This window comes from Streptomyces sp. NPDC090021, assembly GCF_044748225.1.
Classification (GTDB): domain Bacteria; phylum Actinomycetota; class Actinomycetes; order Streptomycetales; family Streptomycetaceae; genus Streptomyces.
On record NZ_JBIVFO010000010.1, the window covers coordinates 159,425 to 202,301 of the forward strand.

General features: G+C 72.3%; 41 protein-coding genes, 1 tRNA gene and 2 pseudogenes. 20 read left to right on the forward strand and 24 right to left on the reverse strand.

Annotated features, from left to right (window positions below):
* Positions 1 to 425: 425 nt before the first annotated feature.
* Both ACIPXC_RS10360 and ACIPXC_RS10365 read left to right on the forward strand, forming a co-directional pair.
* Entirely contained in the window at positions 426 to 686 is a 261-nt protein-coding gene (locus tag ACIPXC_RS10360) for a hypothetical protein (RefSeq protein WP_401615496.1), read from the forward strand.
* A 126-nt stretch (positions 687 to 812) separates the two neighbouring features.
* Positions 813 to 931 (forward strand) — tRNA-Gly (locus ACIPXC_RS10365).
* Between the two features lie 382 nt (positions 932 to 1,313).
* Here the strand turns inward: ACIPXC_RS10365 and cyaB are convergent.
* Positions 1,314 to 1,883: a class IV adenylate cyclase gene (gene cyaB / locus ACIPXC_RS10370; RefSeq protein WP_401615574.1), complete on the reverse strand. Its 570-nt coding sequence runs from the start codon at positions 1,881 to 1,883 to the stop codon at positions 1,314 to 1,316.
* 294 nt (positions 1,884 to 2,177) lie between these two features.
* Here cyaB and ACIPXC_RS10375 point away from each other — a divergent pair, with 294 nt between their 5' ends.
* The 4 genes and pseudogenes from ACIPXC_RS10375 to ACIPXC_RS10390 all read left to right on the forward strand — a co-directional run bounded on the left by ACIPXC_RS10375 (position 2,178) and on the right by ACIPXC_RS10390 (position 4,452).
* Positions 2,178 to 2,537, forward strand: coding sequence for a hypothetical protein (locus ACIPXC_RS10375; RefSeq protein ID WP_401615498.1), 360 nt, complete (start codon positions 2,178 to 2,180; stop codon positions 2,535 to 2,537).
* Positions 2,538 to 2,591: 54 nt separating this feature from the next.
* A pseudogene (locus ACIPXC_RS10380) lies at positions 2,592 to 3,240 on the forward strand (transposase family protein).
* 79 nt (positions 3,241 to 3,319) lie between these two features.
* Positions 3,320 to 3,961, forward strand: a complete 642-nt coding sequence (locus ACIPXC_RS10385) for an HAD family hydrolase (RefSeq protein ID WP_401615500.1) — start codon at positions 3,320 to 3,322, stop codon at positions 3,959 to 3,961.
* Positions 3,962 to 3,996: 35 nt separating this feature from the next.
* Entirely contained in the window at positions 3,997 to 4,452 is a 456-nt protein-coding gene (locus ACIPXC_RS10390) for a helix-turn-helix domain-containing protein (protein ID WP_401615502.1), read from the forward strand.
* A 168-nt stretch (positions 4,453 to 4,620) separates the two neighbouring features.
* Here ACIPXC_RS10390 and fxsT read toward each other — a convergent pair whose 3' ends face one another.
* The 7 genes from fxsT to ACIPXC_RS10425 all read right to left on the reverse strand — a co-directional run bounded on the left by fxsT (position 4,621) and on the right by ACIPXC_RS10425 (position 18,438).
* Positions 4,621 to 7,689 (reverse strand): FxSxx-COOH system tetratricopeptide repeat protein, encoded by a 3,069-nt coding sequence (gene fxsT, locus ACIPXC_RS10395; RefSeq protein WP_401615504.1) that lies wholly within the window; start codon positions 7,687 to 7,689, stop codon positions 4,621 to 4,623.
* A 64-nt stretch (positions 7,690 to 7,753) separates the two neighbouring features.
* Entirely contained in the window at positions 7,754 to 9,010 is a 1,257-nt protein-coding gene (locus tag ACIPXC_RS10400) for an HEXXH motif domain-containing protein (protein WP_401615506.1), read from the reverse strand.
* Positions 9,007 to 10,392 (reverse strand): FxsB family cyclophane-forming radical SAM/SPASM peptide maturase, encoded by a 1,386-nt coding sequence (locus ACIPXC_RS10405; RefSeq protein WP_401615508.1) that lies wholly within the window; start codon positions 10,390 to 10,392, stop codon positions 9,007 to 9,009. Before ACIPXC_RS10405 ends, ACIPXC_RS10400 begins: the two co-directional genes overlap by 4 nt.
* Before the next feature lie 1,158 nt (positions 10,393 to 11,550).
* The gene (fxsA, locus tag ACIPXC_RS10410) at positions 11,551 to 11,748 is read right to left on the reverse strand and encodes an FxSxx-COOH cyclophane-containing RiPP peptide (RefSeq protein WP_401615510.1); all 198 of its coding nucleotides are present in this window, start codon (positions 11,746 to 11,748) and stop codon (positions 11,551 to 11,553) included.
* A gap of 95 nt (positions 11,749 to 11,843) precedes the next feature.
* Positions 11,844 to 15,155, reverse strand: a complete 3,312-nt coding sequence (locus ACIPXC_RS10415; RefSeq protein ID WP_401615512.1) for an SAV_2336 N-terminal domain-related protein — start codon at positions 15,153 to 15,155, stop codon at positions 11,844 to 11,846.
* 6 nt (positions 15,156 to 15,161) lie between these two features.
* Positions 15,162 to 16,217: an AAA family ATPase gene (locus ACIPXC_RS10420; RefSeq protein WP_401615514.1), complete on the reverse strand. Its 1,056-nt coding sequence runs from the start codon at positions 16,215 to 16,217 to the stop codon at positions 15,162 to 15,164.
* A 40-nt stretch (positions 16,218 to 16,257) separates the two neighbouring features.
* On the reverse strand, positions 16,258 to 18,438 hold the full coding sequence (locus ACIPXC_RS10425) for a trypsin-like peptidase domain-containing protein (RefSeq protein WP_401615516.1): 2,181 nt from the start codon (positions 18,436 to 18,438) through the stop codon (positions 16,258 to 16,260).
* A 175-nt stretch (positions 18,439 to 18,613) separates the two neighbouring features.
* Between ACIPXC_RS10425 and ACIPXC_RS10430 the strand changes: the two genes are divergently transcribed.
* A complete protein-coding gene (locus ACIPXC_RS10430) occupies positions 18,614 to 18,799 on the forward strand; it encodes a DUF6104 family protein (protein WP_010061466.1) in 186 nt (61 codons plus the stop codon).
* 112 nt (positions 18,800 to 18,911) lie between these two features.
* Here ACIPXC_RS10430 and sodN read toward each other — a convergent pair whose 3' ends face one another.
* Together sodN and ACIPXC_RS10440 are read right to left on the reverse strand one after the other, a co-directional pair.
* Positions 18,912 to 19,307: a superoxide dismutase, Ni gene (gene sodN, locus ACIPXC_RS10435; RefSeq protein WP_030036761.1), complete on the reverse strand. Its 396-nt coding sequence runs from the start codon at positions 19,305 to 19,307 to the stop codon at positions 18,912 to 18,914.
* A 208-nt stretch (positions 19,308 to 19,515) separates the two neighbouring features.
* Positions 19,516 to 20,730, reverse strand: a complete 1,215-nt coding sequence (locus tag ACIPXC_RS10440; RefSeq protein WP_401615518.1) for an RNA-guided endonuclease InsQ/TnpB family protein — start codon at positions 20,728 to 20,730, stop codon at positions 19,516 to 19,518.
* Positions 20,731 to 20,780: 50 nt separating this feature from the next.
* Between ACIPXC_RS10440 and tnpA the strand changes: the two genes are divergently transcribed.
* Positions 20,781 to 21,212, forward strand: a complete 432-nt coding sequence (gene tnpA / locus ACIPXC_RS10445; RefSeq protein ID WP_401615520.1) for an IS200/IS605 family transposase — start codon at positions 20,781 to 20,783, stop codon at positions 21,210 to 21,212.
* 81 nt (positions 21,213 to 21,293) lie between these two features.
* The gene (sodX, locus tag ACIPXC_RS10450; RefSeq protein ID WP_401615522.1) at positions 21,294 to 21,713 is read left to right on the forward strand and encodes a nickel-type superoxide dismutase maturation protease; all 420 of its coding nucleotides are present in this window, start codon (positions 21,294 to 21,296) and stop codon (positions 21,711 to 21,713) included.
* Here sodX and ACIPXC_RS10455 read toward each other — a convergent pair.
* Positions 21,617 to 22,246 (reverse strand): CGNR zinc finger domain-containing protein, encoded by a 630-nt coding sequence (locus tag ACIPXC_RS10455; protein WP_401615524.1) that lies wholly within the window; start codon positions 22,244 to 22,246, stop codon positions 21,617 to 21,619. The genes sodX and ACIPXC_RS10455 overlap by 97 nt on opposite strands.
* A gap of 82 nt (positions 22,247 to 22,328) precedes the next feature.
* Between ACIPXC_RS10455 and ACIPXC_RS10460 the strand changes: the two genes are divergently transcribed.
* Positions 22,329 to 23,123 carry a class I SAM-dependent methyltransferase gene (locus tag ACIPXC_RS10460; protein WP_401615525.1) on the forward strand — a complete coding sequence of 265 codons (795 nt, stop codon included), beginning with the start codon at positions 22,329 to 22,331 and terminating at the stop codon, positions 23,121 to 23,123.
* A 118-nt stretch (positions 23,124 to 23,241) separates the two neighbouring features.
* Here ACIPXC_RS10460 and ACIPXC_RS10465 read toward each other — a convergent pair whose 3' ends face one another.
* The 3 genes from ACIPXC_RS10465 to ACIPXC_RS10475 are packed head-to-tail and all read right to left on the reverse strand — an operon-like array spanning position 23,242 to position 25,946.
* Positions 23,242 to 24,003: an amino acid ABC transporter ATP-binding protein gene (locus ACIPXC_RS10465; RefSeq protein WP_030963436.1), complete on the reverse strand. Its 762-nt coding sequence runs from the start codon at positions 24,001 to 24,003 to the stop codon at positions 23,242 to 23,244.
* Positions 24,003 to 24,944: an amino acid ABC transporter permease gene (locus ACIPXC_RS10470; protein ID WP_401615527.1), complete on the reverse strand. Its 942-nt coding sequence runs from the start codon at positions 24,942 to 24,944 to the stop codon at positions 24,003 to 24,005. Before ACIPXC_RS10470 ends, ACIPXC_RS10465 begins: the two co-directional genes overlap by 1 nt.
* 39 nt (positions 24,945 to 24,983) lie before the next feature.
* A complete protein-coding gene (locus ACIPXC_RS10475) occupies positions 24,984 to 25,946 on the reverse strand; it encodes an ABC transporter substrate-binding protein (RefSeq protein ID WP_401615529.1) in 963 nt (320 codons plus the stop codon).
* 526 nt (positions 25,947 to 26,472) lie between these two features.
* Between ACIPXC_RS10475 and ACIPXC_RS10480 the strand changes: the two genes are divergently transcribed.
* The 4 genes from ACIPXC_RS10480 (at position 26,473) to ACIPXC_RS10495 (ending at position 29,806) form a co-directional block, all read left to right on the forward strand.
* Positions 26,473 to 27,675 carry an NADP-dependent malic enzyme gene (locus ACIPXC_RS10480; protein ID WP_401615531.1) on the forward strand — a complete coding sequence of 401 codons (1,203 nt, stop codon included), beginning with the start codon at positions 26,473 to 26,475 and terminating at the stop codon, positions 27,673 to 27,675.
* Between the two features lie 334 nt (positions 27,676 to 28,009).
* The gene (locus tag ACIPXC_RS10485; RefSeq protein ID WP_030963441.1) at positions 28,010 to 28,972 is read left to right on the forward strand and encodes a zinc-binding dehydrogenase; all 963 of its coding nucleotides are present in this window, start codon (positions 28,010 to 28,012) and stop codon (positions 28,970 to 28,972) included.
* A gap of 58 nt (positions 28,973 to 29,030) precedes the next feature.
* A complete protein-coding gene (locus tag ACIPXC_RS10490) occupies positions 29,031 to 29,240 on the forward strand; it encodes a helix-turn-helix domain-containing protein (RefSeq protein ID WP_030013034.1) in 210 nt (69 codons plus the stop codon).
* On the forward strand, positions 29,240 to 29,806 hold the full coding sequence (locus tag ACIPXC_RS10495) for a Clp protease N-terminal domain-containing protein (RefSeq protein WP_401615533.1): 567 nt from the start codon (positions 29,240 to 29,242) through the stop codon (positions 29,804 to 29,806). The genes ACIPXC_RS10490 and ACIPXC_RS10495 overlap by 1 nt, the downstream gene beginning before the upstream one ends.
* Positions 29,807 to 29,894: 88 nt before the next feature.
* Here the strand turns inward: ACIPXC_RS10495 and ACIPXC_RS10500 are convergent, their stop codons facing one another.
* On the reverse strand, positions 29,895 to 30,776 hold the full coding sequence (locus ACIPXC_RS10500; RefSeq protein WP_401615535.1) for a helix-turn-helix transcriptional regulator: 882 nt from the start codon (positions 30,774 to 30,776) through the stop codon (positions 29,895 to 29,897).
* A 1-nt stretch (position 30,777) separates the two neighbouring features.
* Positions 30,778 to 31,719 carry a DUF4097 family beta strand repeat-containing protein gene (locus ACIPXC_RS10505; RefSeq protein ID WP_401615537.1) on the reverse strand — a complete coding sequence of 314 codons (942 nt, stop codon included), beginning with the start codon at positions 31,717 to 31,719 and terminating at the stop codon, positions 30,778 to 30,780.
* A gap of 155 nt (positions 31,720 to 31,874) precedes the next feature.
* On the opposite strand from ACIPXC_RS10505, the gene ACIPXC_RS10510 reads away from it, so the two are divergent.
* Positions 31,875 to 32,681: a hypothetical protein gene (locus ACIPXC_RS10510; protein WP_401615576.1), complete on the forward strand. Its 807-nt coding sequence runs from the start codon at positions 31,875 to 31,877 to the stop codon at positions 32,679 to 32,681.
* A gap of 7 nt (positions 32,682 to 32,688) precedes the next feature.
* On the opposite strand, the gene ACIPXC_RS10515 is transcribed toward ACIPXC_RS10510, so the two are convergent.
* A complete protein-coding gene (locus ACIPXC_RS10515) occupies positions 32,689 to 33,624 on the reverse strand; it encodes a LysR family transcriptional regulator (protein WP_400740282.1) in 936 nt (311 codons plus the stop codon).
* Positions 33,625 to 33,835: 211 nt separating this feature from the next.
* Between ACIPXC_RS10515 and snpA the strand changes: the two genes are divergently transcribed.
* Positions 33,836 to 34,504, forward strand: coding sequence for a snapalysin (gene snpA, locus ACIPXC_RS10520; protein WP_401615540.1), 669 nt, complete (start codon positions 33,836 to 33,838; stop codon positions 34,502 to 34,504).
* A gap of 1 nt (position 34,505) precedes the next feature.
* On the opposite strand, the gene ACIPXC_RS10525 is transcribed toward snpA, so the two are convergent.
* The 4 genes from ACIPXC_RS10525 to ACIPXC_RS10540 form a co-directional block, all read right to left on the reverse strand.
* Entirely contained in the window at positions 34,506 to 34,706 is a 201-nt protein-coding gene (locus ACIPXC_RS10525; protein WP_401615542.1) for a hypothetical protein, read from the reverse strand.
* 232 nt (positions 34,707 to 34,938) lie between these two features.
* Positions 34,939 to 35,532, reverse strand: a complete 594-nt coding sequence (locus tag ACIPXC_RS10530; protein ID WP_401615544.1) for a GNAT family N-acetyltransferase — start codon at positions 35,530 to 35,532, stop codon at positions 34,939 to 34,941.
* A 129-nt stretch (positions 35,533 to 35,661) separates the two neighbouring features.
* Positions 35,662 to 36,714: a family 2 encapsulin nanocompartment cargo protein polyprenyl transferase gene (locus ACIPXC_RS10535; RefSeq protein ID WP_401615578.1), complete on the reverse strand. Its 1,053-nt coding sequence runs from the start codon at positions 36,712 to 36,714 to the stop codon at positions 35,662 to 35,664.
* Entirely contained in the window at positions 36,711 to 38,117 is a 1,407-nt protein-coding gene (locus tag ACIPXC_RS10540) for a family 2B encapsulin nanocompartment shell protein (protein ID WP_401615546.1), read from the reverse strand. Before ACIPXC_RS10540 ends, ACIPXC_RS10535 begins: the two co-directional genes overlap by 4 nt.
* A gap of 236 nt (positions 38,118 to 38,353) precedes the next feature.
* Here ACIPXC_RS10540 and ACIPXC_RS10545 point away from each other — a divergent pair, with 236 nt between their 5' ends.
* The 4 genes from ACIPXC_RS10545 to ACIPXC_RS10560 all read left to right on the forward strand — a co-directional run bounded on the left by ACIPXC_RS10545 (position 38,354) and on the right by ACIPXC_RS10560 (position 41,283).
* Positions 38,354 to 38,809 carry an RrF2 family transcriptional regulator gene (locus ACIPXC_RS10545; protein WP_401615548.1) on the forward strand — a complete coding sequence of 152 codons (456 nt, stop codon included), beginning with the start codon at positions 38,354 to 38,356 and terminating at the stop codon, positions 38,807 to 38,809.
* 163 nt (positions 38,810 to 38,972) lie between these two features.
* Positions 38,973 to 40,169 (forward strand): globin domain-containing protein, encoded by a 1,197-nt coding sequence (locus ACIPXC_RS10550; RefSeq protein ID WP_401615550.1) that lies wholly within the window; start codon positions 38,973 to 38,975, stop codon positions 40,167 to 40,169.
* Between the two features lie 128 nt (positions 40,170 to 40,297).
* On the forward strand, positions 40,298 to 40,888 hold the full coding sequence (locus ACIPXC_RS10555) for an N-acetylmuramoyl-L-alanine amidase (protein ID WP_401615552.1): 591 nt from the start codon (positions 40,298 to 40,300) through the stop codon (positions 40,886 to 40,888).
* A 74-nt stretch (positions 40,889 to 40,962) separates the two neighbouring features.
* A complete protein-coding gene (locus ACIPXC_RS10560; protein ID WP_401615554.1) occupies positions 40,963 to 41,283 on the forward strand; it encodes a hypothetical protein in 321 nt (106 codons plus the stop codon).
* Positions 41,284 to 41,507: 224 nt separating this feature from the next.
* Here the strand turns inward: ACIPXC_RS10560 and ACIPXC_RS10565 are convergent, their stop codons facing one another.
* The 3 genes and pseudogenes from ACIPXC_RS10565 to ACIPXC_RS10575 form a co-directional block, all read right to left on the reverse strand.
* Positions 41,508 to 41,933: a BrxA/BrxB family bacilliredoxin gene (locus ACIPXC_RS10565; protein ID WP_037919709.1), complete on the reverse strand. Its 426-nt coding sequence runs from the start codon at positions 41,931 to 41,933 to the stop codon at positions 41,508 to 41,510.
* Positions 41,934 to 42,059: 126 nt separating this feature from the next.
* Positions 42,060 to 42,224: pseudogene (locus tag ACIPXC_RS10570) on the reverse strand (DNA mismatch repair protein MutT); the annotation flags it as partial.
* Positions 42,225 to 42,246: 22 nt separating this feature from the next.
* Positions 42,247 to 42,807, reverse strand: a complete 561-nt coding sequence (locus ACIPXC_RS10575) for an XRE family transcriptional regulator (RefSeq protein ID WP_401615580.1) — start codon at positions 42,805 to 42,807, stop codon at positions 42,247 to 42,249.
* Positions 42,808 to 42,877: the final 70 nt, after the last annotated feature.

Here is a 42,877-nt window from a genome sequence, read left to right on the forward strand (position 1 = left end):
CCGGCGTGTTCGGAGTGTTAGGCGTGTTCGGAGTATTCGGAGTACCGCCCCCACCACCCGGCGTGTTCGGAGTGTTAGGCGTGTTCGGAGTATTCGGAGTGTTCACCTTCTTGCAGGACTTTTTGTGCTTGCAGGGCTTCTTCGTCGCCGAATGAAGCGAATCCGCCGCGCTCACGGCAGTCTGGGGCGCGGAAGCAGCGAGGGCCGTTGCAGGCAGAGCCATTCCTCCCGCCAGGGCCACAGAAGCCGCGGCCAGGATCGCCTTACGGGAAATATTCAACATCGGTTCTCTCCGTTCGGAAGTGCGGGACCTTCGCGAGTCCGCCCCGCAGGTTCGATATCTTCGCGGCCCCCGCATTCGGCGGAAGGCCTGATACCAAGAAACCCGATCCGGAGAGTCGGCACACGTCACATCATTACGGGACTTGACACCGAAGGAATCCACCTCACCCCTCCCGCTGATCCTCAACAATGCCCAGTCGGCCGCACCGGTCTGCGCCTGGACAGGACTCACCGAGCAGGTCCTCGGGCAACTCACGGTGGACGCGGCGGTTCTCGGCGTCCCCGCCTTCGCCCGCATCTGCGCGACCTCCGCCGAGATGGGCATGGTGGTGACGGACACGGGCCTCGCCCCGCCTGTGGCCCGAGCCTTCACCGCGTCGGGGGCAGAGGTGCTCACGGCCTAGAGGCGAACGGAACGCGGCCGGGGTCCCGGCGGCGCAGCGGCTCCGACGGCGCGACGACGGCTTCGGGTTCCGGGGCAGCGGTGGGCGGGAGCTACGGCAGCGGGGGTGCGCACTTCCGCAGGTTGAGGTGCCGTGGCAGAGCGGCCAATCGCGATCGACGTGGCGGAGGTCCCTTCCACGGCGACTGACGGGGACGAGGCGGGCCTGCTCCCACCCGTCCGCGGGTTCGAATCCCGTCGGCACCGCGACCGACCTACACCGGACGGATATCGTCTTGGCATGACACAAGAGTTCGACCTGGCTGCACTGCTCGCTGACGGAGTCAGAGGGCGCAGCGGCGCCTGGAACTTCGTCCGAGGCTTCGCCAGTCAGTGGGCTGGCCCGGCGCATACGTGTTCAGGTCGACGATGAGGGTCACACCGGACCCGTGGGGGCAGACTCGACGGGGTCGTCTACCGGGGATGCGCTCGGCCCGATTCCTGTCCCAGCTCGCCACCACGTCGTGGAGCCGGGGATCGACCCACGTTTCCCACTCCCCGCCTGCTGCATCACTCAAGACAACTCTCGATTCACATAACGTAGTCGACCGTAGTCGGGTGCTACCGGACCGTTCACAGGCGCGAGCTGTCACACACCCACAGTTCCATCGCGGCGCGCCTTCACTGCATCGGTGTACTGCTGGCGCGTCAGATCAGCAGCTTCGATACCGAGTTCGACGAGAGTGCGACGGACATCTTCAAGCGCCCTTGTTACATCGCTCTCCTCGACCAGGGTCTCCAGTTCCAGGAACGTCCCGTCCAGCTCGGGCACGCGGACAAGGGTGGCGAGCATCTGTCGCCCCCGCGCCTCGAAGGAGTAGTTGCGGCACCTTTTCTCCAACGCCACAGTTGGCACGTACCCGAGGCCGCGCAGCATTGCATGCACCGCCGAGGCGTCTGCTACACGCGTCTCATGCTCTGGCTTCGACCCGGAATCCTCGTCCACCGGAGCGCCCTTGTACGTGAGTAGCGTCCGGGTCTCGTCAGCCGCGTGCACCGTCCTGACCCGTAGCTCTTCGTCCCGGGCTTCCAACTCTCCGTCCACCGTGTCGTAGTAGGTGTCCTGATACACCTCGACTCGGCCGACGGCCCGCTCATCCAGTCGACGCAGCGTCTCTTCCGGCGCCTGCACGCACGCCTTCAGCTCCGCTTCGATCATCAGCACGTCCCCTCTCGGACTGTACGCCGGGCAACATGGCGTACCGGTAGACCTCGATGTCGCACATTCCGACAAGCTCCGCCATGTGCTTCTTCAGTTCGACTTTTTCCCCGAGGTGGAGGGATGCGCACTTCCGCAGGTTGCGGTGCGGTGGCACAGGTTCTAAGGGCTGTGTCCCATAACTGCTGTACATGGAGCCGGCCAGGGTACGGAAACTGCGTAGCTGGCGAGTTCGAAGTGCCGGTATCGTCCGGTCTCCCGACCTGCGTACCAGCGGTCTACGTGCAGAGAGCGATGCAGATGACCAGCCAGCAAGCAACGACGACCCTGTGGCGCCCCACCGGCCCTAAGGAGCTGGATCTGGTTCGGGAGCTGAACTGGCGCGCTTGGCCGCCTCGGCTGCCTGAGCAGCCGATCTTCTACCCGGTACTCAACGAGGACTACGCGGTCCGGATCGCGCGGGACTGGAACGTGAAGCACGATGGCGCCGGCTTCGTCACTCGTTTTGAGGTCGAGGCGGAGTTCGTGAGTCGGTATCCCGTCCAGCAGGCTGGCGGGCAAACGATCCTCGAGCTCTGGGTTCCGGCCGAGGAGCTGGAAGACTTCAACGCCCACATTGTCGGGGAGATCCAGGTGATCCACGAGTTTCACTGAGGCCGGGAGAGGCAGGCGGGGGCACGTGGCACGCCGCGGTGAGATGATCTTGGTGTGGTTGGCGTGATCACGGCGTCGGAGTCGTCCTGGATGGACCCGTTCACCGGGCTGAGCCCGCGTGCTTTCGGGAAGCCGGCAACGGTGCTGCGGCGCGAGGGTGCGGACGCGGTCCGCAAGAGCCGACCGTGGAGCCTTCCGCTGGAGGACCGGGCGCTGCTGGTCGCGGCCTACTGGTGCACGAACCTGACCATATGCCAGCTCGCACCTCTGTTCGGGGTGCCCAAGTCGGCGGCAGACCTCATCATCGGGGCATCCGCTGCCCGGGAACCGCAACAACTGCAAGGCGTGGGAGGAGTCCGGCGCCAAGGCCGCCTTCGGCAGGAACGTCACGATCGCTGACGGAGGTTATCCCGGCACCAGACTCGTCATCCCTCACCGCCGCGAGCGTGGCAAGGCGGAACCCCCGGAATGGCAAGAAGAGCACAACACGTCCCACAAGCAGGTTCGAGCCCGTGGCGAGCATGTTTTCGCCCACATGAAGACCTGGGAGATCCTTCGCGACTGCCGCCTCAAGGGCGACGGAGTGCACCATGCCATGCTCGGCATCGCCCGACTGCACAACCTCGCCCTCGCCGGTGGACCAGCGGCCTCACGGCCAACCGTGCCCGAACGACTCGAAGATCATTTATGGGACAGCCCTTAGCCAGGGCGACTGACGGGGACGGGGCGGACCTGCTCCCTGGACAGCTATCCGTATCCGAGAACAGCCGTACGCTGGCCGAATGATTCGGACCGTGGTTCTGGACATCGGTGAGACCCTCACCCGAGACGATCGCTACTGGGCCGCATGGGCGGACTGGCTGGGCGTGCCCCGGCACACCCTCTCCGCGCTGGTGGGTGCCGTGGTCGTGGACGGACGGGACAACGCGGACGCGATTCGCCTCCTCCGCCCGGGCATCGACATCTCCGCCGAGTACGCCGCACGCGAAGCCGCGGGGCGCGGCGAGCGGCTCGACGAGAGCGACCTCTACGAAGACGTCCGGCCGGCGCTGGCCGCGCTCCGCGCGTCAGGAGTACGAGTCATCATCGCGGGCAACCAGAGTCCACTGGCCGGTGATCTGCTGCGCGCCCTGAACCTGCCTGCCGACCTCGTCGTCACGTCGGGTGAGTGGGGCGTTTCCAAGCCCGCACGAGCCTTCTTCGACCAGGTGCTGGAGGTAGCCGCCACTGCCGCCGAGGAAACCCTCTACGTGGGTGACCACCCGGCCAACGACATCCACCCGGCGCGCGCCGCAGGCCTGCGCACCGCCCACATCCGGCGAGGCCCGTGGGGCCACTGGTGGGCGGACGACCCCGAGGTCCGGGCAGCAGCAGACTGGTCGATCAGGTCCCTCACCGAACTCCCCGACATCGTGGAGCAGTAGGAACGGGAAGCCGGTCCGCGCGGTACGGTCCGTGCATGGCCGAACGCATCGGGCAGCGCGTCGCCGCTCTGCGGCGAGCCCGGCGCATGACACAAGCCGACCTCGCTCGCGAGGCACATGTCTCGCTCCCCATGGTCAAGGCCTGCGAACGAGGTGTTCGTTCACCTGGCCCGTCCACTCTGGAGGCAATCGCCTCCGCTCTCGGTGTGGACGCGTCCCGCCTGGATCCGACCCACGTCGGTACCAGCCGCCACGTTCACGCCGCGCTTCCGGCGATCTCCGCGACGATCGCCGGATACGAATGCGCGGTGGCACCTGCCGACAGGCCACTGGTGAAAGAAGGTCCGGCCCGTTCCTTTGGGGGCTTCCCGGCTGTCCTCGTACCTTTCCGGGGCGGGACGGTCGGTCAAGGGTGGAGCGCAGCGACATCGCGCAGCGACGCGACCGAAGGGAGCGCCCTTGAGGGACCGGCACGACCCGGAAGACGATAGGACCGCCGGGAAACCCCCAGCACCTCACCGACCCCGCCCCGCCGAGCCCCCGCCCCCGTGCACCACCCCGACGCAGGGGGTGGGTGGGCAGCCACCGGCCCGGGGCGGTGGGGCCCGCGGGGGTGAAGGCGCCGGGTGCGCGTGTAGGCGTACACACCGCTCCCCGGCCTACGGCTGGGGTTCGAAGTCCCAGTATGGGCGGACTCGTTGTTTCGCCGAGACCGTGTGGACGTGCTGGGGGCCCAGGGTGCGGGTGAGGCCCTTGATGCCCGCCTCCTCGTGTTTGCCCGCCTCCGTGTCCTCCCGTACCGACCGCAGGTCCGCGGCCAGGGCGATCTGGGCGCTCAGGGTCATCGGGTGGTCGGGGCCGAGGACCCGCTCGGCGGCGCGCAGGGTCTCCCGGCTCAGGTCCAGCGCGTCCTCCAGCCGCCCGGTGATGTTGCGGTGCCCGGTGGCGTTGAGGGCGCAGCCGAGGGTCCAGGGGTGGCGGCTGCCGAGCGCTCCGCGCATGCCGACGAGGGCCTGCTCGGCGAGGGAGAGGCCCTCGGCGCGTTCGCCCTGCGCGCGCAGGACCAGGCCGAGGTTGCCGACGGTGCCGATGCTGTACGGGTGGGCGAGGCCGAGCTGTGACTGGTAGCCGCGGACGACGTCCTCGGAGATCCGGCGGGCCTCGCCGATGTCTCCGTACTCCCTGAGGTACGTGGCGTAGTCGGAGGCGACCATCAGCGTCCAGGGGTAGTCCACGCCGAAGACCCGCGTCGCCCGCTCCCAGACGGTCCGCAGCCGCAGGCCCGCGCCGGGGATGTCGCCGGAGCGGCGCAGGCACAGGCCCAGGTTGTGCTCGGCGCGCAGGGTCTGGGGGTGGCCGAGCCCGAGCACCTGGGTGTTGAGCTTGACGCCCTGCTCCTGCCGGGTCTGGGCCTCCCGGTAGCGGCCCATGAGCCGCAGACCCATGGCGCATGCGATGCCGGAGGCGAGGGTGGAGATGTGCAGGGGCATCAGGACGCGTTCGCGGCGACGCAGGGTGTCCAGGTCGAGGTCGTAGGCGTCCTGGTAGCGGCCGAGCAGCCGGTAGGTGGCGGCGAGGTTGTTCTGGGCGTCGAGGGTGATGGAGTCGTCCTCGCCGAGGAGCTCGCGGTAGGTGGCCAGGCAGTGCTCGAAGATCTCGCGGGCCGGTTCGAACTTGGCGATGCACAGCAGGACGCCGCCGTAGGCGCTGGTGGCGCGCAGGCTCTCCAGGTCCTGGTCGCCGCGTTCCCCGGTGATCCGGTCGGCGACGGACCGGGTGAGGACCTCGGCACGGCGGAACAGCCCGAGGTTGCGCAGGGAGTTGCCGTACTGGTAGCTGAGCTCGCGGACCTTGGGGTGGTCCTCGCCGAGCCCGGCCCGCCAGATCTGGTCGGTCTCCTCGCACAGGCGCAGGCAGGTGCGGTACTCCCCGGCGAGGATCAGGTAGCGCAGGCAGTGCAGCAGGAAGTTCTGGATCCGCGGGTTGCTGCTGGTGATGACCCCGGAGGGGGCCAGGTGCGGTACGAGTTCGGCGTAGCGGGGCCAGAGACGGGAGTCGGAGGGTCGGCCGGGGTCGGCGGCGGCGAGGACCTGGCGGACCGCCCGGGCCAGCGGTTCGGCCTCGTCCTCGGAGAGGTCCTCGCGGACGATGCCGTGGACCATGCGGTGCAGTTGTACGGTTTCCAGCCCGCCGCCGCCCTCCTCCACGGGGAGGTCGGAGTACTCCAGCCGTACGACGGAGAACTGGACGAGCTTGTTGAGGGCGGCGTTCCAGCGGATCTGGTCGTTGATGAGGCCGGCGAGCTCTTCGGGTACGTCGTCGGCGGGGAATTCGCGCAGCAGGCGCAGCGGGACCGGGCCGGGCGCGAAGAAGACGAACAGCCGCAGCAGGGCGAGGGCGTCGGGGAAGTTCTCCCGGACGTTGTTGAGGAGTATGGCGAGGGCCGTGGGGAACGGCAGCGGGTAGTCCTCGGAGAGGGTGACGGCCTCGCGGGAGTCCATGCGGCGCTGGAGCAGGGCGAGGTAGTCGCCCACGGGCAGGGGTGAGTCGGCGAGCCAGCCGGCGGTCTGGTCGAGGGCGAGCGGGTAGTCCTCCAGGGCCTCGGCGAGCTGGTCGGCCTCGTCGGCGGTGAGGCGCAGGGCTCGGCGCCGGATGAAGGTGATGGACTCGGGGCGGGCGTAGAGGGGGACCTCGACGAGGCTGGTGTGCCGGGCGGCCCACTCGCGGTTGCGGGAGGTGATGATGACGTCGCCGGCGCCGCCGGAGGGCAGCAGGTCGATCAGGTCGTCGGGGTTGTCGCAGCCGTCGAAGACCATCAGCCACCGGCTGTACGGGGTGCCGCGGCGCAGCGCTTCGAGGACGGCCCTGATCTGCTCGCCGTAGCTGCCGGCGCCCCGCGGGAGGCCGAGGGCGGGGGCGAGGTCGGCGAGGCGTTCGCGCAGGGTGGGCCGGTCCTCGGCGGGGACCCACCACACGACGTCGTACTCGGAGGCGAAGCGGTAGGCGTATTCGGTGGCGACCTGTGTCTTGCCGACGCCGGAGAGGCCGAGGAGGGTGACGGTGGACGCGCCGGGCGGGGCTTCGGCGAGGGCCTGGCGCAGGGTCCCGATGACGTCGTTGCGGCCGGTGAAACGGGGGTTGCGGCGCGGGACGCGGCCCCAGATCTCGGGCGGGTCGTTGGGGAAGCGGGGGCCGCGGCGGCCGGTCTCGGTGCCGATGCGCCCGGTGGGCAGTTCGAGGCGGCGCAGCACGCGGTATTCGGCCTCGTACGCGTCCAGGCCCCACAGGTCGGTCTTCTCCAGGACGGCGACGGCGCTGGGCAGGGGTGCGTCGGTGAGGCAGACGGCGGCGAACCGTTCCGGGTGGTCGTCGGTGACGGCGCGCAGGGCGGTGTTCCACTCCTGGTCGGTGTGGGTGCCGGCGGAGAAGTAGCGCTCGCTGAGGACGAGCAGGACCCGGCTGCCGGAGCGGGCGAGGTCATCGAGGGCCTGGGTGAGACCGGGGCTGTTCTGCGGGTCCCAGCGCTGGAGGGCGACGCGGTGGCCGTGTTCCTCCAGGCGGTGGGCGATCCATACGGCCCAGGGGCGGTTGAAGCCCGCGAAGCTGATGACGAAACGCTGCGGCGCCTGGGCCTGCTGGGCCTGCTGGGGCTGCTGCAGCTGTGGGGAATGGTGCGGCTGATCGGGCTGTTGCGCCGATTCGCGGTCCTGCCTGCTACCGGTGGTCATGCGGCCGTCTCCCTGGGCTGCGGGCAGTGGACGGGACTGAAAAGGTACCGCAGCGGACGGTCCGTCAGACCTGTGCGAACGGGGCGAGTTCGGGGTGCGCCTCGCACCAGGCGCGGCGCTCGCGGTCGACGGCCCGGCGGGCGGCGGCGTGCTGGTCGCCGGGGGGCGGGAGCTCGTCCATGGCCCGTTCGGCGGCGGCCATCGCTTCGGTGAACTCCCGCCCCGCGGAGGTCAGTCGGTCGTGCGTCCGCAGGACGGGCAGCACGGCGGCCACCTGGGCCCGGGTCCGGGCGTGCTGGGCCCAGGCGCCGCGGGCACCGTAGAGCGCGGCGCGCTGCCAGTACCCGGCCAGGGCCAGGTGGGCGTAGGCGCCGTGCAGGAGCCCTTCCAGGGGTCGGGGGTCGGTGCGCCAGGGTGCCCAGTGGCGGGGCACGGCGTCGGCGGTGTGCAGGGTCAGGACGTCGGCGAGGGCGGTCAGTTTGCCGTGCTGGACCTCGTGGACGAGGGTCGCGGCGAGCGCGGGCGGCGCCTGCGCGCGGGCCAGTACGGACCCGGCGGCCGCGGGGAGGGTGGCGCCGCTGGACCGGGACCCGCCGGCCAGCGGTACGAGGGAACGCAGCAGTTGCGTGGTCTCCTCGGCCCGGACGCTGTCGTAGCGCTGGAGCAGGGTGAGCGCGCCGGACCACTGGGTGTCCCACCGTTTGTGGCCCTTGGGCGTGAGGCGGCGGGCGGGGCGCAGGGGGGCGGGATGCGCCGGGCCGGGTGCCCGGTAGGGGTCGAGGTCGTCGAGGGCGGTGCGGCCCCCTGGCAGTACGTGCAGGGGCAGCGTGCCGGGGTCCTCGGGGTCCCAGGACCGTTCGGTGAGGACGAGCGGTCCCGGGCGGTCCGGGCGCAGCAGGCCGAGGGTGGGCAGGACGAGGCGGCCGTGCACGGGCCGCAGGGTGTGGGTGAAGGAGATCCCGGCGCGCAGGGCGGCGGCCGCGGCGAGGGCGCCGAGGTGGGCGAGGTCCGCAGGCGGGCCGTAGGGGGCGTGCAGCCGGCGCAGGGTCTCCTCGGCCCAGACTCCGGTGGCCGGGTAGTGCAGTACGTCGCGTACGGCGGCCGGGTCGCGGCGTTCGGCCTCCTCCAGCAGGGCCCAGTGGTCGGCGGTCCGGCCGGACCGGCCGCAGGGGGCGGCGTCGAGGACGGCACGGAGCAGGACCAGCCGCTTGGAGCGGCGTACGTCGCGCACCAGGCGCGTGCCTTCCGGGGAGGGCTCGGCGGAGGCGAGGGCGCGCAGGGTGCCGGTGGACACCGTGAAGGCGGCGAGGGCGGCGGTCACGAGGCGGCCGCCGGAGGGTGCGCGGCGGTGTGGCGGGGCCGGCCCGCGGTGGTGGCGGCGTGCTGTACCGCGGTGGCGATGTGCCGGATCAGCACCTGGAGGTCGGCGCAGTAGACGGACGGCTGCCGGAAGCCCTCGCCGGCCCGGTAGCGGTGCGGGTAGTGCCCGCCGCCGCACACCTCGACGAGTTCGCAGGATCGGCATTCGGCGGCGAGCGCGTCCCGGCCGAGCTGGCGGGCCGCGAACCCGGGGTGGTCGAGGAGCTGGTCGAAGCTGTGGGTGTCGAGGGCCATGCCGGTGGCGGCGGCCCCCTCGTACGCGGATTTCAGCGAATCGGCCTGTTCGATGGAGCCGTCGGTCTCGATGACGGCGGTGGCGGCGGGCGCGAGCCCGAGGGTCTCGGTGGTGGCGGGCAGACCGAGCAGCAGGGCGATGATCTCCTCGAAGAGCCGGATGCGGGTGCGGTGCCGTCCGTCGTGCCACCAGCGCTCGAAGACGGCGAGGAGCCAGTCGGCGTACGGGGTTCCGCCGGGGCGGCGGCCGGGGCCGGGCGGCGGCGGGGCGCTCCAGTTGGCGAGCGGGAGCAGCAGTCCGACGGTGGGCGGGGCGAAGGCGAGCAGGGACTCGTACGTCTCCACCGGGTCCTGGTCGAGGTCGATGACGCAGAGCACCCCGGCGTAGCTGTCCGGGTGGCGTGCCAGCAGGCGCAGGCCGCGGGCGGCGGCGCCGAAGGCGGGGCGTCCGGCGTGGTCGACGCGGCGGGTGTTGTGGACGGGCAGCCCGCCGTCGAGGCTGACGCCGACGCGGATCCCGGCGGCGGCGAGGGCGGCGAGACGGCCACGGGTGATCAGCGTGCCGTTGGTCTGGACGGTGGCGGTGATCCGGGTATGCGGGGAGGCACCGGCGAGGGCGGCCCGTACGGCTTCGACGGGCGCGGCCAGTGCGGCGGGGGCGGCGAGGAGGGGTTCGCCGCCGTGCAGGACGAGGTCGACGCGGGGCAACTCGTGGGCGGCGGCGTGCTCGGCGATCCGCTGCGCGGCGCGGGTGGCGGTGGCGGGGGCCATGACGACGGGCTGGTCGCGCCAGCCCTGGTCGGCCATCTCGTAGACGTAGCAGTAGGTGCAGGCGAGGTTGCAGCGGCTGCGGGTCTTGAGCACGAACTGCCGGATGGGATGGGGCGGATGGCCCGCCGCCCGGGCGGCGGCGACGTCGAGCCGGGTATGGGGCCAGGGCGCGTGGCGGGCATGCGGGGAGGCCCAGACGGCCAGCCCGTGCCGAGCACCGCCACCCGCCCCCTGGGCGGGACCCGAGTCCGAGCCGCGGCCGGCGGCCGAAGCAGTGGGCCCGGGCAGCGGGGAGGCGCCCGTGATCGCTCGCCGCATCGCCGTGCTCCCTCCCCGCACACCGCCGGGGGCGCCCCGGCGGACGGTCCATCCCTGCCCGTGCGCCGAGCCCGGCTAACGGCGGAAAGTGGTCAACCCGGTCCCCTGCGGGGTTGCTCGGCGGGATCCGGGCTGGCCTTGCCGGATCCGGAGCGTGTCGCGGGCCCCGGGATAGGGGCACGGTGCGGCGGCTCGGCGGGTCCGGGGCTGGCTTCGCGGGGTCGGGAGTGTGTCGCGGGTCCCGGGTTGCGGGCGTGGTGGGGCCGGGCCCCTGCGGGGTTGCTCGGCGGGATCCGGGCTTGCCTTGCCGGATCCGGAGCGTGTCGCGGGTCCCGGGTTACGGGCGTGGTGCGGGTGGGTCGGGGGGCCGGGCAGGGGTGTCTCCTCGGCTCGGCGCGTGCTCCTTGTCCCGGCTGTACCCGGTGGTCGCGCCTCGTCCTGCGGGGACACCCCTGCCCGTCCCCCCTCCAGCCGTACGGGCAGGCTCCGGGAAGGCGTGGTGTCACCTGGGCGGAGCCGTGGCGCGTGGGGCGGGGACACCCCTGCCCGTCCCCCTCCAGCCGTACGGGCAGGCTCCGGGAAGGCGTGGTGTCACCTGGGCGGAGCCGTGGCGTGGGGCGGGGACACCCCTGCCGGGCCTCCCTCCAGCGGTACGGGCAGGCTCCGGGAGACCGTGGTGTCGTCCGGGCGGAGCCGTGGCGTGGGGCGGGGACACCCCTGCCCGTCCCCCTCCAGCGGTACGGGCAGGCTCCGGGAAACCGTGGCGTCGCCCGGGCGGAGCCATGGCGTAGGGCGGGGACACCCCTGCCGGGCCTCCCTCCAGCCGTACGAGCAGGCTCCGGGAAGGCGTGTGTCGTCCGGGCGGAGCCGTGGCGTGGGGCGGGGACACGGCGGAGTGTCCCCGCAGGACGAGGCGCGACCAGGGCCGTCTGGCCGGGACGAGGAGTCCGCGCCGAGCCGAGGAGACACTCCGCCGGGGCACCGACCCACACCCCCACACCACCGACCAGCAGGCACAGGCCGTACCGCTGAGTCCGGCGCAGGGGCAGTGGTCACCCCGGCGGGAGCCGACCCGTACCGCCGAGCCCGGCGCAGGGGCCCGGCGGGAGCCGACCCGCCGAAGCCCCGCCCACACCGCCGAGCCCGCGCAGCGGAGGGTCAGGCTGCGCTGGAGTCGAACGCGTTGAGGACCTCCGCCGGGTGGGTCACGCGTTCGACCAGGCCCTCGATCACCTCGGCCAGTACGGGATGGTCGATCCCGCGCAGGGCGGCCAGGTCGAGCCCGGAGAGGTCCGGCAGTCGCCCCGGGCATCCCGGGGCGGTGGCCGGCACCACGTCCTGACGTTTCGTCACCATGTGCCGCCGCTCCCCCTGTCGCGTCGCACTCTCCGTATCCGGACGGTCCACTGCCCTTTCCCTCCGGCCGGTCGGCGGAAACAGCGGCCCGCCCGTCACGACCCCGCCTCCAGGGCCCGTACCCGCGCGCGCAGCCCCTCGGAGCGGCCGTCGGGGTCGGTGCCGATCCGCTTCCAGAGCTGCAGCGCCGAGCGGTACTCCTCCAGGGCCGCCCGGGGGCGCGCGAGCCGCTCCAGCACCTCCCCTCGGGCCTCCTGCACGCACGCGGCCAGCCGCAACGCGGTGTCCTCGCGGCCGGGAAGGCCCCGGTGGTCGCCGTCGCGGCCCTCGTGGTCGTCGCGGCCCTCGCGGTCCGCCTCCAGCGCGGCCCGCCAGGCCAGCCGGTAGGACTCGACCGCCCGGTCGAGGCGGTCCGCCGCCCGGGTGTGGCCGTGGATCTCCTGCTGCACGTCGCCGTGGTCCCGCCAGGCGCGGGCCCGCTCCAGCGGGCCGCGGCTGTTGCGGACGGCCAGTTCCAGCAGGTACTCGGCCTCCCGCAGGTCCACCGCGTCCCTCTCGTACGCGTGCCGCAGCCGCAGCCCGGTGGCCAGCCGCATGAGCCGGTGCGCGGCTCCCGGGTCGGACTGCGGGACCGCTGCCCGGCTCTCGCGCAGGACGCGTACGGCCGCTCCGGTGAAGCGGCGGCCACCGGCGCCGCGGGCCCGTTCCAGGAGTACGTCGCCCCACTCGGGCAGGAGTTCACCGAAGGCCTCCCCGTCGCGGGGCACGAGCCGCCGGGCCCGGCCGTATGCCTCGGCCGCCTCCTCCAGCGCCGCCGGGTCGGCGTCCCGCGCGTACCGCTCGCGGTGCACCCGGGCCAGGCACAGCAGGGCGGCCACCCGCAGCTCCGGGTCCCCGCCCGTCTGCTCCAGGGCGCCGGCCAGCTGGCGGGCGGCCTCCTCCAGCCGCGGGGGCAGGTGCCGCAGCGCGTCGGCCAGCTCCACGCGTACGCGGGCGCTCCCGGTCCCCGCTCCGGCATGGCCCGTCCCGGCCGGCGCGGCGGCCAGGACCGCCGCGAGGCGGGCCGCCGCCTGTTCGGCCAGGGCGGCCCGCTCGGCCGGGTCGGGGGTGCGGGGCAGCAGGGCCAGCAGGACCCGGCCGAGCGCCAGGTGCAGCTCCGGGTGGGACGGCGCGTCCGGCTCGGTGGCTGCCTCCGGGGCCGGGCCGCCGGGTACGGGGCCGGCCAGGGGTTCGAGGGCGGCGCGGGCCTCGCGCAGCGCGCCCGGATCCTCACGCAGCACGCTGAGCCGGATCAGGGTCTCGGCCCGCCGTACCGCGCAGTCCCGCCGCAGTTCCGGTTCGGCCGTGGCGGCCGCGGCCGCCGCCGCGAACTCGCGGTCCGCCGCCACGAGCAGGTCGGGGTCGAGACCGGCGGCGAGCGCCCGCTCGTACAGCACCCGCCCGTGGACCGCCCGCGCCGCGGCGGTCCGCAGCCCGCTCACGGCGTGCTCCGCCTCGGCGAGGAGCTCCGGGTCGCGTCCGGCCGCCCACAGCCGCAGCAGTGCTCCGGCCAGTTCCGCCTCGGCCTCCTCCGGCGGGTCTGCGGGCCCGGCCGGGGCGGTCACGGCCCGCCGTAGGACCGCCACGGCCTCGTGCAGGGCCCGGGCGCCCGCGTCGCCGTCGGCGTCCGCGTCCGCGAGCCGGTCGCGGGCGGCGCGCACCGCCCCGGCCCGCGCGAGCAGGGGGGCCGTCGGTGGTTCGCGTACCGGCTGCCCGTCCTGCGGCATTCCGGGCAGGTAGCGCCGTACGACTTTGGCCGAAACCTGTGCGAAGGCCTGCGCGAGCCGGCCCTCGGGGGGCCGTTCCCCGTCGTCGGGTTCGGGGGCCGTCGCCGCCACGCCGGTCAGCTGTGCGACGGCGAGCGCGGGGAAGTTGCGTACGCCTGCCCCGAAGTGCGCCCGTACGTACTCCGAGCAGTGCTTGAGGACCAGCGCGGCCTCGTCCCGGCCCAGTGGCCCGAGCAGGACGTCCTGCACGCCGGGAACGAACTCGTACCAGTGCCCCGGGCCCGGTCCGCTGCGCCGGAGCAGCCCGCTGAGCAGGACCTCCGCGAGGTCGGACGGTTCGGAGTCGGGCAGCATCGTGCGCTGCACCAGCCGCATCACGGGCAGTGTCAGCGGGGCCGCCGACAGGTACACGGCCAGTTGCACGGCGCGGGGCGCGGCCGAGGACCGGAACCGTGCCACGAGTTCGCGCGGCGGGCGGACGGCGGGCGGCGGCGGGACGGGCGCGGCGGGGTGGTCGGCCCGTACGCGGCCCACTTCGGCGGCCACCGGCCCGGTGCCGAGGCCGGCGACGAGCCGGGCCCATGCGCCGAGGGCGGTCGGGCTCGGTGGCAGCACCGGCACGGCGAGTCCGTCCGTGGGCCGCCCGGGCGGCGGTGGCCGGTCCGGCCGGAACCGCAGCTTCTGCCCGGCGCCCTCCAGCCGGGCGAGGGTGCCGCGCTCGGTCGGCAGCCAGCTGCGTCCCCAGAGCCGCTGCGGCAGCGGCTGGACCACCATGCACGGGGTGCATTCGGCCCAGCGGTGCAGCAGCCGCTGTGCCGCCCCCTCGCGCCAGAGCGGTCCGGCGCAGTCGGAGACGACCATGGTCAGAGCGCGGCCGGTGGGGTCGCGCAGCTGGTCCCCGGAGCGCAGCCCCGGGCCCGGGGCGGGTCCGCGTCCGAGTGCCGCCGAGCCGTCGGGGCGGCGGTGCAGGTAGTGCACCTGGACGTCCCGGAAGGCGCCCAACCGCTCGCAGACGGAGCGCAGTTCCTCGAACATGTCCTGCCAGACGGCCATCGAGGGGGAGGCGTCCATCACGAGCCGCAGGGTCGCCTCGCGCCGGCTGTCCGGGCGGAGCACCGGGATGAGCAGGCCGAGGGCGCGGGCGCTGGCGTCGGCGGTGGCGCTCTCGTCGATCACCAGCCGGGTGGGCGGGGTCGGCGGGCGGTGCCGCTGGAGGGCGCGCAGGGCTCGCTGGACGTCGAGGATGCGGGGCAGGGCGGCGGCCCCGGGCACGCGTACGGGGACTCCGTACTCCTCGGGCGACTCCGGTGGCGTCCCGCTCCCGGTCTCACCGGCGTGGTGCGCCCCGGGTGCGTAGAGCCGCACCGGGTCCTCGGTGTCGGTCTCGGCCCGCAGGGGGTCGACGGGTTCCGCGGCGGGGTCCTCGGGGTCCGCCGCCGGTCCGGGCTCGCGGGTGCCGGGCAGGGCGGGGCCGGGTGCGCGGATGTGGCCGGCGAGCCACAGGGCGTCGGCGAGTTCCTCGGCGGACGGGTCGAGTCCGGCGGCCCGCAGCAGGGCGGCCAGTTCACGGACACCGGGCGCGGTGGGCGGTGGGCCGGCGCAGGAGGGTGTGGCGGGGTCGTGCGCGGCGGGTTCGGGCACGGGGGGTCACCTCGGGCGGTCGAGGCGCTGGATGAGCAGGTCCGCGAGGTCCTCCCGGGTCGCCGGGGAGGCGTAGTGGGTGAGGTAGACGGCGTTGAGGAGCTGGTCGGCGGCGACCAGTTCGGACTGGGAGCGGCCCAGGAACTCGCGGATCAGGTCGGCGCCGAGGCGGGCGGCTTCCTCGCCGAGGTGGGCGCGGACCATGGTGGCGAGCCGCCGCTCGCCGGGCTGTCCGAGGGTGAGCTGGATGCAGCGTCTCAGCAGGGCGGCGGGGAAGTCCCGTTCCCCGTTGCTGGTCAGGATGATGAAGGGGAACGCCCGGCAGCGGACCCGTCCGCCGCGCACGGTCACCTTGGTCCCGTCGTCGGTGAGCACCTCGACGTCGGGCTCGGTGTCGGCGACCCGCTCCAGCTCCGGGAGGGCGAACTCGCCTTCCTCCAGGACGTTCAGGAGGTCGTTGGGGAGGTCGATGTCGCTCTTGTCGAGTTCGTCTATGAGGAGTACGCGGGGCCGTGCGGTGGGCAGCAGGGCGGTGCCCAGGGGGCCGAGCCGGATGTACTTGCCGATGCCGGGTACCGCGGCGGGTGTTCCCGGCGCCGCCCCGCCGACCGCCCCGCCGCCCCCGCCGCCCGCCGCGGCCCCGCCCGCGGCGAGCTGCACGTCCTGGAGCCGGGCGAGGGCGTCGTAGCGGTAGAGCCCGTCCTGGAGGACGGTCCGCGACACGACCGGCCAGCGCAGTACTCGTCCCAGCTTCAACTCGTGGGCGACGGAGTGCGCGAGGGTGGACTTGCCCGTTCCGGGGAATCCGGTCACGAGCAGCGGCCGCCGCAGGTACAGGGCGGCGTTGATGGCCTCCAGCTCCTCCGGCTCCGGCCGGTGGAGCTCGGCGGCGTGCCGGTGGGCGCCCAGCCTGCGGGACACGTTGCCCTCGGCAGCCGCGGCGGGGCCCGGCTCCACGACGGGCCCGCCGTCGAAGTTCCGCCAGGGAGGCGGGTCGGGCAGTGCGTCGATCCCGTCGTGGGGTTCGCCGACCCCGCGGTAGATGAGCCAGTCGTCGTTCATGCTGGGTGTCCCTCCCTCGAATCCGGCGGGCCGGGCGCCGTCACAGGTCGCCGTGGAGCGGCTCGACATCCGGCAGCGGCCGCGCCGGGTCCTCCCACACCAGCCCCGTTCCGGCCGCCCAGTAGGCGTCGGGGTCCGCCCCGTACGCCCGCCCCCGCAACGTCTGCAGCCGTAACGGCAGTACCTCCGCCCGGCCGGCGTCGGCCAGTTCCTCGCGCAGCCCGCGGTGGAACGGCGCGCACGACACCCCGGGGTCCGGCGGCGGCCTGCGGGTCACCGCGACCCCGTAGCCGGCGTCCCGTACGGCGTGCAGCGATCCGAGCGTGGGCTCCTGGTCGGCGGCCCGGCAGTGCACCGGGACGGTGCTGTCCGGCAGGCCCGACAGCCATGCGGCGGAGGGTGCGCGCGGCCGGCCGCCCGCGCAGTCGGCCCGTTCGTCCTGGAGCGGTCCGGCCTGCACCCGGGCCCACCGTGCGGCGGCCCGGCCGGCCCCGTGGTCCGTCTCGTGGTCCGCCGGGTGATCCGCGGGGTGGGCGCCCGGTCCGCCCGGGCCGGTGCCCGGAGCGTGGTCGCTGCGGCCGCCGGGGTGGCGCAGCACCACGGGTCGCTGCACGCCGAGCGGTACCCCGGCGGACACCACCCAGTCCTCCACCGCGAGCCCGAACAGCTCGGGGGCCACGGCCACTTCGAGCAGGGCCGCCGCGACGTGGGTGTCGCACCGCCGGAAGGCCTCGGCGAGCGGGGCCCGCAACCGCTCCGGCAGGGTCGCCACGGTGGCCCGTACGCCCGAGTCGACGGGGGTCAGCCGGCCGGGGTGGGCCGGGCCCGCCAGGACGGAGACCCGCCAGTCGTAGAGGTGTTCCCAGCCGTGCGCCCACACCTCCAGCAGGACCGAGGCGCCGGGCGGCAGCCCCCCGGCGCGGCGGGCCGGGCCGCCGCTCGCCGTGCGTCCGGCCGATGCCCGGCGGCGGCGCTCCCGCTCGGCGAGGCCGCGCTCGTGGCGCTCGCCCAGTTCCCGGCGCAGGGGTCGCCACAGGCGCTCGGCCGTGGCCCGTACCCAGTCCCACAGCTCCTCGTCGGCGCCCGGTGTCGGGGGCTCCCGGTACTCGGCCACGCTGACGTCGGTGGCGTAGCGGAGCATGGCCGCGGCCTCGCCCGTCCCGCCGGGCGGGTCGTGCAGGAGCCCGAGCCCGTCGCGCCAGCTCAGGGGGGCCGGCGGCTGCGGGTCCGGTTCCTCGCCGCGGACGGCCTCGACCAGGGCCCGGACGGCCTCGGAGGAGCTCGGCGGGGGCAGTTCGGCCAGGAGTCCGCACAGGGTGGTGCGCTCCCCCGGGGTGAGCCGGCCGCGGCCGCCGTACGGGTCGTGCTCCTGCGGTGGGAGTTCGCCGTGCACGTCGGTCCAGGTGCGGCGGTTGTCGAGGTCGCTGAGGTGCTGGTCGTAGTGGTACAGGTCGTGGGCCTGCATGATCCGCCGGTAGAGCCCGGTCTGGCCGCGGGCGGGCATCGGGAGGGTGCGCAGCTGGACGACGGAGACGGCGAGTCCGCCGCCCCCGGTGTGCCGGCGGGCCTTGACGACGCCGACGACCTCGCCGCGGGCCAGGTCCACCACGGGCCCGCCGGACATGCCGGGGTCGATCTCGTCGTCGTCGGCGAGGCGGATGGCGGCGCCGTTCCCGGCGGTGCCGCGCAGCCGGGTGGTGCGGCCGGTGATCTCGGGGGTGCCGAGGTCCTCGGTGCAGCCGAAGTAGGCGACCTCGTCGAAGCGGGGCCTGGAACGGTCGGTGAGCCAGACGCAGCTGTGCGACACGGGGGCCAGGACCCTGATCAGTGCCAGGTCGGGCAGGTCCCACAGGGCGCGCCGGCCGGGCCGCCGCTCCTCCAGGCGCTCGGGCAGTACGCACTCCACGCGGCCGGTGACGGTGCCGGTGACGGCGCCGGGCGCGCCGGGGCCGCCGGGGCGGGGTCTGCCGGAGTGGAAGGTGATGCCGACCTCACGGCCTGTCAGACGCACGGCGGCACCCCCTTCGCCGACCACGTGCGCGCACGTCAGGACCCAGCCGGGGGCGATGAAGAAACCGCTCCCCCAGGTGGGACCGGTCCGATGGCTGCCGGGGTTGTCATACCCGCCGGGCGGGGCGTGGACGCGTACCGTCGCCGCTTGGACAAGGGGTTCGAGGAGCTCGAAGGCGCGCGCCGTCCCGGTCGTGCGCCCGTCGGTCATCCGCGCCCCCCGCCCGCTGGTGAGACGTCCAGGCTAGCGTCGGCGGAGCCGGCGACGGGAGGTCTCGCGGACGCCGCGGATTATCCTGGCGGGAAACATTCCCTGCACGTCGGCATCCATGCCGACGTCCATATCGACATCCCCATCCACTTCACATCACGGCACGGAGCCCGACTTGTACTTCACCGATCGCGGCATCGAGGAGCTGGAGAAGCGGCGCGGCGAGGAGGAGGTCACCTTCGAGTGGCTCGCCGAGCAGCTGCGCACCTTCGTCGACCTGAACCCCGACTTCGAGGTTCCGGTGGAACGCCTGGCCACCTGGCTGGCCCGGCTGGACGACGAGGACGACGAGGACGAGTAGTCCGGCCGCACCGACGGCACCCGGTGGGTGCCGGTCGTGGGGGCGCCGGCGGAAGACGCCGGAGGGGCCCGTCCGCCGCTGCGGACGGGCCCCTCTGCGCGTGGGGGAAGGCTCAGGCGGCCTTGGTCTCCCAGAAGATGCGGTCGATCTCGGCGATGAGGTCGAGGGCCTTCTGGCCGGTGGCCGGGTCGTTCGACGCCTTGGCGGCCGAGAGGGCCTTCAGGGTGTCGTTGACCAGGGTGTGCAGCTGCGGGTACTTCTCAAAGTGCGGCGGCTTGAAGTAGTCGCTCCACAGCACCGAGACGTGGTGCTTGGCGAGCTCGGCGCGCTGCTCCTTGATGGTGATGGCGCGCGCGCGGAAGTCGGCGTCGTCGTTGGCCTGGTACTTCTCCTGGACGGCCTTGACGGACTCGGCCTCGATGCGGGCCTGGGCAGGGTCGTACACGCCGCACGGCAGGTCGCAGTGGGCGGAGACCTTCGCCTTGGGGGCGAAGAGGCGGGAAAGCATGGAGTTTGTCCTCCTCGTGATCGTCTTCTCAAGGGGGGACATTACTCGCTGGGGAACCGGATTTCGCGGGCGCCCCCGTGGGCTTAGGACAAAAGTCCAGGGTCACGGCCGGACCGGTGAGCGAATGTACGGGGCCGTGCGGCAGCATGCGGGAGTGACGAGGAGGACACACGTGACTACTCCCCCGCATAGATGCGGGGGCTTCTCGTCAAGCTGGTTGAGCTTGACGACGGGCCAGCCCGGCCCGCAGAACATTGGAAGCCCCCACGATGTCGGCGTGCGCCTGGTGGCCGCACGAGATGCAGTGGAACTTCTCCTGGGTGGGCCGGTTCTCCGCTGCGACGTGCCCGCACTCGGGGCAGGTGCGGGAGGTGTTGCGGGGGTCCACGGCGATCACGTCTCGTCCGGCGCTTTCAGCCTTGGCGGTGAGGATCGTCAGGAACACCCCCCATCCGGCATCCGAGATCGAACGGTTCAGACCGGTCTTGGCGGCGGCCCCGTTGGGCAGGAAGCTGCCCGGCTTGTCGGGGTCGGGCTTGGGTGCGGTCGTCTTGACCATGTTGCGGATCTTGAGATCCTCGTGCGCGATGACGTCGTGGTCGCGGATCAGGTCAAGCGCGGTCTTGTGTGCGTGGTCGAGGCGCCGGCGGCGGACCTTGCGGTGCAGGTCGGAAACTCGCTGGACGGCACGCTGGTGGTTGGCGGTCCGCTTGTCGCGGCGGACCCGGCCGTACCGGCTGAGCTTGTGCTGTGCGGCCTCCAGCCTGGCGGCGGCCTTCCTGCCGTGACGCGGGTTCTCGACGTGCTCGCCGTTGGAGGTGGTGAGGAACGAGGCGATGCCCATGTCGATGCCGACCACGGAGCCCGTCGCCAAAAGCGGCTCGGGGTGTTCCCGCTCGGCCGTGAGCACCACGTACCAGCGTGTGCCTTCGCGTTTGACGGACACGGTCTTGACCTTGCCGACCACAGGTCGGTGCTGCTTGACCTTGACGTGCCCGACGCCCTGGAAGCGGACGCGGGTCTGCGGGTCGTGCGGGGTGGAGTCCCAGCGGCAGCCGTCGCCGTCCTTGGGGAAGTCCACGGTGTCGAACCAGTTCGCCCCACGAAAGCGCGGGTGGCCGGGAGTGTCCCCGGACTTGATCCGGCGGAAGAACGCGGCGAACGCTTTGTCCAGTCGGCGCAAGGTCGCCTGCTGGGAAGAGAACGACCAGCGGCCCTGACGGTCCGGATCGAACGCCCGGATCTCCTTGAGCTGCGCGGACTGCTGCCCGTACTTGATGCTCGTCTTCGAGGTGTGCCGGTAGGCGTCGCGGCGCTCCTGCAAGGCCCCGTTGTAGAGCGAGCAGTGATCGCGCAGCATCTCTCCGAGCGCGGCGGCCTGCCCAGTGGTGGGCCGCATGAGGAACTTGTACGCACGGATCATCCAGCCCACCTCCTTCCGGGTCGACGCGATCATTCTACTAGACTTGGCGTATGTCACCGCGCTGGGAACCAGATGCCGATATCCGCAGGGGGCGTCATGTCACCCTCCATCTGCACGCTCACTTGGTGTTCGTCACCAAGTACCGGAAGGGGATCTTCGATGACGCCATGCTCCAGCGGTGCGAAGAGATCATGCGGGAGGTGTGCGACAAGTTCGAGGCGGAGCTGCGGGAGTTCAACGGCGAGGCCGACCACGTGCATCTCCTGGTGCACTACCCGTCCAAACTCGCCCTCTCCAAGCTGGTCAACAGCCTCAAGGGGGTCAGCTCCCGGTACCTGCGCGCCGAGTACACCGACCGCGTCAACCGGACCGGCATGGACTCGGTCTTCTGGTCACGCTCGTACTTCGCGGCCTCCTGTGGCGGAGCGCCGCTGTCGATCGTCCGTCAGTACATCGAGGAACAGCGTCACCCCTTGCCCTGACGTCACCGAACAACGGTGCTCCGCACCGTTCCGTCATCCCGCCCCGGCTGAAACCGGGGATACCCAACGGAGGAGCCGAGGATGGAGAGCGCCCGCCCGCGCAAGCGGTTCGAGGTGGTGGAGGTGACGGGCCCGTCGATGGTGCCGACGCTGCTGGACGGCGACCGGCTCGTGGTCCGCTACGGGGCCGCCGTCCGGCCGGGTGCCGTCGTGGTGCTGCGCCACCCGTTCCAGCAGGACCTGCTCGTGGTCAAACGCGCGGTCGAGCGGCGCCCGGGCGGCGCGTGGTGGGTGCTCGGCGACAACCCGTACAACGAGACCGGCGACAGCACCGTCTACGGGCCGGTGCCCGGCGAGCTGGTGCTGGCGACGGCGGTCCTGCGCTTCAGGCCGCGCGAGGAGGGTCAGCGCTCGCTGAGGGCCCGGCTGTCCTGGGCGGCCTCGTCGCTGCGCGTGCTGCGCGCCGACTCCTCGGCCTCCAGCCGCTTGCGGGCGCGGTAGGCGGCCACGTTCGCCCGGGTGGCGCAGCGGTCGGAGCAGTAGCGCCGGGAGCGGTTGGTGGAGGTGTCGAGGTAGGCGTTGCGGCAGGGCGCAGCCTGGCACAGGCCGAGGCGGTCGGGACCGTGCTCGGTGAGGTGGAAGGCCAGGCCGAAGGACGCGATGGCCGCGTAGCCGGCGGAGGCGTTCGAGGGGTGGTCGGCGAGGTGGATGTGCCAGTCGGGGCGTCCGGTCTCGTCGAGGGCCTGGTGGCCGGAGACCTGCGGGCTGACCGGGAACTCCATGAGCAGGGAGTTCAGCAGGTCGACGGCGAGGACGTGGTCGCCGCCGTCGGCGGCCTCGAAGACGGCTCGCAGCCGGCCGCGCACGTTGCGGAAGCGGGTGACGTCGGTGTCCGTGACGCGGCGGGCCATCTGCTGGCTGGCGCCGAACAGGGCGCGGACGGCGTCCACCGAGGTGAGCGCGTCCTTGTTGCGGGCCGGCTCCTCGGTGTTGACCAGGCGCACGGCGAAGTCCGAGTAATGGGCCAGTTCCACTTGTAGTCCTTACGGCTGCGGATTAGTGTCTCTCGTAACAGCTGAGACGTCTTCGAGGGTATTACGTAGGGAGGGGTTCGGGATGGCTGACGGGACGGACACGGTGGACGCGGCCGGCGCGGGGCGGGCCGCCGGCACCGACTGGCAGGCCTGGCAGGACAGCTGGGACCGCCAGCAGGAGTGGTACATGCCCGACCGCGAGGAGCGGTTCCGGGTGATGCTGGACATGGTCGAGGCGCTGGTGGGATCCACCCCCCGGGTGCTGGATCTCGCTTGCGGTACGGGAAGTATCACGGACCGCGTCCTCAGGCGGTTCCCGGGAGCCACCAGTACGGGCGTCGATCTCGACCCCGCGCTGCTGACCATCGCCCGGGGCCACTTCGGCGGGGACGCGCGCGTCTCGTTCGTGACCGCCGACCTCAAGGACCCCGACTGGCACGCCGCCCTCCCCCACCGGACCTACGACGTCATCCTGACCGCCACCGCCCTGCACTGGCTGCACAGCGAGGAGCTGGCGGTGCTGTACGGGCAGCTCGTGCCCCTGCTGGTGCCCGGCGGGGCGTTCCTGAACGCCGACCACATGCCCGACCCGGCCACCCCGCGCATCAACGCCGCCGAGCGCGCCCACCGGCACGCCGGCATGGACCGGGCCAGGGCCGCCGGGGCGGTCGACTGGCGCGAGTGGTGGGCCCTTGCCGCCGCCGACCCGGCGCTGGCCGAGCCCACCGCCCGCCGCTTCGAGATCTACGGTGAGCACGCCGACGGAGACACCCCCTCCGCGGCCTGGCACGCCGAGACGCTGCGCGCCGCGGGCTTCGCGGAGGCCCGTACGGTCTGGCGCTCGCCCTCGGACGCCCTGGTCCTGGGTCTGAGGTAGGCAATCCGGGACGGGCGCGGAAACAGGAAGCGGCACGGGACGCGGCACGGCCGAGGGGCGGTACGGAGATCCGTACCGCCCCTCGGCCGTGTCCGCGTGCGGCGCCCGGCGCCGCCGCCTACAGCACCTTGGAGAGGAAGGCCTTCGTCCGCTCGTGCTGGGGGTTGCCCAGCACGTCGCGGGGGTGACCCGACTCGACCACGACGCCGCCGTCCATGAAGACGAGGTTGTCGCCGACCTCGCGGGCGAAGCCCATCTCGTGGGTGACCACGATCATGGTCATGCCCGACTCGGCGAGGTCCCGCATGACGTCCAGGACGTCGCCGACCAGCTCGGGGTCGAGGGCGGACGTCGGCTCGTCGAAGAGCATCAGCTTCGGCTCCATGGCGAGCGCGCGGGCGATCGCCACGCGCTGCTGCTGGCCGCCGGAGAGCTGGGAGGGGTAGTTCCCGCCCTTCTCGCCGAGGCCCACCCGGTCCAGGAGGCGGATGGCACGCTCGCGCGCCACCGCCTTGGACTCGCCCTTCACCATGACCGGCGCTTCCATGACGTTCTCCACGGCCGTCATGTGCGGGAACAGGTTGAAGCGCTGGAAGACCATGCCGATGTCCCGGCGCTGCGCCGCGACCTCGCTGTCCTTCAGCTCGTAGAGCTTGTCGCCCTTCTGGCGGTAGCCGACGAGGTCCCCGTCGACGTACAGCCGTCCGGCGTTGATCTGCTCCAGGTGGTTGATGCACCGCAGGAAGGTCGACTTGCCGGAGCCGGACGGGCCGACCAGGCAGAACACCTCACGCGGGGCGACCTCCAGGTCGATGCCCTTGAGGATGTGCGCCGCGCCGTAGGACTTGTGGACGCCCTCGGCCTTCACCATGGCAGTCATCAGGCCACCGCCTTGCTGTTCGAGAAGCTGGACAGCTTCGCCTTGATCTTCTGCAGCGGTGTGGGCGGCAGGGTGCGGAGCGCGCCACGGGCGTAGCGGCGTTCCAGGTAGTACTGGCCGACACTGAACACGCTGGTCAGCGCGAGGTACCAGATCGAGGCGACGAAGAACATCTCCATGACCGCGAACGAGGTGGAGGCGATGTCCTGCGCGGCGCGCAGCAGGTCGAAGTACTGCACGGCGACGACGAGCGACGACGTCTTGAGCATGTTGATGAACTCGTTGCCCGTCGGAGGCACGATCACCCGCATGGCCTGCGGCAGGACGACTCGGCGCATGGTCTGCGTCCGGGTCATGCCCAGCGCGTGCGAGGCCTCGGTCTGGCCCTCGTCGACCGACTGGATGCCGGCGCGGACGATCTCCGCCATGTACGCGCCCTCGTTGAGGCCGAGACCCAGCAGGGCGGCCAGGAACGGCGTCATGACCTGGGTCATCTCGTCCTTGTAGAACCCGAGGTTCAGGATCGGGAAGATCAGGGCGAGGTTGAACCAGATGAGGAGCTGCACGTACACCGGGGTGCCGCGGAAGAGCCAGATGTAGAACCAGGCGATGGTGCTGGTCACCGGGTTCTTCGAGAGGCGCATCACGGCGAACAGGACACCGAGCGCCAGACCCAGGGCCATGGCGGTGACGCTGATCCAGATCGTGTTGCCGACGCCTCGCAGGATCGAGGGGTCGAACAGCTTCTCCGGGACGGTCGCCCAGCGGACGTTGCCCTGGGAGAAGGCGATGACGAGCGCCACGACCAGGCCGATGACGACCACGGCGCTGATCCAGCGGCCGTAGTGGCGGACCGGGATGGCACGGATCGCCTCGGGGGGGAGGGCCCCGGCCGGCGGGGTGTCCGCCGGGCCCGGGCCCTTGTCGAGCTTGTCAGTCACAGTGACTGCCCTTCAGTGTGCTGCGGTGGTACGCGGAGGTCAGGAACCGGCGTTGATCTTGGCCTCGGTGACGGCGCCGGAGCCGGCGTTCCACTTGTCCAGGGCGGCCTTGTAGGTGCCGTCCTTGATGATCGCGTCCAGGGCTTCCTTGAGCGCGTCGCGCAGCTCGGTGTTCTTCTTGTCCACCGCGATGCCGAAGAGGCCGGCGTCGGTCGGGTTGGCGATGGCCTCGAAGTCGTTGCCGCCGCCGGCGGTCTGCGCGATGTACGCGGCGACCGGGGAGTCGTTCAGGTCCGCGGCGGCGCCACCGGCCTTCACGCGGGTCTGGGCCTCGGCGTCGGTCGGGAAGGACTCGATCTTGAGCTCGCCCTTGCCGTCCGTCTTGCACTTCTCGGCCTGGGTCTTGGCGGCGTCCTCGTACGTGGTGCCGCGCTGGACGGCGACCGTCTTGCCGCACAGGTCGTCGAGGGTCTTGATGCCCTGCGGGTTCCCCTTCTTGACCAGGATGCCGGTCGAGGCGGAGAAGTAGTCGACGAAGTCGACGCCCGCACCGGTCTTGGCGCCCTTGTCGTCCAGGCCCTCCTGGCGGGCCTTGGTGTCGGTGAGGGAGGACATGACCAGGTCGCTGCGGCCGGTCTGCATGCTGCCGATCAGCGTGTCGAAGGTGCCCGACTCGAACTTGAACTGCACGCCGAGCTGCTTGCTCAGGGCCGCCGCGATGTCGGGGTCAACGCCGACGATCTTGCCACCCTCGGTGAACTCCATCGGCGCGTAGGTCGCGTCGGTGCCGACCTTGATGACACCGGCGTCCTGGATCTTCTTCGGGAGCTTGGAGAAGAGCGGCGCGCTGCTGTTGTTCGCCGCACCCGAGGGGGTCGAGGACGCCTTGTCGGTCTGGTCGCCACAGCCGGTGAGGATCAGGGCGCCGGCGACCGCGATCGCGCCGACCGCGGCGATCCGGGACCGTGCAGCGGTCGTACGACGGGTGGTGCTAGCGGTCATGGCTTGGTTCCTCCGGCACTGGTGGAAAAGCAACGAAAAACGGTCGGACACGCACCATCGAGTGTCGCGACCTTGTGTGATTACGGCATCTTGCCATTCGGACTGAGACATTCAGGGTGCCCGCCAGGTCAAAATCGCATAACGGGCGACCGGGGTGGGCCAACAGGACTGCGGGCCAGGGGCATCCAGGCCGCAGATACTGCCGTGACCAGGCCTTTTGAGCGCAGTTTCTCCGGGGCGTCTCGCCCACCGGACGGCAAGGTTTGGACTTTTCACCAAAAGGCGGGCAGTTGACCTACGGTTGAGCCGGAATCGACTCGTCTGAGCGAGTGTTCTTCGGGTAGAACAGATCCTTACACCCCTCATCCGGGGCTCAGGGCGCGCGTGCGGCGCGCCCGCGCGTACGAACCTCCCCTTCGCGGAGACGGGCCAACCGTCGATGCGGAGTACGGACGCGGTGCCCGCCCACCCCTTAACCAGGAGTGGCCACCCTCAACGAACATAAGGAATTAAGGGGTCACACGAAGTGGCAGCGGAGATCGTCAACCCTCGCAGCGACAGTGCGACGGACAACAACCCCGACGCGGTGTTCGCACTGCACCGGGGCGGCAAGATGGCCATCCAGGCCACGGTTCCGGTCAACGACAAGGACGACCTGTCCCTGGCGTACACCCCGGGCGTGGCGAAGGTGTGCACCGCCATCGCCGAGCAGCCGGAGCTGGTCAACGAGTACACCTGGAAGTCCAACGTGGTCGCCGTCGTCACCGACGGTACGGCCGTGCTCGGCCTCGGTGACATCGGCCCGGAAGCCTCCCTCCCCGTGATGGAGGGCAAGGCCATCCTCTTCAAGCAGTTCGGTGGTGTGGACGCGGTCCCGATCGCGCTCGCCACCAAGGACACGGACGAGATCGTCGAGACGGTCATCCGTCTGGCGCCGTCCTTCGGCGGGGTGAACCTGGAGGACATCTCCGCCCCCCGCTGCTTCGAGATCGAGCGGCGCCTCCAGGAGGCGCTGGACATCCCGATCTTCCACGACGACCAGCACGGCACGGCCATCGTGACGCTGGCCGCGCTGCGCAACGCCGCCAAGCTCACCGGTCGCACCCTCGGCGACCTGCGCGCCGTGATCGCGGGCGCGGGCGCGGCAGGCATCGCCATCGCCAAGATCCTGGTGGACGCGGGCATCGGCGATGTCTGCGTCACGGACCGCAAGGGCGTCGTGTCCGCGGACCGCTCCGACCTGACGGACGTCAAGGCGGAGATCGCGGGCCTGACCAACAAGACGGGCCGGACCGGCTCGCTGGAGCAGGCCCTGGCCGGCGCGGACGTGTTCATCGGCGTCTCCGGCGGCTCCGTCGCCGAGGAGGCGGTGGCCACGATGGCGAAGGACGCGTTCGTCTTCGCCATGGCCAACCCGAACCCGGAGGTCCACCCGGACGTCGCCCACAAGTACGCGGCGGTCGTGGCCACGGGCCGTTCGGACTTCCCGAACCAGATCAACAACGTGCTCGCGTTCCCGGGCATCTTCGCGGGTGCCTTCAAGGTGCGCGCCACCCGGATCACCGAGGGCATGAAGATCGCCGCCGCCGACGCCATCGCGGGTGTCGTGGGTGACGAACTCGCCGCCGACTACGTGATCCCGTCGCCGTTCGACGAGCGCGTCGCGGAGGCCGTCGCCGCGGCCGTCGCCGCCGCGGCCAAGGCGGACGGCGTGGCCCGCCTGGCCTGACCCGGCACCTGAGCGGTACGCGAAGAGGCCCGACCGGATCCCTCCGGCCGGGCCTCTTCGCGTGTGCGCGGGCCGCTCGCGCGGTGCCGCCCCGCCGAGCCCTGGCGGCGCGTACGCGGTGCCCGCGCGGTGCCGCCCTGCGGGCCCAAACGGGTGGGCGCGGCGCTCACGCGGTGCCGCCCCGCCGAGGCCTGGCGGCGTGTGCGCGGGCCGTGCCGGGGTCCGTTCGCCGTCGTCCGCCGCCCCCGGGAACGGGCCCGGTGCGACGAAGGCCTCATCCGTGCGGTCGCAGGAGGTCTGGAACCAGCCCCCTACCCAGCGGTAGCGTCGCGGCATGTTCGCTGCCTACGCCGCCCGAATCGACCGTGACCAGCCACTGAACGGCCTTGTGCTGGGCGACCGCCCCGCCCCGCAGGCCCGCCCCGGCTGGGTGACCGTGAACGTCAAGGCCGCCTCCCTCAACCACCACGACCTGTGGTCGCTGCGCGGGGTCGGCATCGGGGAGGAGAGCCTCCCCATGATCCTCGGCTGCGACGCGGCCGGGATCGACCAGGACGGCAACGAGGTCGTCCTGCACTCCGTGATCGGCCAGAGCGGCCACGGGGTCGGTCCGGACGAGCCCCGCTCGATCCTGACCGAGCGCTACCAGGGCACCTTCGCCGAGCAGGTGACCGTCCCCGCCTGGAACGTGCTGCGCAAGCCCGCCGAGCTGTCCTTCGAGGAGGCGGCCTGCCTTCCGACGGCCTGGCTGACCGCGTACCGAATGCTGTTCACCAACGCCGGAGTGCGCCCCGGGGACTCCGTCCTGGTGCAGGGCGCCGGCGGCGGGGTCGCCACCGCCGCGATCGCCCTCGGCAAGGCAGCCGGCCTGCGGGTCTTCGCCACCAGCCGGGACGAGGCCAAGCGCAAGCGGGCCGTGGAGCTCGGCGCGGTGGAGGCGTTCGAGCCGGGCGCGCGGCTGCCGCAGCGGGTGGACGCGGTGATCGAGACGGTGGGTGCGGCCACCTGGTCCCACTCGGTGAAGTCGCTCCGCCCCGGCGGCACCCTGGTGATCTCCGGCGCCACGAGCGGCGACCGCCCGGCGCACGCCGAGCTGACCCGGATCTTCTTCCTGGAGCTGAAGGTCGTCGGTTCGACCATGGGCTCGAAGGACGAGCTGGAGGACCTCCTCGCCTTCTGCGCCACAACGGGGCTGCGGCCGGTCATCGACGAGGTGCTGCCGCTGGACCGGGCGCGCGAGGGCTTCGAGAAGCTGGCGGCGGGCGACCTCTTCGGCAAGATCGTCCTCAAGCCCTGACCGCCACCCATGTCAACCGGGGTTGACGAGCCTCCCGCGTCAACCTACATTGACACGCATGACCGAAGCCACTGATCTCGCCGAGCGGGCCGGAGACCGGGACCCGCGCGTGGGCCTGCGTGCCGTGGCCGCCCTCCGTAGGCTGCTGGAGCAGCTGGAGGCCGTACAGGTGCGCAGCGCCCGCGCGCAGGGCTGGTCCTGGCAGGAGATCGCGGCCGAGCTCGGCGTAAGCCGGCAGGCCGTGCACAAGAAGTACGGGAGGCTGTGATGTTCGAACGCTTCACCCGTGATGCCCGGTCGACCGTGACCGGGGCGGTGGCCGAGGCCCGGCAGGCCCGGGCCGCCACCGTCACCGAGGAGCACCTGTTGCTGTCCCTGCTCGCCGTGGGCGCCCTGGACCCCCTCGGCGTGGACCGGGCGGCGGTGGCCGCCGATCTCGCGGCGGCCCGCCGCCGGGGCGGCATGTCCCGGGCGGACGAGGAGGCCCTGGCCGGGCTCGGGATCGACCTCACCGAGATCGTCTCCCGGATCGAGGAAACCCACGGCGAGGGCGTCCTCGCCACGCCCGCGCCGCGCCGCCGGACGCTGGGCTCCTCGCTCCGCTCGGCCCTGGGCCGGGCCGAGGCGGACGACGGCGGCGGCAGCCGCCACGTCCCCTTCACCGAGGGCTCGAAGAAGGTGCTGGAACAGTCCCTGCGCATCGCGCTGGGCCGCAAGGACCGCCACATCGGGACCCTGCACCTGCTGCTGGCCCTGCTCTCGCGTCCCGGCACGGTCTCCGAGGTCCTGACGGACCACGGCATCACGTACGCGACGGCCGAGGCCCGCGGCTGACGAACCGCTCCCGCACCCTCCAGCCCCGTCAGGCAGCATCCGCCCCGCCGGCGTTCGAGGCCGCGGGGTTCGGGGCGGCGCCCCGGTGTTACGGCCTGGGAGCGAACGTGGCTCCCAGCCGGGCGGCGGCCGCCGCGAGGTGGTCGCGGGCCTCGGCGACCTGGGCCGCGGACACCCCGTGGTCCCGCGCGGCGTCGCGCACCTCGTCGCGGAAGCGGTCCAGCAGCCGGTCCAGGTCACGGGCCGGGTCACCGGTCGGCGCCAGGTCCGCGGCCCAGCCCGGAGCGGCATCGTCGGCGGTGTCGGCCGGGGCCGCAGCCGTTCCGCCCAGCCAGGCGCCGGCGAGGCTGCCCAGGACGCCGCCGGACCGGGCGAACTGCTCCTGGAGCTGGCCCGCGATCCGCTGGACCTCCTCGCGGGCCCGGTCCTGGGCCTCCTTGGCCTGGCGGCGGGCCGCCTGCGCCTCCTCGCGGGCCCGGCGGCTCTCGTCCTTCGCCCGGCGGGCCTGTTCCTTCCATTCCTGCCTGGCCTTGCGCAGCTCCTCCTTGGCCGCCTTCCAGGAGTCCTCCTCGCCCACCTGGGCCGCCGACGCGGTGGCGGCCGCCCGCATCTCGCGCCGCAGGTCACCCGCGGCGCCCCGGACGTCGCTGCGGATCTCGGCGGCCAGTTCGGTGACCGAGTCGCGGATCTCCAGCTCCAGGTCGGCCAGTTCGCCGCTGCGGTCGGCGAGTTCGGCGCGGCCCGCCTCGGTGATGGAGTACACCTTGCGCCCGCCTTCGGTCGCGTACGTGACCAGGCCCTCCGCCTCCAGCTTGGACAGGCGCGGGTAGACCGTGCCGGCGGAGGGGGCGTACAGGCCCTGGAAGCGCTCCTCCAGCAGGCGGATCACCTCGTACCCGTGGCGCGGGGCCTCGTCCAGCAGCTTGAGGAGGTAGAGGCGGAGGCGGCCGTGGGCGAAGACGGGCGGCATGTCAGAGCACCTTCTTGTCGAGCGCGAGCGGGGCGGCGGGGGCGTCGGCGTCCGCCTGCGGGCGGCGCAGCAGCGCGATGGCGCCGGAGACCGTGGTGGCCCGCAGGGTGCCGGCGCCCGAGCCGAGCGTGCCGGTGATCCGCTTGGCGCCGAGCCGGCCGGAGACCCGCAGGTCCTCGAAGGCGTTGGAGACGCCACCGGTGGCGGTGTTGGCCTCGACGCGGGCGTCGGCGGGGTGCGGGAGGCGGATCGCGACCTGGCCGGACACGGAGTTCAGGGCGATGTCCACGGGCCGCTCGGCGGCCGGGCCGGGGTCCAGGTCGATCAGCATGTCGCCGCTGACCGAGTCGGCGCGCACGTTCACGCCCGCGCCGTCGACGACGGTCAGGCCCCCGGAGACCGAGTGGAAGCCGAAGTCGCCGGTGACGGACTGGGCCTCGACGCTGCCGGAGACGGTGTGCGCCCTGACCCGGCCGGAGAGCCCGACCAGCGTGGCGTCGCCGGAGACGCCCTTGACGTCGGTGGCGGCCGAGACGCCGGAGACGAAGGCGGCGGCGTCGACCGTGGCCACGTGGACCCGGGTGGCGGCGGGCACGGTGAGGGTGACGGCCGCGCGGCGCTCCCACGCCTTGCGGCCGGAGGAGGAACCGGACCAGGCCTTCCACGGCTTGTCCTCGAACCACTCCTTGAGGCCCTGGGAGCCGTTCCAGGGCAGGTCCTCGTAGGAGACGGTGAGGACGCCGTCCTCCTGTACGACGTACAGGGGCGGGCCGTCAACCTCGGTCACCTCCAGGCGGGCCGGGCCCTCCTCGGCTGCGACCACGTTGACGGTGCCGCTGACGACGCGCACGCGGAGTTCGGTGACCGGCTCCTCGAAGGTGAGCTTCTGCGGCTCGGCGAAGTGCCAGGTCGACCGCGACGGCTGGGACGACTGCTCTGACATGGTGCTGATCCTCCTCGTGCGTTCACGGACGGAGCTCGACGCACGCAACATATCGCGTCTTATGAAGAACACGATATATCGCGGTCGGGTGAAGTCAAGCAGGGTGTCGCAATCCACCATTTGGGGGTGATTTGCCTTAGCGTGTGAGCATGTCAATCTCCAGGACCCCGACCGGCGGAATGCTGCTCTGCCGTACCGGACCCGTCGCGGCGCGCTCCGCCGCGCAGCTGCTGCGCGTACGCCTGCTGCTCGCCCCGGCCGGCGCGTGGACCGTCCTCGTCCCCGAGGACAAGCCGTGGCGGGAGGGCGGGAACGCTGCCGAGGTGTTCACGGGCTGGGCAGCGGCGCTCGCCGCCGGCACCGACTGGCCGGTGCTCGGGCTGTGGTGGGAGGGCGGCCGCGCCGGGTTCGCGCTGGCCCGGGGCTTCCGGCGGACCGTCGCCCAGGAGTGGGACGCGGCCGGACGGGCGGCGGGCGAGCCCGATGCGATGCGGACCCTGGCCGCGCGGCTCGGGCTGGATCCCGTACTCGACCTGGAGGAGCTGGAGCGGCTCACCCGCCCCGACGCCGCGCCGGGCGCGGACGGTGCGGACCGGCTGCACGGGCTGACCGCGCTGCTGACGCGCACCGGTCTGACCCTGCCGCCCGGCCTGACGCCGGGTGAACCGGCCGACCGGCTGCGGAGCGCGGCCCGGGTGGCGCCGGACGTCGAGACGGTGCAGTGGTCGGGCTGGCGCGACGCCGTGCGGGCCGAGTGCGACGCGGTGGAGGCGGGCCCGATGGGCCCGTGGGTCCGGGGCCCGAAGGCCCGGCTGCTGGGCGCGGCCCAGATCGCGGCGGGGGCGCCGCTCCTGGTGTGGGCGGCCCGGCGGCGCAGCCCCGCGTGGGCCGCGGCGGGCGCCCTCCTGCTGGTCCAGGGAGCGCTCTCACTGGCCTACGACCGGGCCCGCGCGCGGGATTAGGGAGCCTTCAGGCCGCCTCCAGCAGGGGGCTGGCGTGGTGGTGCAGCCACGCCCGGTACGGGGGCGTACGCAGGGCGGCCTCGCGGTAGGCCGCCCGGAGGTCCTCGTAGACCTCGGCGTGCGCGCCCGGGCGGGTCGCCAGCAGCAGCCGTACGGCCAGGGGGTCCCCGCACAGCGGCCGGATCGCCATGTCCTCGCGCGGCCCCGAGGTCGGCTGGCACGGCGCGACCGCCTCACCGGAGATGATCAGCGAGGTCGCCGTGTGGTAGTCGGTGTGCAGGACCGGCGGGTCGAGCCCGGCCCCGGCGAAGACCCGGCGCAGGCCGTCCCATTCACCGTCGACCGAGGGGTCCACCGCCCAGCGGTCGGCGGCCAGGTCCCCTAAGGAGACGATCTCCTGCCGTGCGGCGGGGTGGTCCCTCGGCATGGAGACGAACTGCGGCTCGCGTTCCATCAGCACGTGCGTCTGGAGCCCTTCGGGCACCCGTAGCGGACTGCCTTCCACCTCGTGCACGAACGCCACGTCCAGCTGCCCCGCCGCCACCATCCTGAGCAGCGCGTTCGCGGAGACGTCCACCAGAAGGGAGGTCTCGGTGTCGGGAAGCCGCCGGTGGAGGCGCCGCAGCCACCCGGGCAGCGCCCTGCTGGCCGTCGAGCCGATGCGCAGCCGGGGGCCGTGGGCCTGCGCGCGGGCCTCCGCCACCAGCGCGGCCATGTCGGCGAGGAGGGGCCGGGCCCGGCCGAGCACGGTGCGGCCGAAAGGAGTGGGCCGGCAGCCGGTGCGCTCGCGCAGGAACAGCTCGCCGTCCAGGGCCCGTTCGATACGGCGCAGCTGGGTCGTCAACGAGGGCTGGCTCACGCCGAGTTGCCGGGCGGCCTTGTGCAGGCTTCCGGCGTCGGCGATGGCGCACAGTGCGCGCAGGTGCCTGACCTCAAGCTCCATGTCCCGAGGGTAGGCCGGGCCCGTAGGGCCGCACCAGTCGCCGATAGCCCCCCGAATCCCGCCATTCTCACGCTGGTTGGACTGTCGAAATCTCCACGATAGGCCGGCGCTATCGGCCAGTGACATCATCCGCCGACCCGTTGCGCTCCCGCAGACTCCGGTACCGAACGACCCACCCCCCACCGCACCGGACGAGTAGGAGCTCCCCCACATGCGCCACTCCCGTAAGGCCCTGCTGGCGACCGCCGTCGGCATCGGTCTCGCCGCCACCCTCGGCGCCGTCCCCACCGCCGCCGCCGCGCCCGCCCCCGTCGGCAATGCCGCCAGCTACGCCGCGTACGAGCGTTCGCCGGAGAACGCGGCGGCCAACCGCGCCTTCTTCGAGGCCGTGCAGCGCTCGGTGGCCGAGCAGCGTGCCGCCAACCCCGGCGCCCTCGCCGTCACCGTCACGTACAACACCCGCTACGCGCCGAGTTTCCGTACCCAGATAGCCAGCTCCACCCGCATCTGGAACAGCTCGGTCACCAACGTGAAGCTGCAGGAGGTGTCCTCCGGCGGGAACTTCGCGTACTACGAGGGCAACGACTCGCGCGGCTCGTACGCGAGCACGGACGGGCACGGACGGGGCTACATCTTCCTCGACTACCGCCAGAACCAGCAGTACAACTCCACCCGGGTGACCTCGCACGAGACCGGTCACGTGCTGGGTCTGCCGGACCACTACTCGGGCCCGTGCAGCGAGCTGATGTCGGGCGGCGGCCCGGGCACCTCGTGCCAGAACGCCACCCCGAACTACGCCGAGCGGACGCGCGTCAACCAGCTCTGGGCCAACGGCTTCGCCTCCGGCCTGGGCACGAAGGAGCTCGCCCCCACGGGCTGAGTCACCGCTCCCGGCGCTCCACGGAGTCCGTGCAGTCGGGGTTCCGGCAGGGACCCCGGCTCCACACCGGGACGAAGACCCCGAGGGACTTGCGCCGCCCGATCATCGTGTCGACGCGGAGCCCGCAGGTCGGGCACGTCTGCTGTTCGTGCCCGGCCCGCGGGGCCACCCGCGGGTGCGCGTGCTGCTGTTCGCCGACCATACCTCCACGGTAGGCCGGTTTCGGCAGGTCCGTCGGGTCAGCGCCGGCGGAGGTAGGTGCTGACGATCTGGCCGCCGCCGAGGGGCACCGATGAACCCGTCGACGGTGGTGGCGATGAAGTACGTGAGCCTGCGCAAGCGATTCCCTTCCGTCGGACAGTGCCGCCGCACCGGGTCACGGCAGGTAAAGCACTTCGGGTGAAGTGGTCACGCGGGCTCCCGCCTCTCGGGCCTCAGCCCCTGGGCTTGCGCCACATCGGCCACATCAGCGGCCCCTCCGGCAGTCGCACCGCCTCGCCGGTGAACTCCCAGCCGAGCCGCTCGTACAGCCCCCTGCTGCGCTCGCTGCTCGCCTCCAGGTACGCCGGCACGCCTTCGCGGTCGCAGCGTTCCAGCACCGGACGCATCAGCTCGGTGCCCAGCCCCTCACCCTGCCGGTCCGGGGCCACCGCGATCATCAGCAGGTACTCGTGCTCCTCCGCGGTGGGGTGCACCGCGCCCGTCAGCCGGCCCACCAGCTCGCACCGCTCGTTGTCCGGGTCGGCCACCGCCCGCATCCTCGCCGGGATCTCGTCCTCGCCCTCCGGCTCGCCCGCCGGGATCCGCAGCCACAGGGCGGCCGCCGAGCCGTCCACCGCGTAGTCGATCCGGCCCTCGGCCAGCGCCACGTCCACGAAGACGCCCAGGAACCGTCCGTGCACGGCGGCCCGGTGCTCCGGGTCCGGAAAGACCCAGCTGCTCACCGGGTCGGTGCGGAAGGCCTCGTCGAGCAGCCGCGCCACCGCGTCCCGGTCCGACTGATCCGCCTGACGTATCTCCAGCGCCACTGGTCACACCCTTCGCTTGACGATCAACAACCGTCAGCGATCCTAGAGTTGACGCATCCATGCGGTAAGGCCCGTTCCGGCACCCTGCGGTGCCGGAACGGGCCTCCCCCCGTCCTGCCGGACGCCCGCTCACCTCGTGCGGCGCGTCACGAACTCCGCCAGTGCCAGCAGCCCGCCCGCCGCCCCGAGGTCCGGAACGGCCCTGGACAGCTGCTGGACCGCCCGGCCCATCCGGTCCGCGGCCTGGGCCTGGGCCCAGTCGCGCCCGCCGGCCCGCTCCACCGCCTCGGCCGCTCGGAGCACGTCGTCCCCGGTCATGGGACCGGCGTACAGGTCTGCCAGTTCCCGGCCCGCCGCGGTGCCCGAGGTGAGGGCGGCCACGACCGGCAGGGACTTCTTGCGGGCGATCAGATCCGCCCCGGCGGGCTTGCCGGTGTGCCCCGGGTCCCCCCAGATGCCGATCAGGTCGTCGATCAGCTGGAAGGCGAGGCCCGCCTCCCGGCCGAAGGCGTCCATGGCGTCCACCTCGTCCGGCCCGGCCCCCGCGTACAGCGCGCCCAGCGCGCACGCGCAGCCCAGCAGGGCCCCGGTCTTCGCCGTCGCCATGGTCAGGCACTCGTCGAGCCCTACGTCCGGGCGCCGCTCGAAGGCGCAGTCGGCCTGCTGGCCCGCGCACAGCTCGATGATGCAGGCCGAGAGCCGGGACGCGGCCACCGCGGCGGCGGGGTGCGGATCGTCCGCGAGCAGTTGCTGGGCGAGCGCCATCATGGCGTCACCCGTGATGATCGCGTCCGGCGCCCCGAACACCGTCCAGGCGGTGGCGCGGCCGCGGCGGCGGACGTCCTTGTCGACGACGTCGTCGTGCAGCAGCGTGAAGTTGTGCGCCAGCTCCACCGCGACCGCCGCCCGTACGGCATGGTCGGCCGGACCGCCGCCCGGCCTCTGCAGGGCCTGGGCCGCGGCCAGCACCAGAGCCGGCCGGATGGCCTTTCCGGGGCTGCCCTCGGCAGGGGTGCCGTCCGCGTTCACCCAGCCGAAGTGGTACATCGCCACGTGCCGCATCCCGCCGGGCAGGCTCTCCACGGTGCGGCGCAGTTCCGGGTTGACCGTTTCTCTTGTCCGTTCCAGCAGGGCCGCGGCCTCCTGGCCCTCACCGGTCGCGATGGCGTTCACCTCGATCAGCGCCAGCGGCCGATCTCGACGTTCTCCAGCACACCGAGCGCGTCCGGCACCAGCACCGCGGTGGAGAAGTAGGCGGTGACCAGGTAGGAGATGATCGCCTGCTCGCTGATCCCCATGAAGCGGACCGACATGCTCGGCTCGATCTCGTCCGGGATGCCCGGCTGGTGCAGGCCGATCACACCCTGCTCCTCCTCACCGGTGCGCATGCACAGGATGGAGGTGGTGCGGGCGTCGCTGATCGGGATCTTGTTGCTGGGGAAGATCGGTACCCCGCGCCAGGTGGTCACCCGGGTGCCGTCGACGTCGACCGTCCCGGGGTAGATCCCGCGCTTGTTGCACTCGCGGCCGAAGGCGGCGATCGCCTTGGGGTGCGCGAGGAACAGCTTGGAGCCGCGCCGCATGCTGAGCAGCTGGTCCATGTCGTCGGGGGTGGGGCCGCCGTCGTGCGGCTGGATGCGCTGGTCGTAGTCGGCGTTGTGGAGGAGGCCGAAGTCGGGGTTGTTGAGCATCTCGTGCTCCTGGCGCTCGCGCAGCGCCTCGACCGTGAGCCGCAACTGCTGCTCGGTCTGGTTCATCGGCTGGTTGTAGAGGTCGGCGACGCGCGAGTGCACCCGCAGGACCGTCTGGGCGATGGAGAGCTCGTACTCGCGCGGGCGGGCCTCGTAGTCCACGAAGGTGCCGGGGAGGACGGCCTCGCCCCGGTGGCCGGCCGAGAGGTCGATCTCCGCCTCGCCGTACGTGTTGGTGCGCTGGGCGGGCGCGGAGCGTGCGCGGTCGAGGTGCTCCCGCAGCGAGGGGACCCGGTCGGCCAGCAGCTGGAAGTCCTGCCGGGACAGGGCGAGGGCGGTGCCGGGGGTGGCGGCGCGGGCGGTGTACTCCCAAATCGATTCTTCATCGACGAGGGAGTCCTCGCCGAAGTACGCGCCGTCGGCGACGGTCCGCAGGACGGCGTCGTCGCCGTAGGGGCCCGGGCCGATCTGGTCGACGCGGCCGTGCGCGAGCAGGAAGACCTCGCCGGACGGACTGCCGAAGGAGGTCAGCTCCTGGCCGGCCTCGAAGTCGATCTGGCGGCACCGCTGGGCCAGTTCACCGAGGACGTCGAGGTCGTCGTAGTCGCGCAGCAGCGGGAGTTCGCCGAGCTCGGCGGGGATCACCTGGACCTGGGTCCCGGTCTTGACGAACTCGACGACGCCGTTGCCGACCGAGTAGCTCAGTCGCCGGTTCACCCGGTAGGTGCCGCCCTGGACCGACACCCACGGCAGCATCTTCAGCAGCCACCGTGAAGTGATCTCCTGCATCTGCGGCGCGGACTTGGTCGTGGTTGCCAAGTTCCGTGCGGCAGCCGTCCCCAGACTGCGCTGCGGTGTCTGGGCCTCGGACTCGGAACCTGCCTGGACCGACATGTCTTTCCCTTTCGATCACTCCATGGGTCTGCGGCAGCAGCCTTTCAGCACGCAACGCGGTGGGACCATTACACAAAAGGGTGGGACTACTCCGTCCAGGTACTGGGCACCCTCTCGGATCGAACTCCACGCCCGCGGGCCGCGGGAGCTCCGCACGCCCTACCGGTTTCGGCCAAGTGGTGATCCCGTCCGAGTCTTAATTTGTATCTGGGATACGAATTTTCTACGGTGGCCCCATGCGGCTGACGCGATTCACCGACCTGGCGCTGCGCACCCTGATGCGCCTGGCCGTCGAGGAGGAGGACCTCCCCACCACGCGCGACGTGGCGGCGACCATGGAGGTCCCCTACACCCACACGGCCAAAGTCGTCGCCAGGCTGCAGCATCTCGGGCTGGTCGAGGCGCGCCGCGGCCGTGGCGGAGGGCTCACCCTGACCCCCGCCGGGCGGACCGCCTCAGTGGGCGCGGTGGTGCGCGAACTGGAGGGCGCGGGCGACGTCGTGGACTGCGACGGCACCGCCCCCTGCCCGCTGCGGAGCGCCTGCCTGCTACGCGGCGCACTCCGCCGCGCCCAGGAGGCGTTCTTCGCCGCACTGGACCCACTGACGGTGAACGACCTGGTGGCGGCCCCGACCGGGCCGCTCCTCCTGGGCATTTCGAGCAGGGCACCCAGGGGGGCCGAAGGTCCCTGACCATCAGGGCTCAATGGCCGGTTACCGCCGCCCGCCTAACCCCATAGCCTCACCCCCGACGGGAGTTCGAACAGAAGTCCGCACCTCGGCGGGCCTCTGCGAGCAAAAATACGCATCTAAGATGCAAATTAATGGACCTGTTCCACCACGCAAGGAGTTCCCCATGCTGTCCGAGAAGTCGACCGCGACCGTCCGAGCCACCCTGCCCGCCGTCGGAGCGGCCATCGGCGACATAACGGAGCTCTTCTACACCAAGCTCTTCACCGCCCACCCGGAGCTGCTCCGCGACCTCTTCAACCGCGGCAACCAGAACGCCGGCCTCCAGAAGCAGGCGCTCGCCGGCTCCATCGCCACCTTCGCGACCCACCTCGTCGAGCACCCCGACACCCGCCCCGACGTGATGCTCGGCCGCATCGCGCACAAGCACGCCAGCCTCGGCGTCACCCGCGAGCAGTACGCCGTCGTCCACCGGCACCTCTTCGCGGCGATGGCCGAGGTCCTCGGCGAGGCCGTCACGCCCGAGGTCGTCCAGGCCTGGGACGAGGTCTACTGGCTGATGGCCAACGCGCTCGTCGCCATCGAGGAGCGCCTCTACGCCGGGCACCGGATCGCCGCCGGCGACGTGTGGCGGGAGTGGACCGTCACCGGCCGCTCCGAGGAGACGGCCGACTGCACCACCTTCCGCCTCACCCCCGCGGACGGCGCCCCCGCACCCGCGCACCTGCCCGGCCAGTACGTCTCGGTCCAGGTCGAACTCCCGGACGGGGCCCGCCAGATCCGCCAGTACAGCCTCTCCTCCCCGCCCGGCTCGGCGGTCCGCACGATCACCGTCAAGCGGGTCCACGGCGCGGCCGCCGCGGGCCCCGACGGCGAGGTCTCCAACCACCTGCACGCCCACGTCCGAGCGGGCCACACGCTGCGCGTCTCGGCCCCGTACGGCGACCTGGTCCTGGAGGACTCCGGCGCCCCGGTCCTGCTCGCCTCGGCGGGCATCGGCTGCACCCCGATGCTGTCGATGCTGGAACACCTGGCCGAGACCGGGCACACCTCCCCGGTGACGGTCCTGCACGCCGACCGCTCCCCCGCGGACCACCCGCTGCGGACCGACCACCGGGCGCTGACCCACAAGCTGGCCGACGCCACGGCCACGTTCTGGTACGAGGAGCAGGCGGAGCCCGGCGACGCCACCGGCCTGATGGACCTGTCCGACGTGACCGTCGCCCCCGGGACCCGCGCCTACCTCTGCGGACCGCTCCCCTTCATGCGGTCCGTGCGCGAGCAGCTGATCGCCAAGGGCGTGCCGGCCGCCGACATCCACTACGAGGTCTTCGGCCCCGACCTGTGGCTCGCTTCGGCGTGAGCCCTGTCCGGATCCGCTCGCTAGCCGTACGAAAACACTAGCCGCGGAAGGGCCGCCTCCACTAAACCGGAGCGTGACGATTCGGACACATTGGGTGTCCGTCGCGCACCGCACGAAGGGAGGCGGCCATGGCCGCACCCATGTCCGCGGACCGGTTCATCAACGCACTGAGGAACGAAGGCCTGACCGTCGTCGAGGTCGGCGCCTGGCGCACCCACAACCGCAACCACAAGGGGCCTTGGGGCCCGGTGCACGGGGTGATGATCCACCACACCGTCACGCGCGGCACCGCGTACTCCGTCGAGCTCTGCCGCTACGGCCACAGCGCCCTCCCGGGGCCGCTGTGCCACGGCGTGATCGCCAAGGACGGCCGCGTCCACCTGGTCGGCTACGGCCGGGCCAACCACGCCGGCCTCGGCGACCCCGACGTCCTGGCGGCGGTGATCGCCGAACGGCGGCTGCCCCCGGACAACGAGGCGACCATCGACGGCAACCGCCACTTCTACGGCTTCGAATGCGTGAATCTCGGCAACGGCGAGGACCCGTGGCCCGCGGCGCAGATCGACGCCATAGCCCGGGTGTCGGCGGCCCTGTGCCGGGTCCACCGCTGGACGGCCCGCTCGGTCATCGGCCACCGCGAATGGCAACCGGGCAAGGTCGACCCCCGCGGCTTCACGATGAACTCCCTCCGCGACCGCATCGCCGAACGCCTGAAGTAGCCGGCCGGGGCGCGGCACCGGGAGGCACCCCTCCCGGTGCCGGGCCCCCGTAAGAGAGCTGTCAGGGTGGGGACATGACACGAGACCTGGCCTTCGGCCTCTACGCGGACGAGCGGGGACTGGCCGACGTGACGAAGCTCGTCGAAGCCGCCGTGGCCCCCCGTAGCGCCCGGATCGTCGCCGCGACCGTCATCGACCCCTGCCCGTACGACTTCCTGGCGGAGCAGTGGGCCGTGGAGCACCCCGGCAGGGACAGCGGCACCCGCCGGACGGTCGAACTCCGCGTCCGCCTGACCTGCTCCCTGCGCACCTGGCGCTTCGTCCGCCGCGCGGTGATCACATCCCTCTGCCCCGAGGGCCCGCACGCCTGCGCCGTCCCCTGGTTCGCCCTCTGACCGCCGGAGGGCACGCTCAGCCGAGGTGGAGCGCCGGCCGGCGGGAGCCGAGGTCGGGCCGACACTCCGGTGAGCCACCGTTGCCGACGGTGCCACACACCTCCTTCGGAGCAATGCCGGTAGGCCGCGCACTCGGGTCATCGACCCGAAACCCGACACAGTGCTGCCACCCGCGCGGACCGGTGGCCAGGATGCCGAACCGGTCCACGCGAGGGGCGGGGTGACTACTGGCCGTGCTCGTTGAAGGCGGCCTCAAGGTCGGCGGCCACGCTCTCGGCGTCGCGGCCTTCGATGCGGTGGCGGGGGATGAAGTGGACGAGTTCGCCGTCCTTGAAGAGGGCGAAAGAGGGGTGGGACGGCGGGATGTCGGGGAAGTAGGAGCGCATCTGCGCGGTGGCTTCGATGTCCTGCTCGTCGAACACGGTGAGCAGCCGGTCCGGGCGCTTGGCGTCGCCGGACAAGGCGAGCCGCACACCGGGCCGTGCCATGCCGGCCGCGCAGCCGGTGACGGAGTTGATGGCCACCAGGGTCATGCCTGTGTCGGCATCCTTCATGGCGCGGTCGACCTCGTCGGCGGTCAGCAGTTCGACGAAGCCGATGCTGGTCAGTTCTTCCCGGAAGGGCTTGACGAGCAGTGGAGAGTACGGCATTCCCAATCCTCACCAGAGGTAGCAAATGACTCACCCAGAGTACGGGAGCATGTGTGCTGCGGGTGTACGCATCGCAACACACCGCGAACGCAGGGCACACACCCGCCTGAGTGGAGTGCAGACAAGCAAGAAGTGCTGGATCCGCAGCCGTGGGCTGCGGTGCATGGGCAACGCCCCCGGCTCGGCCGGCGCCACGAAACGGAGTTCCGCGCTCTCGTCCGAGATCGCCGGCGTGCCCCCGGCGACGCGGGCCGTGAAGCAGACGTTGGACTGACGGCGGACCTCGCCGTCCCGTCGCTTCCGGTTCTCCCTGTCAGCCGACGGCCGTGCCCCGGCCCCACAGTTCCTCGGCGTGGTCACGGAAGCGGTCGAACATCCCTCCCGGCCCCTGCCGGCGCAGGTGCAGCAGCGGGGAGTCGTGCCCGATGACGGTCGCCAGGTGAGGGGTGACCAACGCCTCCCCATCGAACCTGAACACGCTAAGCCCCACATGGTTCATGGCGTCGGACGGTGCGCTGAAGCGCGCCTCCAGGCCGTCCGGGGCGGCAAGCTCCGCGAGGTGTTCCAACGTGATCCGAATCCGCGTCGAGACGGAGAGCGCGGCCGATTCGACCTCCTCCCGCCGTCGCGTGACCTCCCCGTCCGGATCCCCGAGAAGAAACCGCACCCGGCACCCGCTCTCGGCCTTGCGGCGGACGACGCCCGCGAAGTCGGGCACCTGGGTCCAGAAAAAGTAGTTCGTGTACCCGGCGAGGAACACCTCGCTGGTGGCGTCATTCACCAGTCGGGCCCACGCGGTGGACGGGCAGGCCGAGCGGTACGCGTACGATTGACATCCTCCCCCAGCTAAAGGCAGGGGGATTCCAACCCCTATCGGGGCTGAGGTTCACGGGCATTCGACCGCTTGCGCGGTGTTGCCCCTCCGGTACCGGAAGACTTCTTCC

What these genes read in the sequence shown, in the direction of transcription:
- cyaB (WP_401615574.1), bottom strand. Translation starts at nt 1,883, where the DNA reads ATGATCGAAGCGGAGCTGAAGGCGTGCGTGCAGGCGCCGGAAGAGACG.
- ACIPXC_RS10375 (WP_401615498.1), top strand. Translation starts at nt 2,178, where the DNA reads ATGCAGATGACCAGCCAGCAAGCAACGACGACCCTGTGGCGCCCCACC.
- ACIPXC_RS10385 (WP_401615500.1), top strand. Translation starts at nt 3,320, where the DNA reads ATGATTCGGACCGTGGTTCTGGACATCGGTGAGACCCTCACCCGAGAC.
- ACIPXC_RS10390 (WP_401615502.1), top strand. Translation starts at nt 3,997, where the DNA reads ATGGCCGAACGCATCGGGCAGCGCGTCGCCGCTCTGCGGCGAGCCCGG.
- fxsT (WP_401615504.1), bottom strand. Translation starts at nt 7,689, where the DNA reads ATGACCACCGGTAGCAGGCAGGACCGCGAATCGGCGCAACAGCCCGAT.
- ACIPXC_RS10405 (WP_401615508.1), bottom strand. Translation starts at nt 10,392, where the DNA reads ATGCGGCGAGCGATCACGGGCGCCTCCCCGCTGCCCGGGCCCACTGCT.
- fxsA (WP_401615510.1), bottom strand. Translation starts at nt 11,748, where the DNA reads ATGGTGACGAAACGTCAGGACGTGGTGCCGGCCACCGCCCCGGGATGC.
- ACIPXC_RS10420 (WP_401615514.1), bottom strand. Translation starts at nt 16,217, where the DNA reads ATGAACGACGACTGGCTCATCTACCGCGGGGTCGGCGAACCCCACGAC.
- ACIPXC_RS10425 (WP_401615516.1), bottom strand. Translation starts at nt 18,438, where the DNA reads ATGACCGACGGGCGCACGACCGGGACGGCGCGCGCCTTCGAGCTCCTC.
- sodN (WP_030036761.1), bottom strand. Translation starts at nt 19,307, where the DNA reads ATGCTTTCCCGCCTCTTCGCCCCCAAGGCGAAGGTCTCCGCCCACTGC.
- ACIPXC_RS10440 (WP_401615518.1), bottom strand. Translation starts at nt 20,730, where the DNA reads ATGATCCGTGCGTACAAGTTCCTCATGCGGCCCACCACTGGGCAGGCC.
- tnpA (WP_401615520.1), top strand. Translation starts at nt 20,781, where the DNA reads ATGTCACCGCGCTGGGAACCAGATGCCGATATCCGCAGGGGGCGTCAT.
- sodX (WP_401615522.1), top strand. Translation starts at nt 21,294, where the DNA reads ATGGAGAGCGCCCGCCCGCGCAAGCGGTTCGAGGTGGTGGAGGTGACG.
- ACIPXC_RS10460 (WP_401615525.1), top strand. Translation starts at nt 22,329, where the DNA reads ATGGCTGACGGGACGGACACGGTGGACGCGGCCGGCGCGGGGCGGGCC.
- ACIPXC_RS10465 (WP_030963436.1), bottom strand. Translation starts at nt 24,003, where the DNA reads ATGACTGCCATGGTGAAGGCCGAGGGCGTCCACAAGTCCTACGGCGCG.
- ACIPXC_RS10475 (WP_401615529.1), bottom strand. Translation starts at nt 25,946, where the DNA reads ATGACCGCTAGCACCACCCGTCGTACGACCGCTGCACGGTCCCGGATC.
- ACIPXC_RS10485 (WP_030963441.1), top strand. Translation starts at nt 28,010, where the DNA reads ATGTTCGCTGCCTACGCCGCCCGAATCGACCGTGACCAGCCACTGAAC.
- ACIPXC_RS10490 (WP_030013034.1), top strand. Translation starts at nt 29,031, where the DNA reads ATGACCGAAGCCACTGATCTCGCCGAGCGGGCCGGAGACCGGGACCCG.
- ACIPXC_RS10495 (WP_401615533.1), top strand. Translation starts at nt 29,240, where the DNA reads ATGTTCGAACGCTTCACCCGTGATGCCCGGTCGACCGTGACCGGGGCG.
- ACIPXC_RS10500 (WP_401615535.1), bottom strand. Translation starts at nt 30,776, where the DNA reads ATGCCGCCCGTCTTCGCCCACGGCCGCCTCCGCCTCTACCTCCTCAAG.
- ACIPXC_RS10505 (WP_401615537.1), bottom strand. Translation starts at nt 31,719, where the DNA reads ATGTCAGAGCAGTCGTCCCAGCCGTCGCGGTCGACCTGGCACTTCGCC.
- ACIPXC_RS10515 (WP_400740282.1), bottom strand. Translation starts at nt 33,624, where the DNA reads ATGGAGCTTGAGGTCAGGCACCTGCGCGCACTGTGCGCCATCGCCGAC.
- snpA (WP_401615540.1), top strand. Translation starts at nt 33,836, where the DNA reads ATGCGCCACTCCCGTAAGGCCCTGCTGGCGACCGCCGTCGGCATCGGT.
- ACIPXC_RS10525 (WP_401615542.1), bottom strand. Translation starts at nt 34,706, where the DNA reads ATGGTCGGCGAACAGCAGCACGCGCACCCGCGGGTGGCCCCGCGGGCC.
- ACIPXC_RS10540 (WP_401615546.1), bottom strand. Translation starts at nt 38,117, where the DNA reads ATGTCGGTCCAGGCAGGTTCCGAGTCCGAGGCCCAGACACCGCAGCGC.
- ACIPXC_RS10545 (WP_401615548.1), top strand. Translation starts at nt 38,354, where the DNA reads ATGCGGCTGACGCGATTCACCGACCTGGCGCTGCGCACCCTGATGCGC.
- ACIPXC_RS10550 (WP_401615550.1), top strand. Translation starts at nt 38,973, where the DNA reads ATGCTGTCCGAGAAGTCGACCGCGACCGTCCGAGCCACCCTGCCCGCC.
- ACIPXC_RS10555 (WP_401615552.1), top strand. Translation starts at nt 40,298, where the DNA reads ATGGCCGCACCCATGTCCGCGGACCGGTTCATCAACGCACTGAGGAAC.
- ACIPXC_RS10560 (WP_401615554.1), top strand. Translation starts at nt 40,963, where the DNA reads ATGACACGAGACCTGGCCTTCGGCCTCTACGCGGACGAGCGGGGACTG.
- ACIPXC_RS10565 (WP_037919709.1), bottom strand. Translation starts at nt 41,933, where the DNA reads ATGCCGTACTCTCCACTGCTCGTCAAGCCCTTCCGGGAAGAACTGACC.